This window comes from Halogeometricum sp. S1BR25-6, assembly GCF_031624495.1.
In the GTDB taxonomy this organism is placed as follows: domain Archaea; phylum Halobacteriota; class Halobacteria; order Halobacteriales; family Haloferacaceae; genus Halogeometricum; species Halogeometricum salsisoli.
In genome coordinates this window covers 344,208-401,878 of the sequence record NZ_JAMQOP010000004.1, presented here as the reverse complement: position 1 = coordinate 401,878, position 57,671 = coordinate 344,208, and the positions used below count along the sequence as shown (strand labels likewise).

General features: G+C 67.3%; 47 protein-coding genes (2 of these 47 cut by a window edge). 23 read left to right on the top strand and 24 right to left on the bottom strand.

All coding sequences use genetic code 11. The features are described from left to right. On the bottom strand, positions 1 to 2,225 hold the 5' portion of the coding sequence (locus NDI76_RS19075; protein ID WP_310925762.1) for a ribonucleoside-diphosphate reductase subunit alpha. It extends 241 nt beyond the left edge of the window; only the first 2,225 of its 2,466 coding nucleotides appear in the window; the start codon lies at positions 2,223 to 2,225; its stop codon lies off the left edge, out of view. After that, a complete protein-coding gene (nrdR, locus tag NDI76_RS19070) occupies positions 2,194 to 2,736 on the bottom strand; it encodes a transcriptional regulator NrdR (RefSeq protein ID WP_310925806.1) in 543 nt (180 codons plus the stop codon). The genes NDI76_RS19075 and nrdR overlap by 32 nt, the downstream gene beginning before the upstream one ends. 650 nt (positions 2,737 to 3,386) lie before the next feature. Here nrdR and NDI76_RS19065 point away from each other — a divergent pair. From NDI76_RS19065 to NDI76_RS19045, 5 genes are all read left to right on the top strand, one after another. Further along, positions 3,387 to 3,911 carry a DUF7344 domain-containing protein gene (locus NDI76_RS19065; protein WP_310925761.1) on the top strand — a complete coding sequence of 175 codons (525 nt, stop codon included), beginning with the start codon at positions 3,387 to 3,389 and terminating at the stop codon, positions 3,909 to 3,911. Positions 3,912 to 4,361: 450 nt separating this feature from the next. Further along, on the top strand, positions 4,362 to 11,213 hold the full coding sequence (locus NDI76_RS19060; protein ID WP_310925760.1) for a malectin domain-containing carbohydrate-binding protein: 6,852 nt from the start codon (positions 4,362 to 4,364) through the stop codon (positions 11,211 to 11,213). 329 nt (positions 11,214 to 11,542) lie between these two features. Beyond that, on the top strand, positions 11,543 to 13,252 hold the full coding sequence (locus tag NDI76_RS19055) for a PKD domain-containing protein (RefSeq protein ID WP_310925759.1): 1,710 nt from the start codon (positions 11,543 to 11,545) through the stop codon (positions 13,250 to 13,252). Positions 13,253 to 13,276: 24 nt separating this feature from the next. Beyond that, positions 13,277 to 14,128: a prolipoprotein diacylglyceryl transferase gene (locus tag NDI76_RS19050; protein WP_310925758.1), complete on the top strand. Its 852-nt coding sequence runs from the start codon at positions 13,277 to 13,279 to the stop codon at positions 14,126 to 14,128. 109 nt (positions 14,129 to 14,237) lie between these two features. Beyond that, positions 14,238 to 14,888: a DUF8147 domain-containing protein gene (locus NDI76_RS19045; RefSeq protein WP_310925757.1), complete on the top strand. Its 651-nt coding sequence runs from the start codon at positions 14,238 to 14,240 to the stop codon at positions 14,886 to 14,888. 24 nt (positions 14,889 to 14,912) lie between these two features. On the opposite strand, the gene NDI76_RS19040 is transcribed toward NDI76_RS19045, so the two are convergent. Then, the gene (locus NDI76_RS19040) at positions 14,913 to 15,938 is read right to left on the bottom strand and encodes a S8 family serine peptidase (RefSeq protein ID WP_310925756.1); all 1,026 of its coding nucleotides are present in this window, start codon (positions 15,936 to 15,938) and stop codon (positions 14,913 to 14,915) included. Positions 15,939 to 16,156: 218 nt separating this feature from the next. Between NDI76_RS19040 and NDI76_RS19035 the strand changes: the two genes are divergently transcribed. Then, a complete protein-coding gene (locus NDI76_RS19035) occupies positions 16,157 to 16,330 on the top strand; it encodes a hypothetical protein (RefSeq protein ID WP_310925755.1) in 174 nt (57 codons plus the stop codon). 79 nt (positions 16,331 to 16,409) lie between these two features. Here NDI76_RS19035 and NDI76_RS19030 read toward each other — a convergent pair whose 3' ends face one another. Next, positions 16,410 to 16,796: a secondary thiamine-phosphate synthase enzyme YjbQ gene (locus NDI76_RS19030; RefSeq protein ID WP_425498382.1), complete on the bottom strand. Its 387-nt coding sequence runs from the start codon at positions 16,794 to 16,796 to the stop codon at positions 16,410 to 16,412. Between the two features lie 106 nt (positions 16,797 to 16,902). Between NDI76_RS19030 and NDI76_RS19025 the strand changes: the two genes are divergently transcribed. Together NDI76_RS19025 and NDI76_RS19020 are read left to right on the top strand one after the other, a co-directional pair. Next, on the top strand, positions 16,903 to 17,703 hold the full coding sequence (locus tag NDI76_RS19025; RefSeq protein WP_310925753.1) for a hypothetical protein: 801 nt from the start codon (positions 16,903 to 16,905) through the stop codon (positions 17,701 to 17,703). Between the two features lie 121 nt (positions 17,704 to 17,824). Next, positions 17,825 to 18,442 carry a rhomboid family intramembrane serine protease gene (locus NDI76_RS19020; RefSeq protein WP_310925752.1) on the top strand — a complete coding sequence of 206 codons (618 nt, stop codon included), beginning with the start codon at positions 17,825 to 17,827 and terminating at the stop codon, positions 18,440 to 18,442. A 75-nt stretch (positions 18,443 to 18,517) separates the two neighbouring features. On the opposite strand, the gene NDI76_RS19015 is transcribed toward NDI76_RS19020, so the two are convergent. Then, on the bottom strand, positions 18,518 to 18,760 hold the full coding sequence (locus tag NDI76_RS19015) for a winged helix-turn-helix domain-containing protein (protein WP_310925751.1): 243 nt from the start codon (positions 18,758 to 18,760) through the stop codon (positions 18,518 to 18,520). A gap of 239 nt (positions 18,761 to 18,999) precedes the next feature. Here NDI76_RS19015 and NDI76_RS19010 point away from each other — a divergent pair, with 239 nt between their 5' ends. After that, positions 19,000 to 20,487 (top strand): aldehyde dehydrogenase family protein, encoded by a 1,488-nt coding sequence (locus NDI76_RS19010; protein WP_310925750.1) that lies wholly within the window; start codon positions 19,000 to 19,002, stop codon positions 20,485 to 20,487. Between the two features lie 62 nt (positions 20,488 to 20,549). Here the strand turns inward: NDI76_RS19010 and NDI76_RS19005 are convergent, their stop codons facing one another. Continuing rightward, complete coding sequence (locus NDI76_RS19005) at positions 20,550 to 21,389, bottom strand: phosphatase PAP2 family protein (RefSeq protein ID WP_310925749.1); 840 nt, start codon at positions 21,387 to 21,389, stop codon at positions 20,550 to 20,552. After that, entirely contained in the window at positions 21,389 to 23,356 is a 1,968-nt protein-coding gene (locus NDI76_RS19000) for an ABC transporter substrate-binding protein (protein ID WP_310925748.1), read from the bottom strand. The genes NDI76_RS19005 and NDI76_RS19000 overlap by 1 nt, the downstream gene beginning before the upstream one ends. A gap of 111 nt (positions 23,357 to 23,467) precedes the next feature. On the opposite strand from NDI76_RS19000, the gene NDI76_RS18995 reads away from it, so the two are divergent. The 3 genes from NDI76_RS18995 to NDI76_RS18985 are packed head-to-tail and all read left to right on the top strand — an operon-like array spanning position 23,468 to position 27,040. After that, positions 23,468 to 24,004 carry a metal-dependent hydrolase gene (locus NDI76_RS18995; protein ID WP_310925747.1) on the top strand — a complete coding sequence of 179 codons (537 nt, stop codon included), beginning with the start codon at positions 23,468 to 23,470 and terminating at the stop codon, positions 24,002 to 24,004. 52 nt (positions 24,005 to 24,056) lie between these two features. Then, positions 24,057 to 25,448 carry an arylsulfotransferase family protein gene (locus NDI76_RS18990; RefSeq protein ID WP_310925746.1) on the top strand — a complete coding sequence of 464 codons (1,392 nt, stop codon included), beginning with the start codon at positions 24,057 to 24,059 and terminating at the stop codon, positions 25,446 to 25,448. Between the two features lie 2 nt (positions 25,449 to 25,450). Next, a complete protein-coding gene (locus tag NDI76_RS18985; protein WP_310925745.1) occupies positions 25,451 to 27,040 on the top strand; it encodes a glycosyltransferase family 39 protein in 1,590 nt (529 codons plus the stop codon). A gap of 35 nt (positions 27,041 to 27,075) precedes the next feature. Here the strand turns inward: NDI76_RS18985 and NDI76_RS18980 are convergent, their stop codons facing one another. Together NDI76_RS18980 and NDI76_RS18975 are read right to left on the bottom strand one after the other, a co-directional pair. Further along, positions 27,076 to 28,212 carry a hypothetical protein gene (locus tag NDI76_RS18980; RefSeq protein ID WP_310925744.1) on the bottom strand — a complete coding sequence of 379 codons (1,137 nt, stop codon included), beginning with the start codon at positions 28,210 to 28,212 and terminating at the stop codon, positions 27,076 to 27,078. Positions 28,213 to 28,313: 101 nt separating this feature from the next. Next, positions 28,314 to 28,901, bottom strand: a complete 588-nt coding sequence (locus NDI76_RS18975; RefSeq protein WP_310925743.1) for an NAD(P)/FAD-dependent oxidoreductase — start codon at positions 28,899 to 28,901, stop codon at positions 28,314 to 28,316. Between the two features lie 169 nt (positions 28,902 to 29,070). Here NDI76_RS18975 and NDI76_RS18970 point away from each other — a divergent pair, with 169 nt between their 5' ends. Beyond that, on the top strand, positions 29,071 to 29,688 hold the full coding sequence (locus tag NDI76_RS18970; RefSeq protein WP_310925742.1) for a VOC family protein: 618 nt from the start codon (positions 29,071 to 29,073) through the stop codon (positions 29,686 to 29,688). A 35-nt stretch (positions 29,689 to 29,723) separates the two neighbouring features. Here the strand turns inward: NDI76_RS18970 and NDI76_RS18965 are convergent, their stop codons facing one another. The 3 genes from NDI76_RS18965 to NDI76_RS18955 form a co-directional block, all read right to left on the bottom strand. After that, positions 29,724 to 30,794 carry a Gfo/Idh/MocA family protein gene (locus tag NDI76_RS18965; protein ID WP_310925741.1) on the bottom strand — a complete coding sequence of 357 codons (1,071 nt, stop codon included), beginning with the start codon at positions 30,792 to 30,794 and terminating at the stop codon, positions 29,724 to 29,726. Positions 30,795 to 30,878: 84 nt separating this feature from the next. Beyond that, positions 30,879 to 32,099, bottom strand: a complete 1,221-nt coding sequence (locus NDI76_RS18960; protein ID WP_310925740.1) for an ABC transporter substrate-binding protein — start codon at positions 32,097 to 32,099, stop codon at positions 30,879 to 30,881. Between the two features lie 71 nt (positions 32,100 to 32,170). Then, positions 32,171 to 32,548: a RidA family protein gene (locus NDI76_RS18955; protein WP_310925739.1), complete on the bottom strand. Its 378-nt coding sequence runs from the start codon at positions 32,546 to 32,548 to the stop codon at positions 32,171 to 32,173. 240 nt (positions 32,549 to 32,788) lie between these two features. On the opposite strand from NDI76_RS18955, the gene NDI76_RS18950 reads away from it, so the two are divergent. Both NDI76_RS18950 and NDI76_RS18945 read left to right on the top strand, forming a co-directional pair. Further along, the gene (locus NDI76_RS18950) at positions 32,789 to 33,508 is read left to right on the top strand and encodes a helix-turn-helix domain-containing protein (RefSeq protein WP_310925738.1); all 720 of its coding nucleotides are present in this window, start codon (positions 32,789 to 32,791) and stop codon (positions 33,506 to 33,508) included. Positions 33,509 to 33,623: 115 nt separating this feature from the next. Then, complete coding sequence (locus tag NDI76_RS18945; RefSeq protein ID WP_310925737.1) at positions 33,624 to 34,661, top strand: zinc-dependent alcohol dehydrogenase family protein; 1,038 nt, start codon at positions 33,624 to 33,626, stop codon at positions 34,659 to 34,661. Between the two features lie 83 nt (positions 34,662 to 34,744). Here the strand turns inward: NDI76_RS18945 and NDI76_RS18940 are convergent, their stop codons facing one another. After that, entirely contained in the window at positions 34,745 to 34,993 is a 249-nt protein-coding gene (locus NDI76_RS18940) for a HalOD1 output domain-containing protein (protein ID WP_310925736.1), read from the bottom strand. A 354-nt stretch (positions 34,994 to 35,347) separates the two neighbouring features. Between NDI76_RS18940 and NDI76_RS18935 the strand changes: the two genes are divergently transcribed. Next, complete coding sequence (locus NDI76_RS18935) at positions 35,348 to 35,560, top strand: HVO_2142 family zinc finger protein (RefSeq protein WP_310925734.1); 213 nt, start codon at positions 35,348 to 35,350, stop codon at positions 35,558 to 35,560. 54 nt (positions 35,561 to 35,614) lie between these two features. Here NDI76_RS18935 and NDI76_RS18930 read toward each other — a convergent pair whose 3' ends face one another. Then, positions 35,615 to 36,109, bottom strand: coding sequence for a halocyanin domain-containing protein (locus NDI76_RS18930; RefSeq protein WP_310925733.1), 495 nt, complete (start codon positions 36,107 to 36,109; stop codon positions 35,615 to 35,617). A 943-nt stretch (positions 36,110 to 37,052) separates the two neighbouring features. On the opposite strand from NDI76_RS18930, the gene NDI76_RS18925 reads away from it, so the two are divergent. Next, positions 37,053 to 38,555, top strand: a complete 1,503-nt coding sequence (locus NDI76_RS18925) for an alpha-N-arabinofuranosidase (protein WP_310925732.1) — start codon at positions 37,053 to 37,055, stop codon at positions 38,553 to 38,555. Positions 38,556 to 38,663: 108 nt separating this feature from the next. Here NDI76_RS18925 and NDI76_RS18920 read toward each other — a convergent pair whose 3' ends face one another. Beyond that, entirely contained in the window at positions 38,664 to 41,372 is a 2,709-nt protein-coding gene (locus NDI76_RS18920) for a glycoside hydrolase family 2 protein (RefSeq protein ID WP_310925731.1), read from the bottom strand. A 203-nt stretch (positions 41,373 to 41,575) separates the two neighbouring features. On the opposite strand from NDI76_RS18920, the gene NDI76_RS18915 reads away from it, so the two are divergent. The 4 genes from NDI76_RS18915 to NDI76_RS18900 are packed head-to-tail and all read left to right on the top strand — an operon-like array spanning position 41,576 to position 45,430. Continuing rightward, the gene (locus tag NDI76_RS18915) at positions 41,576 to 42,904 is read left to right on the top strand and encodes an extracellular solute-binding protein (RefSeq protein ID WP_310925730.1); all 1,329 of its coding nucleotides are present in this window, start codon (positions 41,576 to 41,578) and stop codon (positions 42,902 to 42,904) included. 57 nt (positions 42,905 to 42,961) lie between these two features. Further along, a complete protein-coding gene (locus tag NDI76_RS18910; RefSeq protein ID WP_310925729.1) occupies positions 42,962 to 43,873 on the top strand; it encodes a carbohydrate ABC transporter permease in 912 nt (303 codons plus the stop codon). Then, complete coding sequence (locus NDI76_RS18905; protein WP_310925728.1) at positions 43,866 to 44,744, top strand: carbohydrate ABC transporter permease; 879 nt, start codon at positions 43,866 to 43,868, stop codon at positions 44,742 to 44,744. Before NDI76_RS18910 ends, NDI76_RS18905 begins: the two co-directional genes overlap by 8 nt. A 32-nt stretch (positions 44,745 to 44,776) precedes the next feature. Beyond that, entirely contained in the window at positions 44,777 to 45,430 is a 654-nt protein-coding gene (locus tag NDI76_RS18900; protein WP_310925726.1) for a hypothetical protein, read from the top strand. A 194-nt stretch (positions 45,431 to 45,624) separates the two neighbouring features. On the opposite strand, the gene NDI76_RS18895 is transcribed toward NDI76_RS18900, so the two are convergent. From NDI76_RS18895 to NDI76_RS18880, 4 genes are all read right to left on the bottom strand, one after another. Then, positions 45,625 to 46,764 (bottom strand): ABC transporter ATP-binding protein, encoded by a 1,140-nt coding sequence (locus NDI76_RS18895; RefSeq protein ID WP_310925725.1) that lies wholly within the window; start codon positions 46,762 to 46,764, stop codon positions 45,625 to 45,627. A gap of 376 nt (positions 46,765 to 47,140) precedes the next feature. Further along, on the bottom strand, positions 47,141 to 48,070 hold the full coding sequence (locus tag NDI76_RS18890; RefSeq protein ID WP_310925724.1) for an NAD-dependent epimerase/dehydratase family protein: 930 nt from the start codon (positions 48,068 to 48,070) through the stop codon (positions 47,141 to 47,143). Between the two features lie 73 nt (positions 48,071 to 48,143). Then, positions 48,144 to 48,683: a GDSL-type esterase/lipase family protein gene (locus NDI76_RS18885; protein WP_310925723.1), complete on the bottom strand. Its 540-nt coding sequence runs from the start codon at positions 48,681 to 48,683 to the stop codon at positions 48,144 to 48,146. 111 nt (positions 48,684 to 48,794) lie between these two features. Next, positions 48,795 to 50,276, bottom strand: coding sequence for a family 4 glycosyl hydrolase (locus NDI76_RS18880; protein WP_310925722.1), 1,482 nt, complete (start codon positions 50,274 to 50,276; stop codon positions 48,795 to 48,797). A 137-nt stretch (positions 50,277 to 50,413) separates the two neighbouring features. On the opposite strand from NDI76_RS18880, the gene xacR reads away from it, so the two are divergent. After that, positions 50,414 to 51,169 (top strand): HTH-type transcriptional regulator XacR, encoded by a 756-nt coding sequence (gene xacR / locus NDI76_RS18875; protein WP_310925721.1) that lies wholly within the window; start codon positions 50,414 to 50,416, stop codon positions 51,167 to 51,169. Positions 51,170 to 51,715: 546 nt separating this feature from the next. Here xacR and uxaC read toward each other — a convergent pair. The 4 genes from uxaC to xacF form a co-directional block, all read right to left on the bottom strand. Then, entirely contained in the window at positions 51,716 to 53,083 is a 1,368-nt protein-coding gene (uxaC, locus tag NDI76_RS18870; protein WP_310925720.1) for a glucuronate isomerase, read from the bottom strand. Positions 53,084 to 53,149: 66 nt separating this feature from the next. Further along, entirely contained in the window at positions 53,150 to 54,115 is a 966-nt protein-coding gene (locus NDI76_RS18865; RefSeq protein ID WP_310925719.1) for a mannonate dehydratase, read from the bottom strand. Further along, positions 54,115 to 54,567, bottom strand: coding sequence for a universal stress protein (locus tag NDI76_RS18860; protein ID WP_310925718.1), 453 nt, complete (start codon positions 54,565 to 54,567; stop codon positions 54,115 to 54,117). The genes NDI76_RS18865 and NDI76_RS18860 overlap by 1 nt, the downstream gene beginning before the upstream one ends. Positions 54,568 to 54,647: 80 nt before the next feature. Continuing rightward, positions 54,648 to 56,093 carry a 2,5-dioxovalerate dehydrogenase gene (gene xacF, locus NDI76_RS18855; protein ID WP_310925717.1) on the bottom strand — a complete coding sequence of 482 codons (1,446 nt, stop codon included), beginning with the start codon at positions 56,091 to 56,093 and terminating at the stop codon, positions 54,648 to 54,650. Between the two features lie 170 nt (positions 56,094 to 56,263). Here xacF and gfo6 point away from each other — a divergent pair, with 170 nt between their 5' ends. Further along, positions 56,264 to 57,355 (top strand): D-xylose 1-dehydrogenase Gfo6, encoded by a 1,092-nt coding sequence (gfo6, locus tag NDI76_RS18850; RefSeq protein WP_310925716.1) that lies wholly within the window; start codon positions 56,264 to 56,266, stop codon positions 57,353 to 57,355. Positions 57,356 to 57,364: 9 nt separating this feature from the next. On the opposite strand, the gene NDI76_RS18845 is transcribed toward gfo6, so the two are convergent. Then, positions 57,365 to 57,671: the 3' portion of a hypothetical protein gene (locus NDI76_RS18845; protein ID WP_310925715.1), read on the bottom strand. Its footprint extends 50 nt past the window's final position; 307 of the gene's 357 nt are visible here — the last part of the coding sequence; its start codon lies off the right edge, out of view — the gene reads right to left on this strand; the stop codon is at positions 57,365 to 57,367.

Here is a 57,671-nt window from a genome sequence, read left to right as displayed (position 1 = left end):
GAGCCGTCGGTGCTCGGGAAGAACACGTTGTGCGAGACGGACTGGTCGATCCACTGCCCGCGGTGGGCGGTGAGGCGGAGTTGGTGTCGCGGGTCTATCTCGAAGGCGCTCCGGTGCAGTTCGCGCGTCTCCTCGGGGATGTCCGCTATCTCCTGGATGGACCCGTCGTGGAATTTCATCCGGTCGACCATCCCCTCGTCCCAGAGGTCGAGGTCTTTCAGTTCCTCGACCAACTGCTCGTTGACGACGGTGAAGTCGCCGCTCATGTTCGATTTAACGTAGAGGTTCGAGTAGATGGGTTCGATGGAGGGCGTCGTCCCGTTGATGGTCGACACCGTCGCCGTCGGCGCGACGGCCATCGTGTTGGAGTTGCGCATGCCGTGCTCGGCGATGTGCTCGCGCACCCGGTCCCAGTCCATCGTCTCCGAGCGGTCGGTCGGAATCTCGCGGCCGCGCTCTTCTTCCAGCAGGTCGACCGTGTCGTGCGGGAGGAGTCCGCGGTCCCACTTGCTCCCCTCGAACGTCTCGTACGGTTCTCGCTCCTTCGCCAAGCGGGAACTGTTCAGGAGGGCGTGGTAGGAGACGAACTCCTGCCAGCGGTTGGCCGCCTCGACGGCGTCCTCGGAGGCCATCGACGTTCCCGTCTGCATCAGCGCCTCGTGGAACCCCATCACGCCGAGACCGATGGGTCGGTGGCGCATGTTGGAGTACTCGGCCTCGTCGGTGGGATAGAAACAGAGGTCGACGACGTTGTCGAGCATCCGCATCGCCGTCTCGATGGTTTCGGAGAGCGCGTCGCGGTCCAGTTCCTCGCCCGAAACGTGGTTCGAGAGGTTGACGCTCCCGAGGTTGCAGACGGCGTGCTCGTCGGAACTCGTGTTGAGCGTTATCTCGGTACAGAGGTTCGAGGAGTGAACGGTACCGACGTGGTCCTGCGGCGACCGGACGTTGCAGGGGTCCTTGAACGTGATCCACGGGTGCCCCGTCTCGAACAGGCGGGTGAGCATCGTCCGCCAGAGGTCCGCGGCGTCGACCGTCTCGTACTGCCGCAGTTCCCCGTTCTCGGCTTTCGTCTCGTACTCCTCGTACAATTCGGCGAACTCCTCTCCGTAGGTCTCGTGGAGTTCGGGCACCTCGTCGGGCGAGAACAGCGTCCACTCCTCGTCGTTCTCCACCCGCTCCATGAACAGGTCGGGCACCCACGCCGCGGTGTTCATGTCGTGCGTGCGGCGGCGTTCGTCGCCGGTGTTCCGCCGCAGGTCCAAGAAGGCGGGAAAGTCCATGTGCCACGCTTCGAGGTAGGCGCACGCCGCGCCGCGACGCTTGCCCGACCGATTTATCGCTGCGGTCACGTCGTTACTTATCTTCAGGAACGGCACCGTCCCCGTCGACTCGACGCCCGTGCTACTGATGAGCGCCCCCTCCGAGCGGAGGTTCGTCCAGTCGTTGCCGAGGCCGCCGCTCCACTTCGACAGTTGCGCGTGGTGTTTGTAGGACTCGAAGATGTGCTCTAAGTCGTCCTCGACGGTGGTGAGATAGCAGGAAGACAGCTGCGGGTGGGTCGTCCCGCTGTGGAACAGCGTCGGCGTCGAGGGGGTAAAGAGGAGCCGCGAGAGCACGTCGTAGAACTCCAAGGCCCGCTCTTGGGGGTCGTCCTCCTCGATGGCGAGACCCATCGCCACTCGCATCCAGAACGCCTGCGGCAGTTCCAGCGGCTCGCCACCCTGTTCGGTCTTGATGAAGTACCGCTGGGTCAGCGTCGACATCGCGATGTAGTCGAACTTCTCGTCGCGTTCGAGGGCGAGCGACGCGGCGAGTTCGTCGAGGTCGAACCGGCCGTCGAGGAGTCGCTCGTCGAGTAGGTCCTCCTCGACGCCGCGTTCGAGGTTCGCGCGGAACGTCTCGCGGTACGTCGTCTCGGTCTCGCCGTCGGCCGCCTCGCCCGTCAGTCGCTCGTCGGTCACCCGGCGGAAGTAGCGCTGCCGGTGCACGTCGGCGGCGACGTACTTGTAGGCGGGGTCGCGTTCGATTCGCGCCGTCGTCACGCCTTCGAGAGCCTCGTACACCTCGTCGGCCGACGCGCCATCGTAGAGGTTGCGCTCGGCCTCTTCGAGGAGTCGGTCGGTCACTTCGTCGGTGAGCACGTCTTCGTGACCGCGTCGCGCGCGTTCGAGTATGGCTCGTGGCTGTGCGTCAGTCGTCTGCGTCGTCTGTGTGCGTGCCATCTGGTGAGTCGTCGTCCGTCGTCGCGTCGGGGTCGTCGGAACCGTCGGACCGCTCGAACCGGTCGTCCAGCACCCGGTCGAGTTCGTCGAGGAACTCCTCGGGGTCCGAGAACGCCTCGTACACTGAGACGAACCGGATGTAGGCCACCGAGTCGAGGTCTCGGAGGCGGTCGGAGGCGAGTTCGCCGACGAGGCTGGAGGAGACGATACGCGTCCCCCGCCCCGCCAGTTCCCGCTCCACCGCCTCGACCAGCGACTCGACGGTCGCCGCGTCCACGGGCCGCTTCTCGACGGCCCGTTCGACGCCGGCGCGGAGTTTCCCCCGGTCGAACGGTTCGATACGTCCGTCGCGTTTCTTCACTTGGAGGGTCTCCCACTCGGGTCGTTCGTACGTCGTAAAGCGGAACGAGCACCGCTGACACTCCCGTCGACGGCGGACGGTCGCTCCGTCCTCGCCGGTCCGGGTGTCGACGACGCTCGTCCGGTCGTGACCGCAGTCGGGGCAGTCCATGGTTGCCACTACTCGACCCTCCGGGCTGTTTAACCCACATGTCGTGGGTCGGTGATATCGGTCGCAACATGTAGTGTCCACGAGACGGTGATAAAGCTTTCCAACGGAGTTGCACTAAGACAATTCAGATTGATTTCGAGCGGGGAGTTCAATCCGATTTGGCCTTCCCGCGTCGGCCGGAGGGCGGTATGGACGAGTCGCTGGCGGTACACGGCGGACCATCCTCGCCGCGACGGCGGCAATCTACGCGGGGAGCGGCCGGCTGGCGGAGTTCCGCGAGACGCTGTCGGCCTCCTCTTTGTCGTGTAGGGGTGGTCGTCGCCGCCTCGGGTCGAGTTTTCTCACGCTCGCGACAGTTCTTTTCTTCACTGCGCTCCGGACCGACCGCTCGCTACCGGACCCCGAGGCGTATGGACTGCTCGGCTCTTACGTGCTGTTCGTCGTCTGGGGGGTCGATGAGACGACCGGTGCGACAGGATTCTCCGGGAGCGTGACCCCGCTCGACCACCCGCTAACGGCCGGTTTAGCCGTCTAAAGCCCTCGTTTCGCTTCTAGTCGCGGTCTTCGCTCCGATTCTTGGACCCTCGCCCGACTCCGGATACTTCGGTACTGCTCATATAACAATGTATCTTTATTTCTCACGTAGTATCATGTCGGTAGCCATTCAGTCGTCCAGTGGGGGCGACGGTCCGGTCGATATCGAGGAGGACGACTTCTACGAGATGCTCGGAAACCCACGTCGACGACACGTACTTCGGCACCTCCGCGAGTGCGGCTGTCCCGTCTCCATCGGCGAACTCGCCGAACACGTCGCCGCGGCGGAGCACGGCATCTCGGTCGCCGAGGTCACGCACGCACAGCGAAAGAGCGCCTACACGGCCCTCTACCAGAACCACCTCGTCAAGCTGGCCGACGCCGGGTTCGTGCGAGCGGACCGCCGGTGGGTCGACGTCGAACTCACCGCGGCGGCGGCGGACCTCGACTTCGACTTCGCACTCCCGGAGGAGGAGGAGATTCGCCGCTCGACTCCTTACCCGGCTGCGCTCTCCTTGTTCGGTCTCGCCCTGGTCGCGGGGTTCTTCGCCGAACTGCTGTCACCTCTCACCGTTGTCGCTTCCTTCGGCGTCGTCTTCGTCGCGTTGTTAGTTCTCTCTGTGTCCCCGCGCTCCCGGTAGAGTCCGGCGATCGTACCCGACGCTCGGTCGGACGCCGCCGCCCTCGAACGCCGCTTCGGTACGGCTTTACGACGACCTTTCCGCTGCCCTCGTTTGCGCCGTCGCTCTCGCTCGAACCCCTCCGCCCGTTCCCTAACCGCATCACTCGCGACGGTCCGCGAACGCCGACGCGGGTCGCCGATGCTCCCCTCGACAGGGGGACCGACCAGCGTGTACAGTTCACACGTCCCTAACCCCGACCTGCGTTCGTCCTACTTTCGACACAACTCGCTCAACGAGACGTTATGGATTCGTAATGGTTCGATACGCCTCGGTATTGTACTAATACTGATAGTTCAATCGGGACGTCAACTATTCACCCGGTTCGGCGTGTGAATTCGCTGTTTCTGGGGTAGGTGCGGAATCGATCGGACGATCAGACGCGATTCAACCAAATAATCAGATGACGACATGATAGAACGAGAGACGAACCGAATCACCGCCGTTCTAGTAGCGGTGCTAATGATCACGTCAGTGGTCGCCGGTTCCGTGGCCTTCTCGGGCACGGCAGCGGCGGCACCGGGAGACGCCCTCTACCGCGTGAACGCGGGCGGAGGAGACGTCTCAGCGGTCGACGGACCGGACTGGTCCGGCGACTGGCAGCAGTACCACTCCGGAAGCAGTGAGACGTACCAGACGGGCGACGCCGTTTCCTTGGAGCCGTCCGTTCCCTCGGGGACGCCGGCGAGCGTCTTCCAGACCGAGGTGTACGGCGACCAGCAGTGGACGTTCTCGGAGGGCGTGCAGAGCGGCCAGCAGTACGAGGTCCGCCTGTACTTCGCCGAGATATACGCCGAGGACGACGGAGAGCGACTCTTCGACGTTTCCGTGGAGGACGAGCAGGTGCTGGACGACTACGACATCCACGCTGACGTCGGCCACGACGCGGGCGTGATGAAGTCGTACGTCGTGACGCCCTCCGACGGCGCAATCGACGTCGACCTCACGACCGTCGAGGACAACGCGAAGCTCTCGGCCATCGAGATCGTCCCGGCGACGCCCGAACCGAACACGCTCGGCGGTCCGTCGAGCGTCAACTTCGGCTCGGTTCTCAGCGGCCAGTCCGAGACACAGACAGTCACTGTGACCAATCTCGGCGGCGACGGCGACACCAGCATCGCCATCGACGGGGTCTCCGTCGACGGCGACGGTGCGTTCTCGGCGGGGTCGGCGTCCCAGACGACGCTCGCCCCCGGCGAGTCCACGGATATTCCGGTGACGTTCTCGCCGTCGAGCGCCGACTCCGCGAGCGCGACACTCTCCGTCGCACACACGGGGTCGAACGACCCGTTGACGGTGTCGCTCTCCGGCGACGGCGCGAGCGCGGTCGACCCCGACTTCACGAAGAGCAAGCTCGACGGGTTCAGCGCGGGTAACCCGACGGCTATCGACGTCGGTCCCGACGGGCGCTTCTACGTTTCGGTGCAGAGCGGCACCGTCTACGTGCTCGACGTCGAGCGCACGGGCGACAACAGCTACGAGGTCGTCGGACAGGTCGCGACCGACGCGATCAAGCAGATTCCCAACCACGACGACTTCGGGGAGTACAACGCGGGCGAGAACGACCGGCAGATCACCGGTCTGACCGTCGGCGGGACGGCCGAGAATCCGATCGTCTACGTTTCTTCCAGCGACCCGTCGATCGACGTGGGGCAGGACGATGACGACACGGACACGAACTCCGGTACGATCTCTCGACTGACCCTCTCGCCGGGAAGCGACGGCGTGCTTCAATCGAGCGAGGTCGACCACGACGTGATGGTGCTCGGACTGCCGCGGTCCGAGGAGAACCACGCGACCAACGGACTCGACCTCTCGGCCGACGGCGACACGCTGTACGTCGCTCAGGGCGGGAACACGAACAAGGGCGCGCCGGGCGACAACTTCGGACACACCCCCGAGTTCGCGCTCTCGGCCGCCATTCTGGAAGTCGATCTCGCGCAGATAGAGGCCGACTACCAGGCGAAGAATCTCCAGAACTACGACGGCAGCTACCCTGACCTGGAGTTCTACTACGCCATCCCCACGATTCAGAACGACGACGGGACGGACGGCGACGACCTTCCCTTCGGCGGGAACGACGGGATCAACCAGGCCAAGATAGTCGAAGACGGGCCGGTCCAGGTCTACTCGCCCGGCTACCGCAACCCGTACGACCTCGTCGTCACGACGAGCGGCCAGATCTACGCCGCCGACCACGGACCGAACGGCGGCTGGGGTGGCCAACCGGCCGACGCCAGCGGGAACATCGTGGCCGACGCTGCGTCGGTGACGAACCACCCGAACGAGGACGGGAGCTACTCGAAGAGCGACGAACTCGTCAAGGTCGACGAGGGCGTCTACGGCGGCCACGCCGCGCCTATCCGCGCGAACCCGACGGGTGCGGACATCTACGACGAGAACGGGAACCTGGTGTTCGACATCACGGAATCGAACTCGCCCGTTCCGGCGAGTGTGGTGAACCCGGCCGAGGCGGACTACATCCCGCCGACGAGCGGGTCGCCCGACCCGGGCGCGCCCGCCGGTAGCGCAAACACGATGGTGGACCAGAACGGCGACAAGGTCCTGTTCGGTCCCACCGGCGGCACGGCCGAGTACACCGCCTCGAACTTCGGCAGTGCGATGCAGGGGGACCTCCTGCAGGTCGAACTCGGCGGCTCGGTCAAGCGCATCCAGCTAAGCGCCGACGGCGAGACGGCGACGAACGTCGAAACGGTGTTCAACACCGGCTCGCAGCCGCTCGGTATCGCGACGGTCGGCGACGACGGCCCGTTCCCGGGTATCGTGCTGACGGCGAACCGCGGTAGCGGCGACGTGACGATCTTCGAGCCGGTCGACTACGGCACCGACGGTAGCGGCGACGGGCAGCAGTGCACCGGCGCCGACGACGCCTCGCTCGACGAGGACGGCGACGGCTACGACAACGCCGACGAACTCGACGCGGGCACCGACCCGTGTTCCGCGGCATCCACGCCCGTCGACTTCGACGGCGACGGCGAGTCGAACCTCAACGACCCGGACGACGACAACGACGGTCTCGACGACACCGAGGACCCGTTCGCCGTCGACCCGAACAACGGTCTCGACACGACGCTCCCCGTCCAGTACGACTTCTCCGAACTCGGTCTGTTCGGCGAGAGCGGTCAGGGCTGGACCGGACTGATGACGAACGGGCAGGACTACCAGGAGCTGTACGACCCGACGGAGATGACCGTCGGCGGCGCCGCTGAGGTGCTGACGGTCGAAGGAGTCCCGAACGGCGACGCCTACTCGGACACCAACACGCAGCAGTACGGTTTCCAGTTCGGTGTTGACACGCCCGACCAGCCGTTCACCGTCGAGACGACGGTGAGCAGCTTCCCGGAAAACCCGGCTAATTACCAGTCGGCCGGTCTGTTCATCGGTACTGGTGACCAGTCGGACTACGTGAAACTGGTCGCCGCAGCCGACGGCGGCTCCGGTGGGGTCCAGTTCGCGAAGGAAGTCGACGACACATTCCAAGATCAGGGCACCACCAGCGACAGCGCCGTCGCGGGCGGCTCTCCGACGCTTCGGATGACCGTGGACCCGACGACCGATCCCGCGCCGAACAACGGCGTCGAGGAGTTCGCAGTCACCGCCGAGTACGAGATTGACGGCGAGACGACCCAGGTCGACACCACGGCGGTGCCGGCGAGCTGGTTCGACTCGTCCGACGGCGTCGCGCCGGCGGTGGGCGTCATCTCGACGTCCAACGGCGCGAGCGCGTTCCCGGCGACGTGGACGGACATCTCGGTCGACTACGTGAACCCGCCCGCGAACACGCCGCCGACGGCCGACGCCGGCGCGGACGTCACCGTTGAGGAGGGCCAGCAGGTCACCCTCGACGGGTCCGGTTCGTCCGACGCGGATGGCGACGCGCTCGGCTACACGTGGACGCAGACGGCCGGGAGCCCGTCCGGACTGCTCGACATGAGCGACGGTCAGCAGGCGCCGTTCGTCGCCCCCGACGTGGACGGCGACGCGACGTTCACCTTTCAGCTGAGCGTCTCGGACGGCGAGGACTCTGCGACCGACATCGTGAACGTCACGGTCGAGGACACCGACACTGACGGTGGAGACGGTAACCTGACCGTCGTACAGGCGGTCGCGAGTCACGGCGACGGCGACGACGCGACCATCCAGCTCGGCGAGCTCCAGTGGGCGATCACCCTCTGGTCGTCGGGCTCCGAAGTGCCGAACACCGGCGGCGAGACTATCTCGCTTACGGAACTGCAGCAGCTGATCAACGTGTGGTCGAACGGCGCTACCGTCGGCGACGGCGACGGGAGCGACGCGACCGGCTCGGCGCTGGTCGAGATCACGCCCGACAGCGGTAACATCGACCAGTCGACCTACGGCGGCGACACGTTCCAGGTGACGAACACCGGCGAGAAGAACATCTCCTCAGTGTCGTTCGACCTGAGCACGGCGACGCTGCCGGACATGGTGTTCGACCCGCAGGGAACCGCGGGCGACCCGACCGGTGAAGGGCTCAACATCGCCAGCGACGGCGGAACGGGCATCGTCACCCAACCCGGCACCGGCGAAGCGTTCTCCCAGCCGCGCAATGGCCAGAACGCCGACGACGGCTACGACGTCATGACCGTCGAGTTCGACGACTTCCAGTCGGGCGAGACGGCGACGTTCTGGGCCGACAACGACCCGACCAGCATCAAGGGTGCCACGATCAGCTCTCAGGAGGCCGGTCCGGTCTCGGGTCTGGAACTCGCTCGCGCGACGGTCACTGTCACCTACGAGGACGGCACGACTCAGACCACCCAACTGATGGGTGACGGCAGCGTCGCCGGCGCGACCGCCGTCGTGACCGATGACGAGGCACCGGCGCCGACGCTCGGCGTCGACGGCGTCTCGCTCGACACCGACGTCCTTGACGACTACCACGACGGGGCGACCGTCTCGCAGGCGGACCAGACCGTCACGGTCACCGGTCAGCCCGGCGAGACCGTCACGCTCGTTCGCGTCGAGGGCGAACTCGCGCTGAGCAACGTCCCGAACGGCGGCTACGACGTCGAAGACCTGGAAGCGAACAACGCGGTCGACGTCCAGTACTACACCGTCACCCTCGACTCGAACGGCGAGGCGACGGTGCCGGTCACGCTGACTAGCTCGGCCGACGACGGCGACGAGGCCGGTTACAACTACTTCGTGGCCGCGCACGGTGAGGCCTCGGGCGACATGGGCCTCGCCTCCGACGTGGTCGTCCTGAAGTACGACGAGAGCGCGGGCGACGGCACCGACGACGGCCAGTCCGGTGACGTCGTCTTCGCCGTGAACGCGGGCGGTCCGGAGTACGCCGCGGCCGACGGAACGGTCTACGCGGCCGACGCGAACTTCAACGGCGGCGAGACGTTCACGACGGGCAACGCGGGCACGCCGGCGACCCCCGAGATAGCGAACACGCAGGACGACGAACTGTACTACACCGAGCGGTACGGCGACTTCTCGTACGCCGTCCCCGTCGAGAACGGTGAGTACGAGGTCACCCTGCAGTTCGCCGAACTCTACCAGGGTGTCGCGAACGACGGCGGCGAGGGCGACCGCGTCTTCGACGCCTCCATCGAGGGCCAGCAGGTCCTGAACGACTACGACATCTATGCGACCGCCGGCGGCGCGCACGCCGCGACCACGGAGACGTTCGTCGTAAACGTCACCGACGGCGAACTGAACGTTGACTTCGCCACCGTCGAGGACAACGCGAAGCTCTCGGCGTTCACGGTGACTGAGGTCGACGGCTCCGGTGACGACGGCGACTCCACAGCCGCCGCCGACTTCGCGGTCACCGCGAACAGCGGTATCGACGCGAGCACCTACGGCGGTGACTCGCTGTCGATCACGAACACTGGGGACGAGCAGATCACCTCGGTCACCTACGACCTGAGCACCGCGGTGCTCTCGGACGTCGTCTTCGACCCCGACGGCACCGCCGGTGACTCCGGCTCGAAGGGCTTCTCCCCCGACAGCGGCGCGAGTGCGACCGGCCTGCAGGGCGGGTCGTTCGCCGCACCGCACGACGGACAGAGCAGCGCCGACGGCTACGACGAACTGACGGCGACGTTCGACGACTTCGACGCCGGCGAGACGTTCGCCTTCTCCGTCGACATCGACCCGACCAGCATCAAGAACGCGCAGGGCACGGGCGCGGCCGGCTCCGTCTCCGGGTTAGAGATGACCGGTGCGACCGTCACGGTCGAGTACGCCGACGGCAGCACGCAGACGACGGCGCTGTTCGGCGACGGCACCGACGGCGGCGCGGAAGCCGCCGCGAAGGCCGACGTCGCCCCCGCGCCGACGCTCGGCGTCGACGGCGTCTCGCTCGACTCGAGCGCGCTCGACGCACAGCACGGCGCGGCGACCGTCTCGCAGGCAGACCAGACCGTTACGGTCTCCGGTCCCGCCGGCGCGACGGTTTCCCTGCTCCACGTTGAGGGACAGCTCGAACTCGCCAACCAGGCGAACGGCTACGAACTCGTCGACTTCGAGGCCAACACGGCCGAGAACGTCGACTACCAGACCGTCCAACTCGACGGAAACGGCGAGGCGACGGTCGACGTCTCCCTCATCAACACGTCGAGCTCTGGTGCCGAGGGCGGCTTCAATCACTTCGTCGCCGCCGTACAGGACGGCGACGCCGACACCGGCCTCACCTCGAACGTCGTCGTGCTGAAGTACGACGAGAGCGCGGGCGACGACGGTTCGTCGGGTGCGCAGGTCCTCTACCGCGTGAACGCGGGCGGGGATGCGCTCGATGCCACCGACGACGGTCCCGAGTGGGTCGGTGCGACCGGCACCGATTCGCCGTACCTCGCCTCGGTCGGACCCGACGCCGGCAACTACGCCGCCGGCGCGGACGTCACGCCTGACGACACCGTTCCGTCGTCCACGCCCGACGCCGTGTTCGACACCGAGCGCTACGGACCGATGACGTGGGAGTTCGCGGCGGACTCGGGTCAGGAGGTCGAAGTGCGTCTGTACTTCGCCAACTCGTTCTCCGGAGCGAGCGAACCCGGCGACCGCGCGTTCAACGTCTCCGTCGAGGGCCAGCAGGTCCTCACGCAGTACGACCCGGTGGCCGACGTCGGCCACGCGACGGGGACGATGAAGAGCTTCACCGTGACCGAGAACGGCGACGGCACGGTCACTATCGCTTTCGAGAAGGGCTCGGCGGAGAACCCCGAGGTTCGAGCCATCGAGATTCTCACGACGGAGGGTGGCTCGCAGTAGCGACACTCGAACCTCTGAACCGATGAGCCGAAACTCCGCACTCGTCGTCGCTGCCGATCGCACGGTCGACCAAAGTGGTCGACCGCGGACGGGCACCGACGACGCGCGGACGTGGACCGATGACGGCCCAGATACACCTGGAACGTCGGCGGTCGGCACCGGCCGGCACCCTCGGGGGTAACCATCTACACCGAACCGCGCCGGTCGAACTGATCCCGCGATGCCCGAGGCTTCGACCCTCATCGGTCGCAGCGCGACACCGGCCACTCTCGGCCGACCCGTCGCGTGCGTCGACCAGCACAGTGAGACAAGCAAACCCAACACACAGAATGAAAAACAAGACACAGAAGCGGTACACGAAGACGGCCGCCACACTCGTCGCGCTCACGCTCGTCCTCTCGGTTTTCGGACCGATCGGGACGGTCGCGGCGGTCGACGGCGTAACCGTCTCGCAGCAGGCGAACAGTACGACAGTCTCCCCCGGTGACACGATAACGTTCACGACGGAGGTCGGCGTCGACGACGCGCAGATCCAAGCTGCCAGCATCGGGCTGCAGACCGACCTCCCGGACGGCTGGACAGTCACTAGTCGAAGTGCGGGCAACCAGTTCATCCCCGGCCCCGACGGCTGGCTCTGGTTCGCCGGTACGAGTGTCTCGGGCTCCGACACCGTGCAGTACACGGTTGCCGTCCCGAACGACGCCGCGACCGGGGACTACGACGTCGACGTGACGGCGTCCACGGAGGGTGGCGAAAGCACCACCGACACGACGACCGTCTCCGTCACGACCGAACAGCCCAACACCTCGCCGGTCGCTGACGCCGGCGCCGACCAGACGGTCGACGAAGGCGCTTCCGTGACGCTCGATGCGTCGGGCTCCTCGGACGCCGACTCGGACGCGCTCACCTACGCGTGGACGCAGACGGGCGGTCCGTCGGTCTCGCTCTCGGACGACTCGTCGGCATCCCCGACGTTCACCGCGCCCGACGTGGAGAACGACGCGACGCTCACCTTCGAGGTCGAAGTCGCCGACGGTAACGGCGGCATCGACACCGACACCGTCTCCGTGACGGTCGAAGCCGACGAACCGGACGAACCGACGAACACCTCGCCGGTCGCTGACGCCGGTGCGGACCAGACGGCCGACGAGGGAACGTCCGTGATGCTCGATGCATCGGGCTCCTCGGACGCCGACTCGGACGCGCTCACCTACGCGTGGACGCAGACGGGTGGCCCGTCTGTCACGCTCTCGGACGCCTCGGCGGCGTCCCCGACGTTCACCGCACCGGACGTGGAGAACGACGCGACGCTCACCTTCGAGGTCGAAGTCGCCGACGGTAACGGCGGCATCGACACCGACACGGTCACCGTGACCGTCGAAGCCGACGAGTCCGACGCGCCGGTCGAAACCGGCTCGACGACCGTCTCGCTCTCGCCCGAGGACGACCTTCTCGGCGTGAACCAGACCGGCTCGTACGACATCGTGGTCGACCCCGCCGCCGGCGGCGTCGGCGCGTACAGCATCACCGTCTCGCTCTCGGATTCGAGCGTCGGTACCATCACCGACGTCGAACTCGCGGGCGACGGAAGCCTCTCGGACGTGCAGATGGCCGAGGACGGCTCGTCTGTCACGATAGAGGCGGTCCTCGTCGACACGAACGACACCGGCGCGGTCACGCTCGGCACCGTCTCGGTGCAGGGCGTCGCCGAGGGCGAGACCGACCTCGTCCTCGACGTCGAGACGCTCGGCACCGAGTCCGGAGAGGCGTACGACGTCACCGAAGTCGACGGCGCGACGCTGACCGTCTCGACCCTCGTCGTCGGCGACTCCGCCGGTCCCGCGATCGACGCCGACGGCGACGGCGTCCACGAGGACGTCAACGGCGACGGCGTCGTGAACGTGCTCGACGTGCAGACGCTGTTCGCGGCCCGTAACGGCCCGACCACGACGCAGAACCCCGACGCCTTCGACTTCAACGGCGACGGACAGTTCGACGTCCTGGACGTGCAGTGGCTGTACTACAACGAGGTCGCCTGAGACCATGACGACGGAGGTCCGACGATGGTAAACACGTCTCGCAGCGCGGCCGGACGCCTCGTTCGGATTGTTGCGGTGGCGTTCGTCCTCCTCGCCGTGGTCTCGGCGTCGGCGACGGCGACGGCCGGGGTGACGACCGTGCGGGTGGACGCGGCGACCGAACGGATGGCCGTCTCGGAGACGACCACCGTCCACCTCGTGGTCGACGGCGTCGACGGCGGCGTCGGCGCGTACGACCTCGCGGTCGGCCTCTCGGACTCCTCCGTCGCGACCATCACGGACGTGACGCTACTCGGGGAGCCGAAACTGCACACGGTCGAAGTGGCGCAGGACGGCGCGAGCGCCGACCTCAAGGCCGCGCTGATGGACACGGACGACGCCGGCCCCGTCACCGTCGCGGCGGTCACGCTCTCGGGGGTCGCCCCCGGAACGACCGACGTCTCGGTATCCGTGTCGGCGCTCGGCGACGAGGACGGGTCCCCCTACCCGACCGACGTCAGCGCGGCGTCCGTGACCGTCGACGCCGTCGGCGCGACCGATTCGGGCGTCTACGATTCAGCGGCCGAGGACGACTCGGTCGACCAACCGGACGACGCGGCCGTTTCCCCCTCCGACGACGCGTCCGACGGTCCCGCGGCCGACGACGATCCGGTCACCGAATCGGCCGACGGCGCGGACGACGTTGCGCTCGACGACGACGCCGAGACGTCCGGCGACGCGCCGGCGGCGCTGGACGCGCCCACAGAGGGCGAACGATCGGTCCCGAACGATGAACCGCTCCGACTCGGTCCGGAGGACGTCCCGACGTGGACCGCCGTTATCGCCGCAGCGGCGTTAGTGGCGGCGCTCGTCGCCGTCCGACGACGACGCCGATAAGCGCGACTCCACCCATTTTTGACGACTGCTCGACCCGTGAGCTGACGCTCCCTCTCCAGTTTCGAGAACCATCGACACGGACCGGCTCTCCGGCGACGTAGCTCTTCGCATGAACCTCTCGATTCGTCGCGCCGTCACTCGCCGCACCGCCCGGAACGTCTCGGCGGGCGTCGCCGTCGGCGTCGTCGCCGCGTTCCTCCCGCTCCTGTCGCTGTTCGCGCCACTCCTCGCCGGTGGCATCACAGCGTACCTCGAACGCGCCGGCGCTCGCCGCGGCGCCCTCGTCGGCGCGGCGACGGGTCTCGGCGTCTCCCTCCTCACGAGCGCCGTCACGCTCGGGGTCGCCGTCGCGAACGGCGCCGTCGGCGGTTTCGCGGACGGCGTCCCGTTCCTCGGCCTGCTCCTCGCCGGCGCGCTGTGGACCGCTTCGGCGGCCGCGCAGACGGTCGCCGGCGCGGTCGGCGGGGCGGCGGGCGCCGTCGTTGAGGCTGACCGGACCCGGTTCGCCGCGCGCCTCGGCACGGACGGCTCGCGCTCGTCGTTCGTCGCCGTCGTCGGAAGCCTCGCCGTCGGTCTCGTCGCCTTCGTCGCCGTCGGCCTCGCCGTCACCGCCGCCCTCGACCCGTACGTGTGGCCGTCGCTCCTCGTGGGTATCCCCGTCGGGGGCGTCGCCGGCGTCGTCGCGGCGGTTCTCGTCCATCACGTCCTCGCGACGCGCCGGGATGCGGGAGACGGCCGCGGCAAACCCGGTGCGTCGTAGCCTCGCCGTTCTCTCTTCGGACTCTCACTCGAACCGGATGACCGTCTCGCCCTCCTCGTCCCGTTCCAGCACCGCGCGGGTCGGCGATTCGAGCCACCCCTCCGGCAGCGCCACGCCCTCGTGGTCGGTGAACGGCAGGTCGAACGTCTCCACCTCGCCCGTCGTCGCCTCGGCGGTCACCGCGCGGTCGTAGCGGAAGTAGCCGTACACGTCCCGCGGCGTCCCCGGGATGTCGACGGCGGTGCGCTCGAACGGCCGTTGTGATCCCTCGCCCCGTACTTCGATGTAGAGATTCATCGCCGCGGCGGCGATTGGGGCGCTGAAGCTCGTTCCGCTCGCTTTCACGTAGTTCTCGTCGAGCACCGTACCCATCGACGTGCCGGAGGCGCGCGGCAGTTTCACGTCCTTCCCGAGACCGACGACGTCGGGGTTCTCCACCGCGCCGGGGTTGTAGCTGCTGAACCGGGTCATCTCCTTCTCCTCGTTCATGGCGCCGATGCCGTAGGCGTCCTCGGCCGTCGCCGGACTGCCGCTGGTGTCGCCGGTGTTCCCGGCCGCCACCACGTCCTGCACGTCCGCGTTCATCAGCTTCGTGTGCTCGCGGTCGATGTCGGGCGACTGCGTCTGCGCGCCCCACGAGAGGTTGATAGTGGCCAGTTCGTCGGCGTGCGACTGCGCCCACTCGTAGGCGTCGAAGATGGACCGACCGTTGCCGCTCCCGCTCTCGCCGAAGATTCGGAGGTCGACTATCTTCTCGATACCCGGGGAAAGCTGTGCGATGAGGCCCGCGACGCCGGTTCCGTGCCCGACCTGGTCGTACGGTTCGTCGGGCGCTTTGGTGAAGTTGTGGTGCTCCACGGCGATGTCGTCGAACACCCCGTGGCTCTCGTCGACGCCGGAGTCCATGACGGCGACGGTCAGGCCGGCACCGGTGGGGGCGTCGTCGTCGGAGGGGGCGGGGAACCCGTGTATCTGGCGGACGTCCGAAACCGTGACCACGGGACCGGACCGCCCGGTCGTGATGTTGTGGTCCGTTCGTATCTCGAACATTGTGTGCAGGTTGTTAGCAAACTTACATAAGCGTTCGGTGCGGAGTGAAAATAGTCTCAAGTAAGATTTCGCGTCGTCCGACGGGCGACGCGTACTGCTTTGACGCTGGGGGTCGTCGTCCGGAACATGACGAACGAGCGCCGCAAGTCACCGGACGGTCGAGGCGGTACGACCGCCGCGGACCGGGACGAAACCCCCGCCGAGGACCGCCGCTGAGGATGCGTCTCATTCACTCTCCCAACCGGGAACGCTGCCACGAGTGCGGCGAACGGGCCGATATCGTCGTCGCCCGCGGCCACCGTCTCTGGTACAGTTGCTGGGACGACGCCCCGCCGCTCCTCGAACAGGGGGGCAAAATCGTCGCCGGCGACCTGACGACGCGCCGTCGGTGACCGCGAACCCGGTTTCGCCTCTCGACGGTCTATTTTTATCTCCTCTCCTCTGCTCTCCTCTCCTCTCCTCTCCTCTCCTCTACTCCGTCACCGCCACCCGCAGCGACCGCGTCCGCGGCCCGTCGCACTCGACGAACAGTACCGACTGCCACGTCCCGAGGGCGAGTTCGCCGTCTTCGACCGGAATCGAGACGCTCGACCCGAGCAGCATCGACCGCAGGTGCGCGTCGGCGTTGCCGTCCAGTTCGTCGTGTCCGTATCCGTCCTCTCGGGGGACCAGTCGTTCGAGCGCCCCCTCCACGTCAGCGAGGAGACGTCCTTCCGCCTCGTTGACGACGACGCCGGCGGTGGTGTGCTGCACGAACACGGTGCAGACGCCGTCTGCTCCCTCCGGGACCTCCTCAGCCACGTCCGCCGTCACGTCTCTCACGTCGACCCGTTCGTCGCTGCGAATTTCGAGCGTCACGCCCACCCCTACCGCCGGCGCCGCCTTGAACGACCGTGATGTCCCCGACCCGCGACCGCTCCGGTCGACAGTATAACCTGACCGGCGCGCGCAGTCGCAAGCGTCGATGCCAGACGAACCAGACGGCTCGGCTTCGGACGGCGACCCCGACGCCGCGCTCCGAGTGGCGACGACCGAGGCCCGGCGGACGTTGGACCAGCAACTCGACACCCTCGAGGACATCGACCGGAAGGCGATGCGTCTGCTTCGGTTCTCCGTCGGACTGCTCGGCGTCGTCGTCTCCGTGCTGTCGCTGACCGATGGAACCGTCGGCCTGCGGTCGATGCCGTACCTCGGCGGCGGCCTCGCCTTCCTCGTGGTGGGCGCCGTCGCCGCGGGCGTCACCTACACCGCCTCGCCCCGCGTCGCCGGCGCCTCGCCGGCGGACTTGGAGCGCGCGGCCGAGACCGATTCCGAACGGGCGTTCCGCCGGACGCTCGTCCGGAGCTACGCCGACTGGATTCGGTTCAACGCCGCGGCGAACGCCCGCGCCGCCCTGCTCATCACCGTCGCCATCCTGTTCGTCGTCGCCGGCGCCGTCGGACTCGCTCTCGGAAGCATCCAGGCGCTCACCGGACCGCTCCCCCCCGTCGTCGTCGCCGTCGCCGGCGCGGGCCTCCTCCTCGCCGCCTACCTCGCCGGCGTCCATCGGCAGTTCTTCCGCCTCCGGGAGGCGGAGCGCCGAGACGCGCGCCGCGGGGGCTCTTCGGACTCGTCCGGCACACCCGACGTCCCCGACGCGACGTTCACGGCCGCGGACGCGGGAGCCGAGGCCCGATTTGAAGGCCAACTCTGTCACACGGGCGACGTCGGAACCGACCGCGGGCGGACGTTGACCGCGGGGTCCGAGAACGGGTCGGACCGATAACGCGGGCGACCGACGGCGGTACGGACGGCCGGAGACGTGACGCGACCGCTTCCCGCCGCCGCGACGGCGCTCCGCGGGAGAAGAGCTTTGCTTCGCCGGACCCGACATCGGCAGAGAAACCGTGTCCTCCACCGCGTACGACGCCGGTCACGGCCGGCGCTCCTCCGTCCTCCACGGTAACCCCGTTATCGAGACGCTCCTCGCCATGGTCGTCGTCTCCCTCCTCGCGTGGGCGGCCTCGCTCGTCGGTCTGCTGGGACTGTTCGCCCTCGGACCGCCGGTGTGGCTCCCGCCGTGGGCGCTCCTCACGAGCGTCTACGCCCACGCCGGCCCGGCGCACCTGCTCTCGAACGCCGTCGTCGTCGCCGTCGCCGGGACGCTCGTCGCCCCGTCGACGACGCGACTCCGCTTTTACGCCTTCTTCGTCGTCACCGGGGCGTTGGCCGGCGTCGCGCACGTCTGGGCGAGCGGCCTCCTCGGCGCGCGGACCGCGGTGCTCGGCGCTAGCGGCGCGGCGTTCGCGCTCGTCGGCTACGTCCTCGCGGCCAACCCCGCCGCCGACGCGTTCTTCGGGACGCTCCGCCTCGCGCCGCGGGCGGTCATCGCCGTCGTCGCGGCCGTCGCCGTCGCGCTGACGCTCTCGTTCAGCGCGCCCGGCAGCGCCCTCGTCGCCCACTTCGCGGGCGCGGCGATGGGGCTCGTCGCCGGTCGACTCGGACTGCTCCGGGCGCGGCGCTGAACCTCGTCTCTACCCGGTGGAGATGCATCTCGGTGGGGAGTCGCCGGCGTCGGTCGGGAACGGGCGTCGCCGCGGTCAGTTCGCGTCGTCCAGCGAGTAGACGCGCTTTCGGGCGTCTCGCAGGCAGACGTCCTCCTGAACGATGTCGGCCTCCTCCAGTTTCCGGAGGGCGTCGCGCACGGTCCGCGTCGAGAGGTGCGTCCGGTCGGTCAGGTCGGTCTGCGTCAGGTTCGACTCCTGTTTGAGGACGTAGCGGACGAACTTTGCGCTGGGAGGGAGGTCGTCGATCGTCGCCGCGGTTTGTTGAGCCTGTGACATAGAATTGTGTTCGGTCCGGTCGCCGACTGCTCCGGTCGCGCGTCGCGCGCGGAGTCGGTCCGACCGACCACACCGGGGGTACGGACGCCACGCATATAGCCATTTTAGGGCGTGCGTGTCACCCGGTTACACCTCCGTAACCGACGTTCGACCCCGGCGAGCGACTTGAACGTGGTGGTAACGAGCGTTCTCTCTTGTTTCGCCCGTCGCTTTACCCCTCGCACCGTAGTGGGTGACACATGCCCACAGACTACTCCATCGACGCCGACTGGAACGCGCTGTACGTCGACGGCGAGTGGCGGTCCCACGACGGCGACACCATCGCGGACGAGGACCCCTCGACGCGCGAGACGGTCACGGAAGTGCCGGCGGCGACGGAAGCCGACGTGGACGACGCCTACGAGGCCGCGGCGGCCGCGCAGTCCGAGTGGGCCGAGCAACCGCCCGCCCGTCGGGCCGAGGTCGTCCGAAAGGCGCTGCAGGAACTGGAGGCCAACGAGGAGGCCATCGTCGAACTGTTCGCCGACGAGGCGGGCGGGACGTCCGTGATGGGCCACACGTCGGTCGCCATCACGAGCGACCACCTGAACGAGGCGGCGACGCTCCCCAACCGGATGTCGGGCGAGCACAAGGAGTCGAACATCCCCGGAAAAGAAAATATCGTCCAGCGGAAGCCGAAGGGCGTCGTCACGGTCATCTCGCCGTGGAACTTCCCGCTGAACCTCTCGATTCGGGCCGTCGCGCCCGCCATCGCCCTCGGTAACACCGTCGTCCTGAAGCCGGCAACGAACACGCCCGTCCTCGGCGGCCTCCTCGTGGCGAAACTGTTCGAGGCGGCTGGTCTGCCCGACGGCGTCCTGAACGTCGTCACTGGTCGCGGTTCCGACATCGGCGACGCCGTCGCCGGCCACCCCGAGAGCGACGCCGTCGCGTTCACGGGGTCGACCGAAGTCGGGCGCGGCGTCGCCGCCACCGCCGCGGAGAACCTCGCCGTGCAGGCGATGGAACTCGGCGGCAACAACGCCCACGTGGTCACCGGAGACGCGGACCTCGACCGCGCCATCGACGGCGCGGTGTTCGGGTCGTTCGTCCATCAGGGACAGGTGTGCATCTCCATCAATCGCCACGTCGTCCACGAGAGCGTCTACGACGAGTACGTCGAGCGACTCGCCGAACGAGCGGCGGAACTGCCGGTCGGCAGTGCCCACGACGAGCACGCCGCCGTCGGCCCCATCATCGACGAGTCCCAACGCGACGAGATGCTCGGCTACGTCGAGGAGACGGTCGACGCCGGCGCGACGCTCGAAACCGGCGACGAGACGGTCGACCTCGACGGCGTCGAGGACTCCTTGGTCGTCGAACCGACCGTCCTCTCGGACGTGACGAACGACATGGCCGCCGCGTGCAACGAACACTTCGGCCCCATCGCGCCGGTCATCCCGTTCTCCGATATCGACGAGGCCGTCGAGATAGCCAACGACACCGAGTACGGCCTCTCGGGGTCCGTCCACGCCGGCGACCTCGACACCGCGATGGACGTCGCCGACCGCATGGAGACGGGGCACGTCCACATCAACGACCAACCCATCAACGACGAGGCGCACGTCCCCTTCTCGGGCACCGCCGCCTCCGGGATGGGCGGCTACAACAGCGACACCATCCTCGAGGAACTGACCGAGACGAAGTGGATATCCGTCCAGCACGACGCCCGCGACTACCCGTTCTGAGGCGTCGGGTTCGACACTCGCGGCGGTGAGTCCCGGTCTCGATCTCGATCGCCGCTCTTCGACTACTCGCGCAGTTTCCGGAGTCGAGTCGGCGTCAGGCTCTCGCCCCGTTCCTGTCGGTCGGCGGCGCGGCTCGCCGCCTCGACGCTCGCGAACGCGACGAGCGCACCGGCGACCACGTCCGTCGCCCAGTGGATGCCGAGGTACATCGTCGAGACGGCGATGGACACCGCCAGAAAGAGCGCGACGGGTACCCACCGGGGGTAGACGCCGCGGAACCGCCACGCCAGGAGCGCGACGGTGCCCGACAGCGAGGTGTGCAGCGAGGGGAACACGTTCGTGTTCACGTTCACCTGACTCGTCAGCAACTGCGCCTGCGGCCAACTGTTGTACAGGAGCGGCTCCACCATGTCGGGCATGAAGTTCCGCGGGCCGTAGGCGACGAACAGAATGTAACAGAGCAGGCCGACGCCGTAGTTGACGATGTAGGCGAACAGGACGACGCGGAGGGGGCGGGCGTCCTCGTACATCGCGTACGCCGCCAGCGGGAACACGAGGAGGAACACGTAGCCGAAGATGTAGACGAACCCGAAGTACGCGGTCAGCGCCGGCGTCGCGAACGACTGCACGAACGCGACGGTGCTTCCCTCGATGGCGTGAATGTAGCCGGTGATGTTCAGCCCGATGAGCCACGACAGTTCGACGCCGATGTCGCGGATGACGCCGTTGGCGGCGAGGACGGCGACGAGGGCGACGAACGTCGGGGCGACGGCGCGGGCGTTCGACCGGACGGTCCGGGGGGCGGTTCGGAGTCGCGACGGTCCGACGACGAGCACCGCGGCGACGACGAGGAGCGCGGACACGCCCGCCCCCACCTGCAGGACGACGTCGACGAGCGCCATCAGTTGCCCTCCAATAGCCGTCCGTCGGAGTACTGATAGCCCGCGTCGCGGAACGCCTCCCTCGCCCGGTCGACGTTCAGTTCCCCGTCGCTCCCGATGAACGGCGTCACGGGGTTCTCGTCTCCCCACCGCAGGTCGTCGGGGAGCCACTTGGTCCCCGCGAGCGGACTCACCGCGGGTCGGGCGTAGCCGCCGAACACGTCGTTCACGAGGAACGACTGGTCGACGAGTCGCGCCAGCGTGTTCCTGAACCGGGGGTTCGTCGTCGGCGACCGGCCGGCGTTGTGTCCGAGGATGAACGGCGTCTCCGACCGCCCGACGAGCAGTTCGAGGTCCGGCGCGCGGCCGATGCGCGGGACCGTCGAGGCGCCGACGGTCGTTCCGGTCACGTCGGCGTCGGCGTCGGCCACCATCTCGACGGCCGTCGCGTCGGAGCCGACGACCTGCACGGACAACCGCTCGAACTCGGGCGGTCGGGCCGGGACGCCCGCCTCCGCCGACGCCTCGAAGAGGAAGTGCTCGTCGAACCGTTCGAGCACGAGCGACTCCCGCGGCGTGTTCTGGGCGAACTCGAGGGGACCGCTCCCGACCGGCGGGATGTTGTTCGTCACGATGGCCTCGGTTGCGGGGCCGATTTCGATACCGCTGACCGAGGCCCGCGAGGTCCGCTCCGTCCAGACGTGTTCGGGGAGCACCGGAACGGTGAACGCGCGCGTCGCCAGTTGGGGTTCGCACTCGACGAAGTCGAACTCGACGGTGCGGGTCCCCGTCGCGCGCACGTCGGCGACGAGGCTGTTCCGCCCCTGGAACCGCGGCGCGGGGATGCGGGCGTCGCTCTCGTCTTCGGTCGTCGTCCCCGTCTCCATCGCGGTGTCCGCGAGGAGGCGGTGCGTGAACGCCACGTCCTCGGCGGTGAGCGACTCGCCGTCGTGCCACGTCAGGTCCGGACGGAGCCGAACGGACGCGCTCGGGGCGTTTCCGCCCCCGGAGAACGCCCACGATTCCGCCAGCCACGCCTCGACGCCGTCGCCCGTTTCGACGCCGAGCGAGTCGTACAGGAGGCCCGTAATGAGCCCGTCGCGGCGGTACTCGACCGACAGGGGGTTGAGGTTCTCCGTCGCCCGCTTGTCGGTTGTCGCCGTCCGGAGGGTGCGCGCCTCGTCCGTCGTCGTCGCGACGTCGGTCGGCGTCGGCGTGGGAGTCGGCGTCGGCGTCCGGGTCGGGGTCGCGGTCGGCGACGACGCATTCGAGCCTCTGTTCGGGACCGCTCCGGCCGTTCCGTCGGCCCCGTTCGACGTCGACGTACCGGACGCGAGGGCGGCGTTGTCGCCGTCGCCACCGCTGCGCGTCAGCGACAGATAGCCCAGCGGGGAGTCGAGGTCGGCGGTCCGCCAGTTCCCGTAGTTGTCGGTGCGCGCCGCGCGGATGTCGTCCGGGAACGAGAGGAGTGTGAACGGCTGGGTCCGCGCGATGCTCCGCTGGAGTTCGTACACCGCCTCGCGCCGCTCCTCGCCGGTGGTCGTGCGCTGCGTCTCCAGCAGGTCGTCGACGTCGAGGTTCGCGTAGCCGAACGGGTTCTGCCACCCGGGGGCGTCGGCGAACCGCGAGTGCAAGAGCGAGTAGAGTCCGTCGGGTTCGTGAAACTGGTCGGGGAGCCGCGCGACGAACAGCTCGAAGTCGTTCTGCACCAGCACCTGCCGGAGCAGTTCCTCGCTGGCCATCGGCGTGACCTGCGCGTCGATACCGGCCGCCCGGAACCACGCCGCGACCTGACGCGCGATGCGCAGGGCGTAGGGGTCCGCGTCGGCCGGCACGGTTTTGATTTCGAGCGAGACTTGGTTCGCCGACCGCCAGCCCGCGACCGTCCGCAACCGGCGCACACACCCGCCTGACAGCGCAGTCACGCCTGTCGCGAGCGTCCCGAGGACGGCTCGCCGACGGACCGTGGAGGGCGACGACTGTGGCATCTCTTCTCTTCACTCCTCTCGGCTCGCTCTTATCCGTTGGGAATCCGAGTCGGTGTTCGTACGGAACTTACGAACCCCGTTTTCATAAGTACACTCGCCGTACCGCCGACCGTGTCGCTTCTCGGTCCCGCGCTCGACCACCTCGCGTACCTCCTGTTCGCCGTTGCGACGCACGCCGCGGTCGGGTACGCGCTCGTCGTCGCGTTCACCGACCGTCCGCCGCGGGCCGGCGTCGTCGGCGCCGTCCTCCCGGACGTCGACCTGCTGTTCCCGCTCGCGTGGGCGTTCCCGCTGAACCACCGCGGACTGACGCACACGCTCGCGTTCGCCGCGGCCGTCGTCGCCCTCGTCGCCGCCGCGAGGCGCCCGCGGTGGTCCGCCGGGGCGGCGGCGCTCGGCCTCTCCTCGCACCTCCTCGTCGACTCGTTCACGAAGAGCGGCGTCGCGTGGCTCTACCCCCTGACGACCGAGCGTGTGGGCGTCGCGGCATCGATTCACTCCGGGTGGGGCGCGGCCCTCCTCTGGGGAGTCGTCGCCCTCGGCATCGTCGTCGGCCGCCGGTCGACCGACGCGACGGAATCGGCCGGCGGCGCGGTGGAGGCGGAGGCTCAGGACGCCTCCGAGACGCCCGGAACCCCCCGCCGCTGACCGGCGACCGTAAGACGCCTTCCTTATTACCCCCACGGCAGAACTGCGCGTAATGGCTTCCAATCGGCGAGCCCTCCGCGGTCTGCTCGCGGCGGTGGTCCTCGTCTCGTCGGTCGTCCTCGCCGTCGGCTACGTGGACGCGCAGCGGAACAACGACCGGGTGACGGGCGACCCGGCGGTCGAACAGGCGTTCCGGACGGGCGACCGGGCACCGGTCGTCCCGCCCCGAGACGATATCACCGTCGTGGCGACGGACTCGAACGCGTTCGTCAGCGACGAGAGCGACAGTCCCCGCGCGCAGGCCGAACTCGTCGCCTTCGCGCCCGACGGCAGCATCTACTACTACCAGAACGAGCACACCCGGTACTGGGACGTCGACCCGGTCCCGAACACGACGGCGACCGTCGAGTTCGTCTACGCCGACCACCTCGACGCCGACGAGTGCGGCGAGACGGTCTGCACCCGCAACGGCGTCGAACGGGTGAACCTCACCACCGGCGAGTCAGAAGAGGTGTTCAGCCGCATCACGCCGGGGAAACACTCCACCCGGTGGCACGACGTGGACCGCCTCGGTCCCGACCGCCTCCTCGTCGCCGACATCTACCAGGACCGCGTGTTCGTCGTCAACACGACGACGAACCTGACGACGTGGGAGTGGGACGCGCAGTCGGATTTCGACGTGGCGACCAGCGGCGGGCCGTTTCCCGAAGATTGGACGCACCTCAACGACGTGGAGTCCGTCACCGTCGACGGCGAACGGGCGGTGATGGTGAGCCTCCGCAACCACGACCAAGTCGTGTTCATCGACCCCGGACGGGGGCTGATGGAGGAGTGGACCCTCGGGACTGACGACAATCACTCGATACTGTACGAGCAGCACAACCCCGACTTCATCCCCGCCGACGAGGGCGGTCCGGCGCTGCTCGTCGCGGACTCCGAAAACGGCCGCGTGATAGAGTACCAGCGCGAGAACGGCGAGTGGGTCGAGTCGTGGACGTGGGTCGACCGACGGATGCAGTGGCCGCGCGACGCCGACCGCCTGCCGAACGGCCACACGCTCATCACCGATTCGAACGGCGACCGCACGTTCGAAATCGACGAGGAGGGGGAGGTCGTCTGGACCGCCTCCGTGGGCTTCCCCTACGAATCCGAACGACTCGGGACGGGCGACGAGAGCGCCGGCGGCGAGAGCGCCGCGAGCCTCGGCCTCCCCTCGCGGACGGCGTCGGACCTCGAACCGACGCTGACCTCGCGCGTCGCGTCGCTGGTTCCGGCGACGGTGCGCAACGCGATTTCCTACGCCTTCCCGCGCTGGGTGGGCTTCCTCGAGGGCCTCGCCGTCCTCGCGCTCCTCGGGTCGCTCGCCGTCTGGGGGACGCTCGAGTACCGCTGGTCGAGCCGTACCGTTAGCTTTCAGTCGCCGCTCCGCGTTCGGAGGAAGTAGACGTGGCAGACTCTTCGCTTCGTTCCCGGTTCGCCCGCTCACCCCGGCACGAGGGCGGCCACCCCCTCGACGTGCGCGACCGCAGGTGGCTCGTCTTGGCGGTCCTCCCGGCACTGGTCTCCGTTGCCGTGTACCTCGCGACGAACCCCTACCCGGCCTACGGCGCGGGCCTGTACGCGCAGATCGCCCGCGAAATCGCCGCGAACGGCTACCTCCCGCCGGCGCGCATCCCCGGCTACACGGCTGACGGCGTCCCCTTCGCCTACCCGCCGCTGCAGTTCTACGTGTTCGCGGTGCTCCGCGACATCGGATTCGGCCCGGTCGCCGTCGCGCGCTTCCTCCCCGCGGTGGCCGTCGTCGCCGTTCAGATTCCCGTGTACGTGCTCGCCCGCGACCTGCTGGACTCGCGGCCGGCGGGGACCGTCGCGGCGGCGGGCGTCGCGCTGAACCCGCAGATACTGGAGTGGCACCTCTCGGCGGGTGGGGTCGTCCGCGGGTTCGCCTTCCTGTACGCGCTGACGGCCATCTGCGCGGGCTACCGATTGTTTACGACCGGCGACCGCCGCGCACTGGTCGCGGGCGTCGTCGCCTTCGGACTGACGGTGCTGTCGCACCCGACGTACACCCTGTTCACCGTCGTGAGCTACCTGTTGCTCTGGCTCGTGCTCGACCGCTCGCTCGCCGGTCTCCTCCGCGGCGCCGTCGTCGGCGTCGGCGGCGCGGTCATCGCCAGCCCGTGGCTCCTCTGGGCCGTCTCCACGCACGGTCCCGACGTGTTCACCTCCGCCGCGGGGACCCACGGCGGCATCGGCGGCGGCGTCGAGGCGATATTCGGCGGCATCTCGCTGTACACGCTCGTCCCGTTGCTCGCCGCGGCCTACCTCCTCGCCGTCCGCCGGGACCTACTGCTCCCGGCGTGGGTCGCCGCCGCGGAACTGCTGTTCCAACAGCCCCGGTTCGTCTACACCGTCGGAACGTTCGCCCTCGTCGCCGCCGGCTTCGACGCCGTGCGTCGCTTCTCCCCCACCGAACGGTTCGCGCGGACCCTCGACGGCCGGACGGGCGGCCTCGACTGGCGCGCCGCGGGCGTCGCGCTCTTGGTCGTCGTCGCGTCCCTCGGCGGGGGGACGGTTCTCGCCTACCAGAACACGCTCCCGTCAGACCCCTCGACGCCCGAGTTCCTCGACGACGAGGCGGTGGACGCGATGGCGTGGGCCGCGGCCGAGACGCCGTCGGACGCGACGTTCGTCGTCCTCGGCGACGCCGCCGAGTGGTTCCCGGCGCTGACCCAGCGGACGATTCTGGTCGGGATGTGGGGCGTCGAGTGGGAGGAGCCGGAGGTGTACGAGGGGCAGACGGACGCCTACGTGAACGCCTCGACCTGTCAGAGCGCAACCTGCGTGGAGACGGCGATGCAGTCGGTGGACGCGAACCCCGACTACGTCTACGTCCCGAAGGGCCACTACACGGTCCGCGGCGCCAGCGAGGTGCAGTTCGGCACGCTCGAACGCTCCTTCGAGGCCTCGCAGCGCTGGGAACTCGCCTTCGAGAACGACGGCGTCGCCATCTACCGCTCGCTCGGCGAGGAGTAGCCGCCTCGTCGACCCTGTTCACTCACCGTTTCGGTTCACACGATGCCGAACAGCGGTAGCCCCAGCGCCACGAGCCACGCCACGGCTCCGGCGCTGATGGTCCGCCTGTCCTGGCGCGCGACGCCGACCGCGAACAGGCCGAGCGCGCTGACCAGCGCCACCCGGTGGAGGACGAACTGCACGGAGACGGTCGTCGCGCCCACGGCGCCGAGGTCGAGGACGACGCCGGCGCCCAGTCCCGCGGCGGCGAGCAGCGCCGACCGCGTCGCCGGCCGGTCGCGCGCGAAGATGGTGACGAGGAACGGCGGGCCGGCGACGACGACGGGGTAGAGCACCGCGGCGAACAGTTTCGGGGTGACGCCCGGAATCGCGTGCTCCAGCGCGATTCCGGCCGACCGGACGCCTAGGACGAGACCCGCGAGCGTCACCGGGAGGACGGCGGCGTCGGCGACGTCGCGGTGTCGGTCCCCGAGCGGTACGATGGAGGCGGCCGCGCCGGCCGCGCCCGCGGCCGAGACGAGTTCGATTATCGTTATCCAGCCGTCGCTGCCGCCCCCGCCGAGACCGTGGTACTCGCGGCTGATGCGCTCGACGAACGGTTCGTCGCGCAGGTCGCGTTCGAGGAATCTGGCGCCGGGGGCGACGCCGGTGACGGTGTGCCGCAGGCGGAGCCAATCCCAGTACTCGGTGTGCGCCTGAAACGCCGTCCAGTTGCCCGAGGGCGCCGGGTACGCGCGGATGTGCACTCGTTGGCCGAGGTAGGTGCCGGTCGCCAACTGGTACTCCGACTCGAACCAGCGGCCGGTGATGTTCGGGTCGACGGTGACGTAGGTGTAGCGCGACGCGCCGCGGGCCGGTTGCCACTCCGACTCGCCGGCAGTGGCCTCGTCACCCTCGACGGTCGTCCAGTTCGTCTCCGCGCGGTTCGTCAGCGCCCGCTTCGTCCGGTCGGGGTCGCCGACGATGAGGACGTTGAGCGCGAGGGTTCGGCCCGTCACGGACCGACTCCGACTGGTGTACGGCCACACCTGCGTCCCGGTGTCCTCCGGTTGGATGAGTTGGTTCTCCCGCGGCAGCACCGTCTCCTCGCTCCCGGGCGCGCCGAGCAGGATGCTCCCCGCGAGGGCGAGAACGACGAGGCCGACGAGCACTGCGCTTCGGTGGTATCGCACGGGTCCGGTACTCCCACCGCGTCCGACGCTCTTTGCAGTTTCCGTTCGGACGGGGCGAAACTGTCGAAATAAAGAGAGAAACGGGTCCGCGCGGCGACCGCTCAGACGTCCTCGTCGACCATGCCGCCGAACGTCTCGTCGGCGTCGGCCGGCACGTCGAAGTCGTGGTAGTTCTCGCCCTTCTCCGTCGAGAGGATGTTGAGCGCGGCGGCGGCGCCGTCGCCGGCGGCGATGACGGCCTGCCACTCCTCGGTGCGGACCATCGCGCCCGTGGCGTAGGCGCCCTCGACGCTCGTCTCCATCGTCACGCCGACGTCGACGGTGTCCTCGTCGGTGAGGTCACAGCCCAGCGACTCCGCGAGGTCGCGGTTCGCGCCGGTCGCGAGGACGACGTAGTCGGCCTCGTGGTCCTCGCCGTCGACGGTGACGGTGAAGCCGTCGCCGTCCGACGACACGTCGGTCACCTCGGCCTCCTCGCGTTCGACGCCGAACGCGTCCACCTGCCGGCGGAGCGTCTCCATGAACACGGTTCCGTCCTGCGAGCCGATTCCGGGATAGTTGAACAGGTGGGCCTTGTGCATCCACGTCTTGTCGGTGTCGAACACGGTGGTTTCGAGACCGTTCTTCCGCGCGAACATCGCGGCGCTCAGACCGGCGGGACCGCCTCCGACGACGATTACGTTTGCCATGTCCGGGGGACACTCGCTTCAGCGCAAAATGTGTTTGTACGGCTATGGGTTCTCGCCGGTACCGACGGGGGTCGTCGCCGACGGGCGGCCGAACGGACCGGCACGCACCGCACGGGGAGACTCGAATGTTACTACCCGACTTATTGTCGTTCCGCGTGTACGTCCTGATATGAGTGAAGAGAATCCCGTCACCGCGGACCTCCCGGACAGCCCCTTCCACACCACCGGCACCGACCACGTGACCATCTGGGGAAGCAACGAGGAGGACACCGTCGCGTTCTACCGCGACCTCCTGGGGATGCGCCTCGTCCTCCGGCAACCGAACCTCGACGACCCCTCGCAGACGCACCTGTTCTTTGACACCGGCGACGGCCGCATCGTGACGTTCTTCGTCAGCGACGACCGGCAGTCCAACCGCGGGGGCCAACGCGGCGGCGTCGGTTCCGTCCACCACCTCTGTTTCAGCGTCGCCCCCGAGGAGTTCGGCGAGATGGTGCAGGCCATCGAGGACGACGGCCGCAACTACAACATCTTCGACCGGGGCATCTTCTACTCGCTGTACACCCACGACAACAACGGTCTCGTCATCGAACTCTCGACGGACAAATACGACATCCCCGACGACCGGCGCGCCGAGGTGCTCGCGAAGACCCAGGAGATACGCGAGGCCGACGGCGCGGACTACGCCAAGGACGAACACCTCGCGGAGGCGCTCGAAGCCCTCGGACTCGACGCGACGGCGCACGACCTGCCGGACGCCGCCTCGGGCGTCGGCGGCGTGGAATAGAACAACGCCCTCCGCCCTCTGCGTGTCGGTCGAGTTCAGTCCAGCGCCACGTCCTCGGGGTCGACGGCGACGAACGACCCGTCGCTCCGGGCGGACTCGTAGGCCGCCTCGGTGACGGCAGTCACCCGGAGGCCGTCGAGCGCCGTCGCCGCGGGTTCCTCGCCCGTCTCGATCGCTTCGAGGAACGCCTCGGCCTTCGTCTGCTGGTCGGCGCGCGGGAGGCGCGGGCGGTGTTCACCGCTCTCCTCGTCTATCTCGACGTACTCGCTGGGCTCCCAGTCCTTGCTGTTGAGCGCTATCGCCCCCTGCTCGTCCCACATCCGGATGTGCTCGCGCATGCAGGGCGTCTCGCCCGACAGCGAGAACGACGCCGTGGCGCCGTTCGTGAACCGAATCGTGACGTTCGCGCGGCCGTCGACCTCCTTCTCGTCGTCGATGAACTGCATGTTCGCCGAGACGGCCTCGGGGGTGAGTCGGGTGCTCCAGAGCACGCCGTCGAGCAGGTGGCTCCCCGTGTCGTACAGGTAGCCGCCGCCGGAGAGCGCGGGGTTCTGCCGCCACGCGCCCTCGAAGCGGTCGACCCAGTCCTGCGACACCTCCGCGGTTATCCAGCGCGGTTCGCGGTCCTCCTCGTCCCACAGTTCGCGGGCCCGGATGAACGCCTCGTAGAGGTGACGCTGGTAGCCGACCATCAGCACCTCCTCGCGCTTCTCGTCTCGCTCTACGAGGTCGCGCGCCTGGTCGAGGTCCGTCGTCAGCGGCTTGTCGCAGAAGACGTGCAGGTCGCGGTCGAACGCGGCGAGAATCTGGTCGTAGTGCAGCGTGTGCGGCGTCCCGATGAGGACGGCGTCCAGCGACTCCGCGTCCAGCATCGTCTCGTAGTCGTCGTAGCGGGAGTCCGCGTCGACCCCCAACTCCTCGCCGGCCTCCGCCAGCACCGACTCGTCGATGTCGACGAGGGCGACGACGCTCGCGTCCTCGTGTTCGACGAACTGGTCGCCGACCGTCGTCCCGATGTAGCCGCCGCCGACGACGGCGATTCGGAGCGGACCCGCTCGCCCGTCGTTACGAATCGATTCTTCGTTCTTCACACTCGTATCGCTCATGCACCGGACGACTCCGGGCGGACCAATAGGTGCTTTGTTTCGGGCCGAAGCGGCGGGGAACCGAGGGCCGGCGTCCGCGACCGCTCAGAACTCCCCGTTGATGATGTCGGCGACCCGCCGGCGGTCGAACAGGTCCGCGTCGCCGGTCACTTCGCCGAACTCGTCCGGATAGAGCTGCTTCGCGGCGCGTTCGGTCAGAAAGAGGTTGTGGATGGGCCCCTGGTTGAGGTACCCGCCCCGGTAGACGCGCCCCTCCTGTACGGCCGTCAGTTCGCCGCCGACGGCGTGGTCGCGCATGTACGCCAGCACCGTCTCGCGGAACTCGGCCGCCGAGTCGCGTTCGTGCCCGCGAATCAGTATCACGTCCGGGTCGACTTCGAGCAGGGTCTCGTAGTCGAGTTCGCCGCGGTTGGTCGTGCTCAGGTTCTCGATGTCCGTGCCGTCGAGGGCGTCCGCGACGCCCAAGTCGCGCCACTGCTTCTTGCTCGTCCCCTTGTCGTGCAGGCGGTACGACGAGAACGTCTCGGGTTCGTCGGTGCCCTCGTAAGTGAGAAACACGTTCGGTCGTTCGGACTCCGGCGGCAGTCGCGACCGCAGGTCGGAGAGAAACTCCTCGTGCAGCGAGGCGAACGCCTCGTAGCGCTCCGTCTCCCGGAACAACCGGGCCACCTTCTCGAACGCCTCGTACAGCGTGTAGTAGCGGTAGTCGTGCCACTCGTCCGAGCGCCGAAAGATGAGGTTCCCGAAGAACGGCGCGACGTTCGTCGCAACCTCCTCGACGTCTCCCTCGCTCCAATCGAACCAGTTGACGAGCATGTACGGGTCGTACAGGTGCACGTCCGCGTCGAGTTCGTAGAACTCCTCTTTGGTCCGAACCTCCGGGTGGCTCTCCAGCGCCGCCTCGTTCACGCCCACGCCGGGCAGTTCGTCGTACGCGTCGGTGTAGTAGCGGTCGGCGCCGCCGATACCGGCGATTGCGTCGCCGCGTCCGAGCGCAACGGCCATGTCCGCGTAGCCGCCGTCGTAGGCAACCCAGCGCTCCGGTACCGAGTCGAACGCCATCTCGCCCATCGGTTCCATCGACACCGCGTAGGACTCCTCGCTCGTCGCGGTCGATTCGTTCGCTTCGGTTGCGGTGCCGGTCGACGTCCCCGTTCCCGCCGCGGTTGCGGTTGCGTTCGTCGCCGTCGACTCGGACTCACTTCCCGCGCACCCGGTAAGCAGTCCGGCGCCCACCAGCGCCCCGCCGTACGCCAGGTATCTCCGTCGCGTCGGCCGCTCGAACTCCTCGTCGTCTCGTGCCATAGATTTAGGCAACCCTAAAACAACAAAACCGTTCCGGTTTTTCGGTGCGCCTAAAACGTAGTGTCCCGCCGTCAGCGCTCGACGGCCGTCGCCTCGATTTGGACCGCCGCGCCGTCCGGCAGGTCGGCCACTCCGACGACGGTCATCGCGGGTCGTCGGTCCGCGAAGTACGTCTCGTACGCCGCCTCGATGTCGTCGGTGCGGTCCGCCTCCGTCGTGTAGACGGTCGTCCGAAGCACGTCGTCCATCTTCACGCCGGCGCGCCGGACCGCCGTCTCGACGTGTTCGAGGGCGTCGGCGGTCTGTTCTTCGAGGTCCATCCCGTCGGCGTCCGCGCGGGTCGGGAACTTCCCGTCGAAGAAGACGAGTTGGAAGTTTCGCTTCCGGACGCCGTACCCCGCGGTGGCGTCGAGGGTGTCGCTCTCGTACCGCGTCACGTCTCCGTTCATCGGTCTCTCTCCGCGTCGTTCCGTTCGGGTGCGTCGGCCGGCGGCGATCGGGTCTCTCGAACGTCTGTCGTCTGATTCACGATAGTTACTCGGTCCACCACGTCCATCGACCTGTCGTTAGCACCTGCTAGACCCGATATCGGCACCGAATTATCATCCCATTCGAGCGCTTCTCATTCTTCGTCCGAGCGGTCGAGTAAGTTAGCACAAGCTAAGTTCGTCCGGTCGAAAGCCCGTCCCATGCGAGAGTTCGAGTTCGTCGTCACGTTCGAACGGGGCGCGGACGACCTGATGGACCTCTTCTTCGAGTACCCGGCGCTCACCACGCGCTCTTCGACCTGTTTCACGACCCACGACCGGATGTGGCGCATCGACCACGTCCGGGGGGAGAAGGAGGCGCTGGCGTCGTTCGACGACCTGTTCCTCGACGAGGACCGCTGCAACGAGTGCTTCGACGTGGTGAACTGCGACACCGCTCGGATGTACCACGTCCTCGACCGGAAGACGAACGCCCGAACGGTCTACACCTACCGGGAGGAAGTTCACCGCTGTCACTCTATCCCGCACCACGTCGTCGACCACCTCGGCGACGGCGTCGTCTTCGAGTCCCGGCGCACCGACGGCGAGTACCGTTGGCGCATCCTCTATCCGGGCGAACAACCCATCGGCGACCTGTACGACGCCATCGAGTCGGACCTCCGGGAGGGACTCGCCCTCGAAGTGTCGCACCTCTCCCGCGCCGGCAACTGGGACGTCGACTCGCGGGTCGCCGCGCAGTTGTCGCCCGCGCACTGGGAGGTGCTCGAAACGGCCGTCGAACACGGCTACTACTCCCGCCCGCGGGACGTGACCGTCGCGGAGTTGGCGTCGCTGCTGGACGCGCCCCGGTCGACCGTGCAGTACCGACTGCGGACGGCGGAGGACCTCATCGTCGAGCAGTTCGTCGACGCGGCGCTCTGAGGGCGGCGAACGAGTGACGTTCGGCCCGGACGGCGCGCGGAGTCGCGCCCGCGTCGCTGTCAGAAAGCACGGCCGCAGTGCGGAGATTTTTGCGTCTCTCTCGCGCAGTCGACGTATGCGCGCAGCAGTCTACCACGGCCCCGAGGACGTCCGCGTCGAAGACGTCGAAGACCCCGAACTCGACTCGCCGCGGGGAGCCATCGTCCGCGTGACCCACACCGCCGTCTGCGGGTCGGACCTCTGGTTCTACCGCGGCCAGAGCGACCGAGACGCCCCCTCGCCCGTCGGACACGAACCGATGGGCATCGTCGAGGAAGTCGGCGAGAAGGTTCGGTCGGTCGAACCCGGCGACCGCGTGTTCGCGCCGTTCGTCATCAGTTGCGGGAAGTGCGAGTACTGTCGCAAAGGACTCCACACCTCCTGCACTGACGGCGGTTCGTGGGGCGGGGACAACGGTGGCGCGCAGGGGGAGATGGTCCGCTGTCCCCGCGCCGACGGCACGCTGGTCCGCGTCCCGGACCGCCACGCCGACGACGAGGACACCCTCAGAGCCCTGCTTCCCCTGACGGACGTGATGGGAACGGGCCACCACGCCGCGGTCAACGCGGGCGTCGAAGCGGGTTCGACCTGCGCCGTCGTCGGCGACGGGGCCGTCGGACTCTGCGGCGTCCTCGCGGCGCGGCGACTCGGCGCCGAGCGCATCATCGCCATCGGCCACCACGAGGACCGCCTCGATATCGCCGAGGAGTTCGGCGCGACGGACCTCGTCACCGAACGCGGCGAGGAGGCTATCGACCGCGTGAACGAGATGACGACCGGCGGCGTGAACCACGTCCTGGAGTGCGTCGGCGCCACCTCGGCGATGAAGACGGCCACGGGCGTCTGCCGTCCGGGGGGGACCGTCGGCTACGTCGGCGTCCCGCACGGGATGGGCGACGGCCTCGACCTCCACGAGTTCTTCGGGAACAACATCTCTCTCCGCGGCGGCGTCGCCCCCGTCCGCGCCTACGCGGACGAACTGATGGCGGACGTGCTGCAGGGGACGCTCGACCCCTCCCCGGTGTTCACGAAGACGGTCGACTTGGAGGGCGTTCCGGAGGGCTACGCCGCGATGGACGACCGCGAGGCGGTGAAAGTCCTCGTCAAGCCCTGAACGGTCGCTCACGCGTCGTTCCGAATCACTAAAAAGATGCCCAGATCGCCGAACGGTGTCTCATTCCCGCCGTCCGACGCGGGTTACGTCGGAGGTTTTTCGGAGAACTCGTAGGCGATTTCGCCGTCAGGCGTCACCGTCACGCGCCCGCCCTCGTAGTCGAAACTGATCTCGAAGCTCGCGTCCGAGGATGCCTTCAACAGGTCCTCGATGGCGTCGGGATCGGTCACGCGCGAGAGCGGTTGAAGCTCCCACGGTCGGCAGCCCTTCGCCTCTGCGACGAGCGACACGATTTCCAGCGTCGCGCTCTCGCGAATCTGTGGGTCTCCCACCGCGGCAGTTCTTTCGTTGGATGACGATTGTGACATAGGTGTTCTCCCTGTCGACAGCGTTTCGAGCATCGCCGCGTCGGGAACCACCGAACGCGTCGCGCCGAACGACTGCGACTACACGTCTATATGATAGCTCGAGTGGTATAACAGTTAGCACGAAATTCTCAATAGTAGTACCTACACTCAATCTGCAGGAATACTCTGCAGGTCGTGCGACCGAACGTCCGCTGTTCTCCGCGACGTCCGGGTCTCGTATCGGGGACGCTCAGTCGCTCTCAAAACTATCTGAATAGTTGAATTTCTCGACATCCTCTACCCATACATTGACATTCTCTTCGGAGTATCTATCCGGGGATGAGCCTCGAACGTCCCCGAGACATTCCTCCGCAGTGGTGTTCGGTGTGCGGCGACGAACTGCTGTTCAGCGGCACCCAGTCCGCCGGTTACGCCCAGTTTTTCTGTCACAACTGCCGATATCGACAGGACGTCTACGTCGGGGATGCGGCGAACGACCGCAGTCCTGAGACCGCCGGTCCCGACGACCCCGCGACCGCGGCGGACGACTGACTTCGGCGGACGCCGCGGTTTCCGCGAACGGTCCCTGCGGCGCGTTCGACCGACTTACTCGACGACGACGACGCCTTTCATCCCCATCGACTGGTGCGGCAGACAGGCGTACTTCGCGACGCCCGGCGCGTCGAACGCGTGCGAGAACGTCGTTCCCTCGCCGCCCGTGAGTTCGCTCCTGAACGACCCGTCCTCCGCGACGACGTTGTGCGCGCCGCCGGCCCCCGTCCACTCCCACGTGACCGTCGTCCCCGGAGAGACGCGCACGACGACGGGAGCGAAGGCGAAGTAGCCGCCGTCCCCTTCGGTACCGACGTGCACGCGGACGTCCGAAGCGTCCGTCCGGTCGACGAGAGTGTCCGCGTTCGCGACGCCCTCTAACCACCCGTCGAACGTCCGGTCGTTCGGTTCGGTGTCGCCTCGGGCCGTCGTCTCCGCCTGTTCGGCCCCCGTTTCCCCGCCGACACATCCGGCGAGGGACGGTCCGGCGGCGAGCATCGCGGCGACGGCCCGCAGGAGGTGCCGCCTGGAAGTGCGTTCGTCGTTCACGAGTGTTCCCGCTATCCGTCGCCGCGCCGCTATTTCTCGGTTTCCTTCTGGACCGGCGCCGACCGGGTCCCACTCGGCCCTCGGCGTGCCGCCGACCCGAGACCACATTTTGTCCTTCTATATGTGACGGAATATCCCGCGGGCGACCGTACTCAGCTACTATATTACGAAAGCGTTGTTTTCTATCGTGTCTCTCGCGCAGCTTGTGCAACTATCTCTGTCACCTCACAGCGAGGTACAACTACCTTCTATGCAAGAAATGAAGAGAATAATAACAAATATCCGTATATTTACCAAAGAAAGTTCTGTAATATGCACTACACTCGTATAAAATCTCAGGTATCACTTTCAAACGACTCGTAGCACGTATATGAATTCTCTTCACATCTCGCGAGCTCAGTCCCGGAGTTTTTGAGTGCACTCCCTCGCACCGATCCGTAATCCGATATATAAAGTTGGACACAATCAAGAAACCGCCGGTAATTATCTCTTCATCTCACGTTCTCGTTTAAAGAACAATACTTGTGCTATGATGCCAATCCTCGTGATATTCGCTTTCACCTCTCGTTCCTTTTCTGGTCCCCATACATTACAGCAATAGTATTGTTCCATATTCATCTTGACCGTCCGGTCTCCGAACGCTTTCCGAGCAGTTCTCCCGACTCCCTCCGGGACACCCGTCCGATCTCAGTTCTTTTATTGAGAACAGTTCCTTCGGCTGATACAGTCCCATTCAAGGGGGCTATCCCGCGATTTTAGCGATAATTCATCAGCGCTGCGGCGTTCTTGATGACAGAACGAATACTGCTAACGACTGTCAATCGATGCTCGCGCCGAACGGTTAGCCTTCTCCGCCGTACGGACCGTGATCCGCGGACGCCGCCTCGAAATACCACGAACTATCGATTCATTTATGACCTCGGGGAAAGCACCGGACCATCGCATGACGAACGCGCAGGTTACAGTCCATACCCAAGCGGTTATCGACCGGATCGAACCTGAAGTCCACGGTCACTTCTCCGAACACCTCGGTCGGTGTATCTACGACGGCGTCTGGCGGAGCGAGAGCGACGACGAGGACGGTTACCGCGACGACGTCGTCTCGCTTCTCGAATCGCTGGAGATGCCCGTACTTCGGTGGCCCGGTGGCTGTTTCGCGGACGACTACCACTGGGAGGACGGCGTCGGCCCCGTCGAGGACCGACCCCGCCGCCGCAACCTCTTCTGGGCGCAGGACGTCGACGAAGTGCCGGAGGAGACCAACGAGTTCGGGACCGACGAGTTCCTGCGACTCTGCGAACGCCTCGGTACCGAACCCTACCTCGCGGCCAACGTCGGGTCGGGGGACCCGCAGGAGGCGGCCGATTGGGTCGAGTACTGCAACTACGAGGGCGACACCGAACTCGCCGACCGCCGTCGGGAGAACGGCCACGAGGACGGGTACGGGGTGAAGTTCTGGGGTCTCGGAAACGAGAACTGGGGCTGCGGCGGACGGATGAGTCCCGAACAGTACGCCCGCGAGTACCGCCGATTTGCGACGTACGTCGGGAGTATGGACAACCTGATGCTCGAAGACGACCTCGAACTCATCGCGTGCGGCTTCGAGGACCACGAGTGGAACCACCGGTTCATGGAAGAGGTCGGCAACAGCGCGTGGGGCGTCCACTTCCCGCTCGACCATCTCACCCTCCACCACTACTACGGCCGGACGATGAGCATCGTCGACTCCGAGACCGACGAGGAGGACTACGACCAGATGCTGGTCGAGGCGCTCGAGATGAGCCACCACATCGAGCGCATCGCCGCGGCGGTCGACGCGGTCGCGACCACCGACGACATCGGCATCATCATCGACGAGTGGGGCACGTGGCACACGGAGGCCGTCTCGGAGAACGGCCTCGAACAGCCCGGAACCGCCCTCGACGCGCTGTCGGCCGCCGCGGTGCTCGACATCTTCAACCACCACGCCGACGTGATGACGATGTCGAACATCGCCCAGACGGTGAACGTGCTCCAGTGTCTCGTCGAGACCGACGGCGACGACGCGTGGGCGCGACCCACCTACCGCGTGTTCGACCTGTACGCCCCCCACAAGGGGAACGACGCGGTCACTACGTCCGTCGACGCGCCCGCCCGCGACGTCGACGACGAGGAACTTCCGCTGGTCGGCGCCTCGGCGTCGCTCGGCGACGACGGGACGTACGTCACGCTCACCAACCTCGACGTCCGGGACGCCCGCACGGTCGAAGTCGCCCTCGAGGGGGTCGACGTGGACGCGGCCGACGTGGACGCGGAGGTGCTGTTCGCCGACAACGACCTCGACGTGGCGGTCACCGCCGACAACGCCGAGGAGTTCACGCGCCGGGAACTCGACGTCTCGGTCGAGGACGACCGACTCGTCGCGGACCTCGAACCCGGGACGGTCGCCGGTATCACCGTTCGATAGTCGAACGGACCCGCCGTCCTCGACTCAGCATCTCTTCCACTCTTCCGTTTCCGACTCCCCGATGTCGCGTCGCACGGTGCGCACCGTGCCACGCGCCGTACGCTCGATTCAGCTCTCGTCGTGGAGTTCGTCGGCGAGCGCAGCGAGCACCGCGGTTGCGGTGGGATGCGAGCCGTATCTCTCGACGACGCGAAGGGTACACGTACCCAGTCGGCCCTCCCCCGTCGGCCGCGAGAGCGCGACTGCCCCGGTGTTCGCCAGCCATCCCTCGGTGTACCCCGCGAGCACCTCGTCGCCGGGGGCGGGGTCCGAAACGTACGCGTAGGGGTAGAGCCCCTCGAACGCCCACCCCGGCACGACGTCGACGTCGGCGAGGAGCGTCTGCGTGACGAAGGACGCACAGAGGTTCCAACTCTCCGCCTCCGGGAGGTCGACGACGGAAAACTCCTCGCCCCCCGCCATCCGACCCTCGGAGTCGGGGAGCAGCGCCGCCGCGCCGCCGTCCTCGACGAACTCGCGGGTCGCGTCGTCGAGTCGGGTGACGAACGCCACGTCGCCGTCCGCGGGGCTGTCGACGACCGACGGCCCGTCCGAGTCGGCGAGCGCCTCTCGGAGGCCGTCGTGGTCGGTGTAGACGGCGCGGTCGCCGAACCCGACGTCGCGCGAGACGACCGTGACCGACGCCTCGTCCACGGCGTCGACGCCCGCTCCGACGAGTTCGACGCTCACCGACCCTTCCCGGACTCCGTCGACGGACGGGGCGTCGACCGAAACCGCGTCCGCGACTCGTTCGCGTTCGAACGGCTCGACCGAGACGTCGACTTCGCCCGTCTCGCCCCCCTCGCCGAGCGCTTCCCACCGGAGGCTCCCCTCGATGCGTTCGTCGGTGTCGTTGACGACCGCGAGGTCGGTCTCGACTCGCCCGTCGTCCCAGCAGACGTGCGCGTCGGGGCGGACCTGCACCGCGACCGGCGCGTTGGCCCGCGCGAACGCGTCGGCGGGTATCTTCTCCTCGCGGAGGTAATCCAGGAGACCGTTGAACTCCCACTCGATGTCGGTCAACTCGGTGAGGACGTACCCCGCGACGCCGTCGTGGAGTCGCATGTCCGCGATGCTCTCGGCGACCGAGCGAAGTTCGCGGCGCTGCCACGCGTCGGCAACGTCGTCGAGGCTGTCGAAGGTGTCCGAGAGGTGGCTCGCCTCGAACCGGTCCCGGACGCCCGCGGGCGACTTCGGCCCCGAGAGGAACTCGTGTCGGTACCAGTGGGGTTCGCCGCCGTAGTGGGCTTCGAGCGCGTCGACCGAGGGAAGCCCCCACGTCCCGAACTCGGAGACCAGAAGCGGCGTTCGCTCGGGCGCGGGGCCGCCCCCGCCGTGGTCCTCGTATCCGCCGTAGTTCTCGGCGGGGTTCTCGACGATGTGGTCGAGTCGCTCGCGCCACGCGTCGGCGCGGTCGGGGACGACGAAGTACTCGTGGTAGTCGTTGAGGTCGGTGACGACGTGCGCCCACCCGGAGTTGTCGCACACCAGTCGGGTCGGGTCGCGTTCGCGTGCCGACTCGAAGAACCTCGCGAGGAACGCCTGCTTCTCGCCGTCGGTCCACAGCGACTCCTCCTCGTCGTCGTAGCGACCCCCGATTCCCCACTCCTCGTTGTAGAGGCTCCACGCGACGACGCTCGGCCGGTTGAAGTCCCGTTCGACCAGTCCGGCGAACTGGCTCCGGACGGCCTCCCGGGACGCGTCGGTGTAGGCGCTCGGGTTCGCCGGCTCCTCCCAGACGAGCATCCCCATCTCGTCGGCGAGTTCGAGAAAACGCGGGTGGGCGGGTTTGATGTGTTTTCTGAGGAGGTTGAACCCCATCTCCTTCGCGGCGCGTATCTCGTCTTCGAACGTGTCGAGGTCGGCGGGGCGATAGAGCGTGTCCGGGTAGTACGCCTGGTCGAGCGCTCCCCGGACGGACAGCGGGTTGCCGTTGAGGAGCAGTTCCTCCCCCGACCGCTCGACGCTCCGCATGCCGAACGTGTCGGCGTACGCGTCGATTCGGTCGTCGCCGCGGTCGAGACCGACCGCGACTTCGTACAAGTGCGGGTCGTCGGGGGTCCAGTAGTCGGGGTCGTCGAGCGAGAGCGTCGCCTTCGCCGTCCCGTCGCCGTCGACCGGACCGGTTCGACTCGCGACCGTCACCCCCTCCGAGCGAACCCGCACGTCCGCCGAGAGGTCCGCGGACGACGCTCCGTCGGGGGTCTCCGCGCGAACGTCGACTTGGACGGTGTCGTCGCTCAGGTCGGGCGTGACGCGGACGTCGCGGACTCGCGTCTCCGGGACGACCACGAGGTCGACTCGCTGCCACAGTCCGCTGACGCGGGTGTACCACGGTGCCCCCTGCTTTCCGTGCGGAATCTCCGAGAGGTCCTCGGGGTCCTCGACGCGGACGGCGACCGTATTCTCCCCGGCGACAAGCGCGTCCGTGACGTCGAACCGGAAGGGGAGGTACCCCTCGCGGTCGCGGCCGACGCGTTCGCCGTTGACCCAGACCGTGGCGTCGTAGTCGGCGGCGCCGAAGTACAACACCGCCCGCCGGTTGTCCTCCATCGCGTCGATGTCGACCGTCCGTCGGTACCACCCGACGCCGACGTACTCCCGCAGGTCCGCCTCCTCCTGCCAGGCGTGGGGGACCGACACCTCGCGGGCGTCGTCCCACGCCGCGTCGGGGCGGTGCCACCCCTCCGCTCGGCCCGCATCCTCCGGGTCGGTCGCGAACTCCCAGTCGCCGGAGAGTTCGCGCGTCGGTTCGCGTCTGAGTGTCGTGCGCTGCATGGTACCACTCCCTCGGGGGTCGTACATCACCCTTTGCACTCGTGGCTGGACCGTTCGGGTGTTCGAGTCCGACGGTGTCGCCGGCACCCGTGTCCGCGGCCAATCCCCCGACGGGGGACGGCCGACGCGTCCCTAAACCGAGCGGACATACTCTCGCGGGAGAAACAACCTTTATTATAATTAAGCATCGCGTTTCTACAGTAATGGTACCTGGCACCACGAAGCGCGCGGAAGACGGCAGCAGTCGCCGGAGCGAATCATCCCGGCTCGGTCGTCGCCGGTTCCTCGCCGCGGCGGGTGCGGCCGGCGTCGGCGGCCTCAGCGGGTGCATCGGTGTCGCCGGCGGACAGGGCAGCGACGAAACCGTCCTCGACTACTGGACGCTGTTCGGCGGCGGCGACGGAGAGATAATGGCGTCGATCATCGACAAGTTCAATCGGGAACGGCCGCTCGGCGAAGACGTTCGGATCAACCGTCAGCGGACCCCGTGGGCCGAACACTACACCCGGCTGTTCACGTCGATGACCGGCGGAAAACCCCCCGACATCGCTATCTCGCACGCGTCGTACCTCCGGCAGTTTCAGGACGCGCTCGTCGACATCAGCGACAACTTGGACTCGAACGACTACGTGGAGACCATCCTCGACTCCTGTCGTATCGACGGCGGTCAGTACGCCGTCCCCATGGACTCCCACCCCGTGGGGCTGTACTACAACGTCGACCTCCTCCGCGAGGCGGGAGTGGAACCCCCCATCGACAGTTTCCCGAAGTTCCGCGAGGCGTGCAACGCCATCCTGGAGAACACCGACGCGCTTCCGTTCAGCCCCGACCCCTACTGGGGCGGCGGCGGCGGCTTCAGACAGTGGTTCATGGGACTCAACCAGTACGAGGGCAGCATGTTCAACGACGCCCACACGGAGGCGACGTTCGGGGGCGAGGCCGGGACTCGCTCGCTCGATTTTCTGGCAAGTATCTCCGGCGAACGGGGCTGGGACAACGCCGACATCTCCGCCGACCGGGTGGCCCGAGGCATCCGAAACGGGTCGATCGCGATGACCGTCAACGGGACGTGGTACGTGACCGTCATGCAGGAGCAGAACTACGAGTGGGGATTCGACAAACCCCGCGTCTTCCCGGAGGCTCAGCAGCTTCGGTCGACAGCGGACAGCCACACTATCGTCGTTCCCAAACAGCCGAACCTGAGCGACGAGCGGGTGCAGCTCTCGGTCGACGCTGCGGAGTGGATCACCCAGGAGAACCCTTCGTGGGGCGCGCAGGCCGGCCACCTCCCGGCGTACAACCCCATTCTCAACAGCGACGACCTCCGGCAGTCGGCGCTCTGGGACAAGACCCTGCAGTCCTACGCGGAGATGGCGGAAGACGGGCAACTCGCCTACTGGCCGCAACTCGGAAACGCCGACATGTACGCGACGAGCAACTGGACGTGGATCACCGACGCCTACGCCCAGAACACACCCGTCGACGCGGCCGTTCGGCAGGGCGTCGAAGCGTGGAACGCGGCCGTCCAATGATTCGACTCGCCCGGATACAGCAACCGACTCACGACTCACAACCCACACACCAACACCATGGCAACGACAGACGAATCCGACGGACTAACCCCCGAGAGTCGTTCGGGGCGAGAACTGCTGGAGGGCGTCCTGTTCGCGTCGCCCTACCTGATCATCTTCGGCGTGTTCCTGCTCCTCCCGCTCCTGATCGGCGGATACATGAGCCTCTTCGACTGGAACGCGCTCGCGCCCGCCGAGTCGACGTTCGTCGGGCTGGAGAACTACGCGCAGCTGTTGGCGGACCCGCAGTTCCGAAACGCGCTCGTCAACACGGTGTACTTCGCGCTCCTCACCGTCCCCTCGATTCTCCTGGTCGGCCTCGGCCTCGCGCTGGGCGTCAACCGCGACATCAAGGGGCAGGGGTTCCTGCGGGCCGTCTTCTTCAGCCCCTACATCCTGACGGTGTCGGTCGCGGCCATCCTCTGGACCGACCTCTACTCGACGCAGTACGGCGTCATCAACTACTACCTCGGCATGGTGATGGCGAATCCCCCGCAGTGGCTCCAGTCGCGGCTGTTCGCGATGCCCGCCATCGCGCTGACGACCGTCTGGTGGCTGGTCGGGTTCAGCTTCGTCATCCTGCTGTCGGCGAGACAGAGCGTTCCGGAGTATCTCTACGAGGCGGCCAGACTCGACGGCGCGGGCACGTGGCGGCAGTTCCGGGACGTGACCGTCCCGCAGATGCGCGGCGCCATCTTCTTCGTCATCGTCATCAACCTGATCTGGGCGTTCCAAGTGTACGGCCAGCCGTACGTGATGACCGCGGGCGGTCCGGGGCAGGCCACGGAGACGCTCGTGATGTATCTGTATCAGGCGGCGTTCAACCAACGGAGCTTCGGCTACGCGTCCGCCATCGGGTACGTGCTGACGGCGATTCTCGTCGGCGTTTCGATCGCGAACTACTACCTGCTCGGAGGCGACAATGAGTGAAGCGACCGCGGACCAGGGACGTCGTCAGGAGGGGGTCGAGTCGTCCACGACGACCGGCTTCTCGACCCGGACCGTCCTCGTCCACGTCGCGATGTACGGGGCGGCCCTGCTGTTCCTCGTCCCCTACGCGTACATGATCTCCACGTCGCTCAAGACGCCCGAGGCGGCCGTCGCCACGGGGATGAGCTGGATACCCAGCCCGGTCACGTTCGGGTCGTACGTCGAACTGTTCGCCACCTCGCAGATCCTCCAGTGGGGGCTCAACACGCTGATTATCTCCTCGACCACGACGATACTCGTGCTGGTGGTCGACTCGATGATCGCGTTCTCCCTGACCCGCCTCGACTGGACAGGACAGCGCTACCTGCTCGCGCTCATCGTGGCGAGCTTCATGGTTCCCGGGTTCGTCAACATCATCCCGCTGTACTTGGTCATCGCGGAACTGGGACTGATCAACAACTACCTCGCGGTCATCCTGCCGTTCGCGGCCGGACCGCTCGGCGTGTTCCTCCTCGTCCAGTTCTTCCGCGACATCCCGTACGAACTGCAGGAGGCGGCCCAACTCGATGGCTTCTCCAACTTCCGTATCTACACCCGGATGATCCTTCCGCTGTCGAAGTCCATCCTGACCGCGCTCGCGCTGTTCATGTTCGTCTGGAGCTGGAACCAGTTCCTCTGGCCGCTCATCGTGCTTCAGAGCGAGGCCGCCTACACGCTGCCCATCGGGGTGGTCGTCCTCCGGGACAACTTCACCATCCAGCCCGCGCTAACGATGGCCTCTGCCGTCGTCGCCTCGGGTCCGTTGTTCATCCTGTTCCTCCTGCTACAAGAACAGCTCATGACCGCCGTCGAGATGCAGGGCGTGACGTAACACTGTTAACGTTCCACGCCCCTCGTCGGGTAATGAGGGACGCTGACACGAAGACGGTGTACCGGTCGTTCGTTTCCGCGGCGCGGTTCTTCTACGAGCACGGCCCGCGGCTGGTCGCGGTGAGCGTGCTCTGGTTCCTCTGTTCGCTCCCGCTCGTCACCGTCGGCCCCGCGACGCTCGGTGCGTACGCGGCGGTCGGGTCGCTCCGCGAAGGGTACACGTTCGACCGAGAGCGGGTCGCGGCGACGCTCAAACGCCACGGTCTCTCGGCCGCGCTGCTCTCGGGAGTTCCGCTCGCCTTCGCGGCTATCGCGGTGCTGTACGCCCGGCGCTACCTCACCACGCGGTCGACCGTCGCGCTCGTTCTCGGTGTTCTTACCACCTACGCGGCGGCGTACACGGCGCTGGTGTTGATTCCGACCTTCGCGGGCCTCGTCGCCGGCGAGGACCTCGAAGCCGCGGTCAGGGCCGGCGTCAGGTGGACCGGACAGAACGCGGTCAGCGGCGTCATGATCGGACTGGGAACGGTTCTCCTCTTCGCCGTCACCGGCGCGCTGACGATCGCGTTCGTGGTTGTCTTCGGCGGTATGGCCGCCGCGTTTCACCTCGACGCGCTGCTCGGCCCGCCCCCGAAGTCGAAGGCGGCGGAGGACCACTGGTCGCCCTACGAGAGCGCCCGCCGGTAGGTCTACGCGGTCCGACCGGTAACTCACGGCTGCGGTCGACTGCGACTACGGCGTTTGAGCTACGCGGAGGGTGACGCCGACGGAGAGTGCGGGGAGGCGGAGTCCGCGCGGAGGGGGCGTCCGGCCGGATGAGCGAGTCGCGGTCGGAACCGCGGCGCGTTAAGGGCGGCCGCCGGACCCGCCCTCGAAGCGGTTTACGTCCGCTGTGCGGTGGGTTCGCGCTCCGTCTCGGCGTCTCGACCGGTGTCGACCATCACGTTGTTGCCGCTCGCGCGGTCGAAGATGTGCATCTTCCCCTCGTCGAACGTGACGCCGATTTCGTCGCCCTCGTCGTACCGGTAGTCACCCATCACGCGCATCGTGAACTCGATGCCGTTCGACCGGAGGTAGAAGTAGTTGTCGTCGCCGACGGGTTCGTGGACGTCGAGCCGTGCCGATATCGTGTCGGTAGACTCCCGGTCGGCGAAGTGGAAGTGCTCCGGACGGACGCCGAGCACGAGGCTGTCCGAGACGGCTCGCTCGCGGATTCGGTCCCGAGTCTCGGCGGACACCTCGTAGGAGAACGCCTCGCTCTCCAGCGTGGCGCCGCTCAGTTCCACGTCGAAGAAGTTCATCGACGGCGACCCGATGAAGTCGGCGACGAACAGGTTGGCCGGCCGGTTGAACACCTCCTTGGGCGTTCCCACCTGCTGGAGGTCACCGCCGTCGAGGATCACCACTCGGTCGGACATCGTGAGCGCCTCCTCCTGGTCGTGCGTCACGTACACCGTCGTCGTCTCCAAGTCGTCCTGTATCCGTTGGAGCTCTGTCCGCATGTGCGCACGGAGCTTCGCGTCCAGGTTCGAGAGCGGTTCGTCCATCAGGAACACCTCAGGCTCCCGAACGATGGCGCGACCGGTCGCGACGCGCTGTTGCTGTCCGCCCGAGAGCGCGGCGGGTTTTTTGCCGAGTTGGTCCTCGATACCCATCATCTCCGCCGCTTCCTCGACGCGGTCGGCTATCTCGTCGTCCGAGAGGTCCGAGGTGAGCTTCAGCCCGTACGACATGTTCTTCCTGACCGTCATGTGGGGGTACAGCGCGTAGTTCTGGAACACCATCGCCACGTTGCGGTCCTGCGCCGGGACGTTGTTCACCACTCGGTCGCCGATGCTGATGGATCCGCTGGATATCTCTTCGAGGCCGGCGAGCATCCGCAGCAGCGTCGACTTCCCCGACCCGGAGGGACCGACGACCGTGACGAACTCTCCGTCTTCGATGTCGAGAGAGAAGTCGTCGACCGCCACGATGTCGCCCTCGTACACCTTCCGCACGCGTTCGAATCGTACTTCGCTCATGATTACCCGTTAACTACTACGCCATGTGTTACATAACCATTGGGGTTGACTCTCACTAGTCATCGGTTGGATGATTCAGTACGGCAGAGAAAGTATCACTGATTCAGACATATTTCTATCACGTGACGGCGATTGAGTGCTCACCTTCGGACCGTTTCGGTACCGTTCACCGACGTCGGAGTGTCCGTGCGAAGATGCGATACGGGTCGGCTGTCTTCCACCGACGAGAGTCTCGTTCGTCGCTACGGAGAGGTCCGGGTCTGAACGTACACCCGGCAGAGCGATTTCCTCGCCGTCGCCGCCACGGAAGGGCGAGCGGTCGAGGGAGGGTCCGTCGTGGACGCGTTCTCGAAATAGCTCCCGAGATTCTGAGCCGTTAGAACGCGGGGCCGTCGACGTTCTCGTCTGTCGCCTCCTGCCAGACGTGCTCCGGCGCCCACCCCAACTCGCGTTCGGCCTTCGCCGTAGTGAACGCGCACTCGTCGCCGTCAACGTCGCACGGCGGGGCGTCGTCGCCGAAGAGAGCGCCGAGCAGGTCGGCGGTGTTCAGACCGAGGTAGTTCTCCGCGGCGTGACAGAGGTACGCCTCGTGCCCCTCGATGTCGGCCGTTAGCGCCGCCGAGAACATCGACGCGAGGTCGCGCACGTCGATGTACGACCAGAAGTTGCCGGCGCCGCCGTGCTGTGAGACGCCCGACGGGAGGTCCCGAAGCGTCTCGATGTCGAACCCCTCGCGGTTCCCCGTCGCCTGATACCGGCCGGGATACTGGACCCACGAGGGCCGAATCGAGGCCACGGGAACGCCGTACCGGCGGGCGGTCCGCGCGGCGACGGCCTCCCCCGCCTCCTTCGAGACGCCGTAGGGGTCCTGCGGTCTGAGCGGGTGCTCCTCGTCGATGGGGACGTAGTCGGGCGCGGAGCGGCGCTCGGCGAACGGGAAACCGTACGCCGATTCGCTGGAGGCCCACGCGACCCGCGCGCCCGTCCGCCCGGCGGCGTCGAGAACGTTGTACGTGCTCAGGACGTTGTTCGAGAACACCCGCGCGCCGGCGTGGTTCGTCGGGTCCGGAATCGCGGCCAGATGCGCGACGGCGTCGGGGTCGAACTCGGCGAACAGTTCCGCCGTCTCGCCGCGGTCCGTCAGGTCCACCTCGAAGAAGTTCGCGCCCTCCGGAACGTCCCCGGACGGGAGTCGCTGGTCGAGACCGACGACCCCGTATCCGTCGTCGAGCAGTTGCCGCACGACCCACCGCCCCGCACCGCCGAGTGCGCCGGTGACGACGACGCTTCGCGTGTCGGTTGTCATGGCGTCGTGGACGACCGACGACGACTTGAATCCCGGGGACGCGGCGGGTTCGACCCCTTTGCCCTCGGTCCGCTCACGCGGTCACCGCTCGCAGGTGCCGCGACAGTCCCTCGCCGATGGCCCTCATCCCCTCGTCCCCCGGGTGGAGGAGGTCCGCCGACAACCCTGTGAGGGGGAGCAGGTCCGGTCCCTCGACGACGGAGAGATTCTGGTGCGGCGACTTCGCGACGACGGTTCGCAACGTCTCCCGGTACGCTTCCGCGTGCTCGCCGTCGCCCGACTCCGTCACGTCGTCGAAGTACGGAAAGAGGGTGACGCACGCGACGGGTTTGTCGGGGTGCGCCGCCGCGACGGTGTTCACGAACGGTTCGGCGCGCGCCTCGAACTCCTCGACCGGGAATCCGCCGGTGTTCGCCATGTTCACCGACAGCGAGAGCGTCGCCACGTCCCAGTCGTCGCGGGCGGCGATGTGCTCGGCCATCGCGGGTTCGCAGTACGCGGACCCGGAACACCCGAGGTTCGGCGCCGCGCCGCCCAACGTCCCGGCGACGGTCAACATCTTCCGACGGCTAATCCGCCGGCTACAGTCGTCTCCCACGCTGTCGTCTGCCATCACGTCTCGTATGTAAAATCACCCATGATCAAGCGTCTCGGAACCGGAATCGCCGGCGCTCCGGTCCGCGGGCCGCTTCGGCACCCTCGCGTCGTCCTTCGGCCGTTCGACTCAGTACGCGTCCGCCTCCGCGAGCGTCTCGGACGCCCCGAGGTCCCACCCGTCGAGGTACGTCTCCTCGACGGCGACGAGTTCGGCGAACAGGTCGCGCGCCGCCTCCGTCTGCAGCGTTCGGACCTGCGGGTCGAGGAGGAACCCGCGGAACGCGCGGTCGACGTCCCCGGTCCGCGAGGCTTCGGTGATGGTCTCGATGGTGTCGACGTGACCCTGCACCAACGAGCGCACGGGGCGCGGGAACCCGCCCGCGCTCAACGGCCGAATCTCGCCGGCGCGGACGAGGGCGTTCGTCTCCACCACAGTGTCGCGTTCGATACCGTCCACCTGCCCTCGGTTGGGGAGGTTGACGTTCGTGACGACGTCGTCGCCCCCGGCGAGGGCGCCGAGGACGTCGAGGAGCACCTCCCCGGAGGCTTCGAGTTCGAACTCCCTGTCGCCCGAGAGCCACGCCTCCACGTCCGTCGTCTGCTCGGACTCGGCGGGCGTCCAGTGCTTCGCCCGGAAGTCGCTGCCCGTCCGCTTGACGCCCCAGCGGTTCAGCCCCTCCTCGCCGCCCTGCAGGAACCACGTCGCGTACTCGACGATGTGGCGGTCGCCCGCGAACGGGAGCAGGCCGAACCGGCGGTACAGTTCCCACGACACCTGCCACGGGTCGGCGAACGGGCTCTCGTCCTCGAGGTCCGCGGGCGCGAACCGCCGGTTTCCCTCCTCGCCGCATGCCAGTTCGTCCAGCAGGGGCCACAGGTCGACGCCGTCGCAGTACGCCTCGTCGATCCACGTGAAGTGATTTATCCCTTTCACGTTCACCGAGATATCGCTCCGGTCGGCGTCCATCCCGAGGTGTTCGCCGGCCAACTCCGCCAGTCGGTCGCGGCCGTGGAGCACCTCGTGGCACATCCCGACGGCGTTGATGTCGGGGTACTCGTCGTACAGGGCGCGCGTGACGAAGTGGACGGGATTGGTGAAGTTGAACACCCACGCGTCCGGGCAGCGCTCGCGAATCGCGGCCGCAAACTTCCGGTACGTCGGGATGGTACGCATCGCACGGAGGATTCCCCCCGGCCCGATGGTCGCCGCCACCGCCCCGTAGATGCCGTACTCCTTCGGCAGGTCGAGGTCGTGGACGAACGTCTCCGTGGGGTCGTACTGCGTCGAGAGAAGGACGACGTCCGCGCCGGTCAGTGCCTCACCGAGGTCGTCCGTCGCCGTGTACTCCCACTCCGCGGTGGCCGCCGCTCGCTCCCCGACCCAGTTGCCGAACTCGGCGTTTCGCTCGGCGCTCTCGACGTCGACGTCGTACAGGCGAACGGTCCCGTCGAAGGGCGAGAGAGCGAGGTCCTGGACGAGGTTCGGCACCCACTGGCGACTGCCGCCGCCGACGTACGCGACGGTGAGATTGTCCGCGTCGAGACGCTCACCGGTGGTCGACCGCGATTCCGACGGCTCCCGACCGTGGTCTCCGATAGCTGCGTCCATACGGCTGAAACGGACCCGCGGTCACAAAGTGGTACCGGAGCGGAGGACCCTCGGTCCCTCCGTCTCCGTCGACCGCGTTTCCCGCGAGTGTTCTCTAGACCAGAACGCTTATGCTGTAAAGATGGTGATGGTTAGCTATGAACGCCAAACACCCGGTGCGGACGACCGAGAAGACGCTCGCTCTCGTCGACGAGCTGCGAGAGCGGGGTCGCTGCGGGGTGACTGAACTGGCGAACAATCTCGATATGGGGAAGAGCGGCGTGCACAACCACCTGACGACGCTGCGGGAGCACGGCTACGTGCTGAAACGGGGCGACGAGTATCAACTCGGGCTGAAGTTCCTCGAAGTCGGCGGCTACGTGCGGAAGTCGATGGAGTTCTACCAGGTCGCCGAACCCGAAATAAAGGCGCTCGCGGACGAGACGGGCGAACTGGCCAACCTGGTGGTCGAAGAGCAGGGGATGGCCGTCTACCTGATGCGCTCGAAGGGGGAGGACGCCGTCGACTTGGACACGTACGCGGGCATGCGCGCGTACCTGCACACGACGGCGCTCGGAAAGGCCATCCTCGCTCACCTCCCCGAGTCGCGCGTCGACGAAATCGTCGACCGACGCGGACTCGAACAGGAGACGTCGAAGAGCATCGGCACCCGTGAGGAACTGTTCGAGGCCCTCGACGACGTCCGAGAACGCGGGTACGCTATCGACGACGGCGAGCGACTGGCGGGGCTTCGGTGTCTCGCCGCTCCGGTGAAGGCGTCGTCCGGTGAGGTGCTGGGGGCCATCAGCGTCTCCGCGCCGGCGAGTCGCGTCAGCGACGACGACCTCCACGGCGAACTCCCGGAACGGGTTCTCAGCGCGGCGAACGTGGTGGAACTCAACATCAACTACTGACGGGCGTTCCCCCTCTCAGAACGGAGGGGCCGAAACGCTCGCGCCCCCTCCACTCGCTTCGACCGAATCGTTCTGTCCCCTGCCCACCGTTACAATACTATTGTTGTATCGACTCCCCGAGCAGCGTGTGAATATAATTCTGAAATAGAGAACGAAAGATGCGGAGCGCACGGTCGGGGACCGGCCGGGCGGACGCGTCGCTCGGCGGTGTGAGAGTGGCGCCACCGGGGCAGGTGGCGCCGGGACAGCGCGTTCGGAGCTACGTTACCAGAGAGCCGTCGACGACGCTCCCGTGGAGCGTTCGACGGGCGTTTGTACACGTTCGGGGGAGCTACTAATCGTTTCGGTCGGCGGGTCGCCGCTCCGCGGCTTGCCGTCGTTCGTGTCGTCGGCCGATTCTTTCGTCTGCCCGATTTTCGGTACGGATGAAGCCCTGCGCTAGCGCGTTAACGTGGATTCCGTGTTCGGCCGTCACTCGTGTTCGTTACCACTTGGGTCCGTCATCCGCTGCGTCGGTACGACGGACTCCGGACGTCGTCCATCGGTTCAGAGTCCGTACAGCTCCTTCGGCCGGTCGTACGCCACGTGCTCGACGAGTCGTTCGGCGTTCTTGCGGGGAATTCGCCCGCGTTCGACCATCCTCCCGACGACGTTCGCCAGCGAGCGCCGGAACATCTCGAAGCGCGACCCGTAGGAGACGAGTTTCCGCGAGTCGCTGACCATGCCGGCGTAGTTGGCGAGCAGGTCCACCGCCGCGACGCGTTCCAGTTGGTTCTCGATGCCGAACGGACTGTCGTTGAACCACCACGCCGGTCCGACGCTCACGTTCGGGTACGTCCGGGCGAGCACCGTCGCACTCGGGTAATGCGTCGGGTCGAGCGTGTAGAGGACTATCTCCATCTCCCCGTCGAACTCGTCGAGGAAGTGGTCCAACTTGTCGACGAGGTCGACGTCCTGCGTCGAGACGTCGCCGCCGGCGTTCGCCCCGACCGACTCGTACAGCGACTCGCGGTAGTCCCGGACCGCCCCGACGTGCAACTGCGTCACCCACCCGGCGTCGGCGTTCAGGCGGCCGACGAATCCGAGGAGGTACGCCTTGAAATCGCGCACCGCATCCTCGTCGACGTCGTCGCCGCGGCGCGCCTTTTTGTACACGCCGGCGGCGCGTTCGCGGTCGACCGGCCTCGATACCGGCGTCGTCCCCGTGCCGACGTCGCAGGCGACGCAGCCGTGCTCGGCGAAATACTCGTGCGTCTCCGCGAGGGCGGCGAGAAAGCCCCCGAACGTCTCGACGCCGCTCTCGGTCGCCTCGTCCAGTTCGGCGACGAACGTCGACCACTCCGGGTTCTCTATCTTCAGCGCCCGGTCGGGGCGCCACGTGGGCCGTATCTCGACGCCCTCCACTTCGGTCTCCGCGCGTTCGTGGTACTCGAGGCGGGAGGTCGGGTCGTCGCTGCTGCAGAGCACCTCGACGTCCATCTCCCGGAGGACCGCCTGCGGTCGCTTCTCGGGTTCGGCCAGTTGCCGTTTCGTCTCCTCCCATATCTCGTCGGCCGTCTCCGCGTTCAGGGGTTTCTCGATACCGAATCGGCGCTGCAGGTCGAGGTGGACCCACTCGTACGTCGGGTTACCGGCGAAGTCGGGGAACACCTCGGCGAGGGCAGTCCACTTCTCGCGGTTGCTCGCGTCGCCGGTCACCTTCTCCTCGGGAACGCCGCGCTTGCGCATGAGTTGCCAGACGTAGTGGTCGGTCGCGCCTTCGACCGCCCAGACGTCGCTCCACGCTTTGTTCTCGACGACCTCGGCCATGTCGATGTGGTTGTGCGGGTCGACTATCGGGAGGTCCTCGATAGCGTCGTAGAGCGCCGCCGCCGCGTCCGTCTCCAGTAGGTAGCCCTCGTCGATGAGTCCCATACGCGAGTCTCTGCGCCGGGCGATAAAAAAGTTCGCGCGGGCCTCGAAACGGGAAACGGGGACCGACTACCGCGTCTCGGAGCGCTCCGCTCGCTCCGTCAGCCCCTTCATGTAGCCGACGGCGAACAGTCGACCCATGTCGGTGTAGCCGGAGGCCGCCCCCTCTCGGTCCTCCTCGCCGAGCATCTTCGGGACGTGGTCGGGGCGGATGGGACCGTCGAAACCGACCTCCCGGTAGGCGTCCATCGCCGCCGGCATGTCCGTCTGCCCCTCGTCGTGCCACGTCTCGACGAACGACTCCGCCTCGCCCTCCACGTCGCGGAAATGGACGAAGTGGATGCGGTCGCCGAACTCCCGAATCGTCGCGGGTACGTCGGCGCCCATCGCCGAGAAGTTGCCCTGACAGAACGTGAGCCCGTGGTTCGGGCTGTCGGAGATGTCGAGGATGCGCCGCACGTTCTCGACGGAGTTCACGAGGCGCGGCACGCCGCGCGCCGACTCGACCGGCGGGTCGTCGGGGTGAAGCGCGAGTTTCACGCCCGCCTCCTCCGCGACGGGGACGACCTCCTCTAAGAAGTATGCCAAGTTCTCCCACAGTTCCGCCTCCGATATCTCGGCGGGGTGGTCCGGTCCGCGTTCGGACTGCTCGTGGTCGTACGCCGTCGTCCGCGAGTCGCCGCGCAGGCGGACGGCGTCCGAAGTCCGAATCACGCCGACCGGGTTCTCCGTCCACACCCACGAGTAGACGCCGATTCCGGCCCGTCCCATGTTCCGGAGCAACTCCTTGACCGTCGCTATCTCCCCGTCTCGGCCCTCCTCGCCGAGCACCGTCTTCGTCATCGGCGGCCGGTCTTCGACGACGTCGAGCGAGAGGCCGTGGTCGGCGAAGCGGTTTCTCGTCTTCAACAGCGAGTCGTACGTCCACCACTCCTCCTCACCCCAGAACCGGACGACCGCGGTCGAGAGTCCCAGTTGCCGCGCGAGCGTCCACCGCCGGTCCGGACGCGGCGGAAGCATCAGCGTCGTATCCATCACTCCACCTTCACCGTCACGTATCCCTCGAAGTTCAGGATGAGCCGCTGGGTCTCGTCGCCGAAGACGGCCTTCCCCGTCGGCGACCGACGGCGACCGAGGGTGAACACGTGGTCGCAGTCTCGGCTCTCCGCGGCGTCGATGACGTGACGCGCCTCCAGTTCCTCGTTCACGTCGGCGACGACGGACCACGCCACGTCGCCGTCGAGGGTCTCCTTCGCCATCCGCTCGGCGAACTGCCGCGCGACGCCGAGGGCCTCCTCGTCGCTGTAGTCGCGGTTCTCGATGCGTCCGATTTCGTCGAGCGTCTCGATGGCCTCCTTGTACTCCTCGCCGGTCAGCGGCGAGTACAGGACGAGGTCGGTTCCCGCCCCGGCGGCGTAGGCCGCGGCCTCACGGAGTAACGCTGCACATCCCTCTCGATCCTCCATCACTACGAGTGCGTCTCTCATACACCGCGAGTTCGGGGGCGACCTATTTAATGATTCATGTGAATGAATCCGCGACGCCACGAAGGCCCGCGTCGGGGCCCTCAGTAGCTGTCGTAGACGGTCTTCTCGATGGTGTAGAAGTCGAGTCCGGCGTCGCCCTGCTCGCGCCACGTCTCCGAGGAGGAGCGCTTGACGCCGCCGAAGGGAACGTGCAGTTCCAGTCCGGTCGTCTTGTCGTTGACCTTCACGACGCCCGCTTCCGCCTCCTCGACGAAGCGGTTTGCCTCCGTGTGGTCGTCGGTGACGATGCTCGTCGAGAGGCCGAACTCCACGTCGTTGGCGACTTCCAGGCCCTCCTCGTAGTCGGACACCTTGATGACGGCGACGACGGGGCCGAACACCTCCTCTTGGGCGATGCGCATGTCGTTCTCCACGTCGGTGAAGACGGTTGGCTCGACGAAGTGGCCCTCTTCCACGTTGTCACCCTCGGGGACGTCTCCGCCCGCCGCGAGCGTCGCGCCCTCGTTCTGCGCGATATCGATGTACTCCAGCGTGGAGTTCAGTTCGTCCTCGCTGACCTGCGGACCCATCTCGTGTTCGTTGCCGGGGCCGATGTCGATGGACTCGGCGCGGTCCACGAGTTCGTCGACGAACTCGTCGTAGACGTCCTCGTGGACGACGGCGCGGGAGCAGGCGGTGCAGGACTGGCCGGTCGTCCCGAACCCGCCGTTCGCGACGATGTCCGCGGCTTCCGCGGGGTCGGCGGAGTCCATCACGACCGTCGGGTTCTTCCCGCCGAGTTCGGTCTGGACGCGCTTGCCCGCGTCCGTCGCCTGCTCGTACACCATCTCGCCCACCTGACTGCTGCCGGTGAAGGAGACGGCGTCGGTACCCTCGTTCTCGATGAACTCGCTGCCGACCGCGCTGCCGGGGCCGGTGACGACGTTGAGCACGCCGTCGGGCAGGCCCGCCTCGTCCAGGGCGCGGGCGATTTCGACGACGACGCCGGGCGCCAGCGACGCGGGCTTGAGAACGACGGTGTTGCCCGCCGCCAGCGCGGGGGCGAGTTTCCACGCCGGGATGGCGATGGGGTAGTTCCACGGCGTGACGAGGGCGGCGACGCCGACGGGCATCTCGCGCGTGTAGAGGTTCGTGTCCGGTCCGCTCGCCCCCTTCACGGTGCCGCCGAGGTCGGACGCCTTCGCCGAGAAGTAGTGGAAGATGTCTATCGCGCGCTGTACCTCACCGGACGCCTCGCCGCGCGCTTTCCCCTCTTCTGCGACCAGTTTGTCGGTCAGTTCCTCCTTGCGCTGTCCGAGGAGCGTTCCGGCCTCGCGGAGGATGCGTCCGCGTTCGGGACCGGGCGTGTTCGCCCACTCTTCTTTCGCTGCGACGGCGGCCTCGACGGCCTCCTTCGCGTCCGATTCGTCGGACTGCTGGTACGTCGCGACGGTCTCGCTCGGATTCGCCGGGTTCTGTACGTCGAGGGTGTCGCCGGTAGCGGCGTCCACCCACTCTCCGTCCACGTAGTTTTTCTCTGTCGTCATCACCTACCCGTTCAGCGTTCTCTCATACTATTCTTACGGTTCTGTCACCGCGTGTCACGGGGGCGCTTCGTCGCCCTCGCTCGTCCGTCGGACCGCCCGCTCTCCGACCCGTCTAGGATTCACGCCGTCGGTCCACTACACTTTTGCCAGTCGCCCCGAACCTCGATACCATGTCAGTCGATGATTACCTACACGGTCTCTTGGACCGCGACTGGGAGGAGTTGGAGGACGGGACGCTCCGCCTCGCCATGGTCGGTCTCGGATGGTGGACGCGCGAGCAGACGATACCCGCCGCCGAGGACTCGAAGTTCTGCGAGACGACGGTACTCGTCAGCAGCAGTCGCGAGAAGGGTCGGGACGTCGCCGACGACGTCGACACCGTCGAGGCGACGCTCACCTACGACGAGTTCGTCGACGGCGAGGCCGTCGAGGCGTACGACGCCGTCTACGTCTGCACGCCGAACGCCAAACACCTCCCGTACGCCGAGGCGGCGGCCGAACACGGGAAGGCGATTCTCTGCGAGAAACCGATGGAGGCGACGAGCGAACGCGCCGAGGAACTCGTCGCGGCCACCGAGGACGTCCCGCTGATGGTCGCCTACCGGATGCAGACGGACCCGCAGGTGCGCCGGATGCGCGAACTCGTCCGAAACGGCGCCGTCGGCGACCCGGTGCTCGTTCACGGACACATGGGCCAGCAGATGCTGGAGTTCGTCTCCGGTAGTCCCGACCAGTGGCGCCTCGACCCCGAACTCGCCGGCTACGGCGCGTCGGTGATGGACCTCGGCGTCTACCCGCTGAACACCGCGCGGTTCGTCCTCGACGCCGACCCGGTGAGCGTGACGGCACAGATGCGTTCGGAGGACGAAGCGTTCGAGAAGGTGCCCGACCAGTACGCGACGTTTACGGTCCAGTACGACGACGGCACCTACGCCGCCTGCACCGCCAGCCAGAACGCCTCCCTCTCGGGGCACCTCCGCATCGTCGGCACCGAGGGCGAACTCTCCTTGGAGCACTCCTACCTCGGGATGTCAGACCAGCATCTCCGCTACCGAACGGCGGACGGGCGCGAAATCGAGATAGACGACGAGCGCAGCGACGTGTTCGGCGACGAGATGACCGAGGAGTTGGACTACTTCGCCGACCGGGTCCTCAGAGAGAAGCCGTTCGTGGCGGACGCCGAACACGGCCTCCTCGACATGCGGGCGCTGGCGGCCATCTACGAGGCGGCCGAGACGGGCGAGACGGTCTCGGTGAACTGAGTTTCCGGTCTACTCCTCTTCTCTGCCCTGGCGTTCGAGGATGTCGACGAGGCGGTCCGCGAACTCGACGGTCCGGGCGGGCAGGCCGTACTGTTCGGTGCTCATGTCGTGCTCGCGGAGGTCCGACACCGTCTCGGGGGTGTGGTTCAGCGACGTCGCCGTCTCGCGCACGTCGACTTCGAGGACGCCCTCGTCGGTGTCTAACCACGGCTGGGTCCGCTGACGCTCGTCGTACTCGATGACGTACGTCTCTCCGCCGACGGCGTCCACGACGTCGTCGATGGTGCCGACCTCCAGTCGGTCCTTGTCCCCGTCC

What these genes read in the sequence shown, in the direction of transcription:
- nrdR (WP_310925806.1), bottom strand. Translation starts at nt 2,736, where the DNA reads ATGGACTGCCCCGACTGCGGTCACGACCGGACGAGCGTCGTCGACACC.
- NDI76_RS19065 (WP_310925761.1), top strand. Translation starts at nt 3,387, where the DNA reads ATGTCGGTAGCCATTCAGTCGTCCAGTGGGGGCGACGGTCCGGTCGAT.
- NDI76_RS19060 (WP_310925760.1), top strand. Translation starts at nt 4,362, where the DNA reads ATGATAGAACGAGAGACGAACCGAATCACCGCCGTTCTAGTAGCGGTG.
- NDI76_RS19055 (WP_310925759.1), top strand. Translation starts at nt 11,543, where the DNA reads ATGAAAAACAAGACACAGAAGCGGTACACGAAGACGGCCGCCACACTC.
- NDI76_RS19050 (WP_310925758.1), top strand. Translation starts at nt 13,277, where the DNA reads ATGGTAAACACGTCTCGCAGCGCGGCCGGACGCCTCGTTCGGATTGTT.
- NDI76_RS19045 (WP_310925757.1), top strand. Translation starts at nt 14,238, where the DNA reads ATGAACCTCTCGATTCGTCGCGCCGTCACTCGCCGCACCGCCCGGAAC.
- NDI76_RS19040 (WP_310925756.1), bottom strand. Translation starts at nt 15,938, where the DNA reads ATGTTCGAGATACGAACGGACCACAACATCACGACCGGGCGGTCCGGT.
- NDI76_RS19035 (WP_310925755.1), top strand. Translation starts at nt 16,157, where the DNA reads ATGCGTCTCATTCACTCTCCCAACCGGGAACGCTGCCACGAGTGCGGC.
- NDI76_RS19025 (WP_310925753.1), top strand. Translation starts at nt 16,903, where the DNA reads ATGCCAGACGAACCAGACGGCTCGGCTTCGGACGGCGACCCCGACGCC.
- NDI76_RS19015 (WP_310925751.1), bottom strand. Translation starts at nt 18,760, where the DNA reads ATGTCACAGGCTCAACAAACCGCGGCGACGATCGACGACCTCCCTCCC.
- NDI76_RS19010 (WP_310925750.1), top strand. Translation starts at nt 19,000, where the DNA reads ATGCCCACAGACTACTCCATCGACGCCGACTGGAACGCGCTGTACGTC.
- NDI76_RS19005 (WP_310925749.1), bottom strand. Translation starts at nt 21,389, where the DNA reads ATGGCGCTCGTCGACGTCGTCCTGCAGGTGGGGGCGGGCGTGTCCGCG.
- NDI76_RS19000 (WP_310925748.1), bottom strand. Translation starts at nt 23,356, where the DNA reads ATGCCACAGTCGTCGCCCTCCACGGTCCGTCGGCGAGCCGTCCTCGGG.
- NDI76_RS18990 (WP_310925746.1), top strand. Translation starts at nt 24,057, where the DNA reads ATGGCTTCCAATCGGCGAGCCCTCCGCGGTCTGCTCGCGGCGGTGGTC.
- NDI76_RS18975 (WP_310925743.1), bottom strand. Translation starts at nt 28,901, where the DNA reads ATGGCAAACGTAATCGTCGTCGGAGGCGGTCCCGCCGGTCTGAGCGCC.
- NDI76_RS18970 (WP_310925742.1), top strand. Translation starts at nt 29,071, where the DNA reads ATGAGTGAAGAGAATCCCGTCACCGCGGACCTCCCGGACAGCCCCTTC.
- NDI76_RS18965 (WP_310925741.1), bottom strand. Translation starts at nt 30,794, where the DNA reads ATGAGCGATACGAGTGTGAAGAACGAAGAATCGATTCGTAACGACGGG.
- NDI76_RS18960 (WP_310925740.1), bottom strand. Translation starts at nt 32,099, where the DNA reads ATGGCACGAGACGACGAGGAGTTCGAGCGGCCGACGCGACGGAGATAC.
- NDI76_RS18955 (WP_310925739.1), bottom strand. Translation starts at nt 32,548, where the DNA reads ATGAACGGAGACGTGACGCGGTACGAGAGCGACACCCTCGACGCCACC.
- NDI76_RS18950 (WP_310925738.1), top strand. Translation starts at nt 32,789, where the DNA reads ATGCGAGAGTTCGAGTTCGTCGTCACGTTCGAACGGGGCGCGGACGAC.
- NDI76_RS18945 (WP_310925737.1), top strand. Translation starts at nt 33,624, where the DNA reads ATGCGCGCAGCAGTCTACCACGGCCCCGAGGACGTCCGCGTCGAAGAC.
- NDI76_RS18935 (WP_310925734.1), top strand. Translation starts at nt 35,348, where the DNA reads ATGAGCCTCGAACGTCCCCGAGACATTCCTCCGCAGTGGTGTTCGGTG.
- NDI76_RS18925 (WP_310925732.1), top strand. Translation starts at nt 37,053, where the DNA reads ATGACGAACGCGCAGGTTACAGTCCATACCCAAGCGGTTATCGACCGG.
- NDI76_RS18920 (WP_310925731.1), bottom strand. Translation starts at nt 41,372, where the DNA reads ATGCAGCGCACGACACTCAGACGCGAACCGACGCGCGAACTCTCCGGC.
- NDI76_RS18915 (WP_310925730.1), top strand. Translation starts at nt 41,576, where the DNA reads ATGGTACCTGGCACCACGAAGCGCGCGGAAGACGGCAGCAGTCGCCGG.
- NDI76_RS18910 (WP_310925729.1), top strand. Translation starts at nt 42,962, where the DNA reads ATGGCAACGACAGACGAATCCGACGGACTAACCCCCGAGAGTCGTTCG.
- NDI76_RS18905 (WP_310925728.1), top strand. Translation starts at nt 43,866, where the DNA reads ATGAGTGAAGCGACCGCGGACCAGGGACGTCGTCAGGAGGGGGTCGAG.
- NDI76_RS18900 (WP_310925726.1), top strand. Translation starts at nt 44,777, where the DNA reads ATGAGGGACGCTGACACGAAGACGGTGTACCGGTCGTTCGTTTCCGCG.
- NDI76_RS18895 (WP_310925725.1), bottom strand. Translation starts at nt 46,764, where the DNA reads ATGAGCGAAGTACGATTCGAACGCGTGCGGAAGGTGTACGAGGGCGAC.
- NDI76_RS18890 (WP_310925724.1), bottom strand. Translation starts at nt 48,070, where the DNA reads ATGACAACCGACACGCGAAGCGTCGTCGTCACCGGCGCACTCGGCGGT.
- NDI76_RS18885 (WP_310925723.1), bottom strand. Translation starts at nt 48,683, where the DNA reads ATGGCAGACGACAGCGTGGGAGACGACTGTAGCCGGCGGATTAGCCGT.
- NDI76_RS18880 (WP_310925722.1), bottom strand. Translation starts at nt 50,276, where the DNA reads ATGGACGCAGCTATCGGAGACCACGGTCGGGAGCCGTCGGAATCGCGG.
- xacR (WP_310925721.1), top strand. Translation starts at nt 50,414, where the DNA reads ATGAACGCCAAACACCCGGTGCGGACGACCGAGAAGACGCTCGCTCTC.
- uxaC (WP_310925720.1), bottom strand. Translation starts at nt 53,083, where the DNA reads ATGGGACTCATCGACGAGGGCTACCTACTGGAGACGGACGCGGCGGCG.
- NDI76_RS18865 (WP_310925719.1), bottom strand. Translation starts at nt 54,115, where the DNA reads ATGGATACGACGCTGATGCTTCCGCCGCGTCCGGACCGGCGGTGGACG.
- NDI76_RS18860 (WP_310925718.1), bottom strand. Translation starts at nt 54,567, where the DNA reads ATGAGAGACGCACTCGTAGTGATGGAGGATCGAGAGGGATGTGCAGCG.
- xacF (WP_310925717.1), bottom strand. Translation starts at nt 56,093, where the DNA reads ATGACGACAGAGAAAAACTACGTGGACGGAGAGTGGGTGGACGCCGCT.
- gfo6 (WP_310925716.1), top strand. Translation starts at nt 56,264, where the DNA reads ATGTCAGTCGATGATTACCTACACGGTCTCTTGGACCGCGACTGGGAG.